Annotated in this window: 52 protein-coding genes and 8 pseudogenes; 29 read left to right on the top strand and 31 right to left on the bottom strand. The window is 54.5% G+C overall.

Features of this window, described 5'->3' with window-relative positions; all coding sequences use genetic code 11:
• Positions 1-269: 269 nt before the first annotated feature.
• From C492_RS22250 to lrp (C492_RS07100), 3 genes are all read right to left on the bottom strand, one after another.
• A complete protein-coding gene (locus C492_RS22250) occupies positions 270-680 on the bottom strand; it encodes a TRAM domain-containing protein (protein WP_008421812.1) in 411 nt (136 codons plus the stop codon).
• Positions 681-938: 258 nt separating this feature from the next.
• Positions 939-1,223 carry a PadR family transcriptional regulator gene (locus tag C492_RS22245; RefSeq protein ID WP_008421810.1) on the bottom strand — a complete coding sequence of 95 codons (285 nt, stop codon included), beginning with the start codon at positions 1,221-1,223 and terminating at the stop codon, positions 939-941.
• A 204-nt stretch (positions 1,224-1,427) separates the two neighbouring features.
• On the bottom strand, positions 1,428-1,892 hold the full coding sequence (gene lrp, locus C492_RS07100) for an HTH-type transcriptional regulator Lrp (RefSeq protein WP_008421808.1): 465 nt from the start codon (positions 1,890-1,892) through the stop codon (positions 1,428-1,430).
• Positions 1,893-2,500: 608 nt separating this feature from the next.
• Here lrp (C492_RS07100) and C492_RS25140 point away from each other — a divergent pair.
• From C492_RS25140 to crcB, 3 genes are read left to right on the top strand one after another with little or no spacing between them, the layout of a single operon-like run.
• Positions 2,501-3,211 carry a hypothetical protein gene (locus C492_RS25140; RefSeq protein WP_239643394.1) on the top strand — a complete coding sequence of 237 codons (711 nt, stop codon included), beginning with the start codon at positions 2,501-2,503 and terminating at the stop codon, positions 3,209-3,211.
• A 3-nt stretch (positions 3,212-3,214) separates the two neighbouring features.
• Entirely contained in the window at positions 3,215-3,427 is a 213-nt protein-coding gene (locus C492_RS07090; RefSeq protein WP_008421804.1) for a fluoride efflux transporter FluC, read from the top strand.
• Positions 3,428-3,435: 8 nt separating this feature from the next.
• The gene (gene crcB / locus C492_RS07085) at positions 3,436-3,771 is read left to right on the top strand and encodes a fluoride efflux transporter CrcB (protein WP_008421802.1); all 336 of its coding nucleotides are present in this window, start codon (positions 3,436-3,438) and stop codon (positions 3,769-3,771) included.
• A gap of 76 nt (positions 3,772-3,847) precedes the next feature.
• On the opposite strand, the gene C492_RS07080 is transcribed toward crcB, so the two are convergent.
• On the bottom strand, positions 3,848-4,390 hold the full coding sequence (locus tag C492_RS07080) for an AmiS/UreI family transporter (RefSeq protein ID WP_008421800.1): 543 nt from the start codon (positions 4,388-4,390) through the stop codon (positions 3,848-3,850).
• 237 nt (positions 4,391-4,627) lie between these two features.
• Between C492_RS07080 and C492_RS07075 the strand changes: the two genes are divergently transcribed.
• Positions 4,628-4,897: a hypothetical protein gene (locus C492_RS07075; RefSeq protein ID WP_008421797.1), complete on the top strand. Its 270-nt coding sequence runs from the start codon at positions 4,628-4,630 to the stop codon at positions 4,895-4,897.
• Between the two features lie 87 nt (positions 4,898-4,984).
• On the opposite strand, the gene C492_RS07070 is transcribed toward C492_RS07075, so the two are convergent.
• Positions 4,985-5,626, bottom strand: coding sequence for a hypothetical protein (locus C492_RS07070; protein ID WP_008421796.1), 642 nt, complete (start codon positions 5,624-5,626; stop codon positions 4,985-4,987).
• 197 nt (positions 5,627-5,823) lie between these two features.
• Between C492_RS07070 and fmdA (C492_RS07065) the strand changes: the two genes are divergently transcribed.
• Positions 5,824-7,083: a formamidase gene (gene fmdA / locus C492_RS07065; RefSeq protein WP_049892806.1), complete on the top strand. Its 1,260-nt coding sequence runs from the start codon at positions 5,824-5,826 to the stop codon at positions 7,081-7,083.
• 67 nt (positions 7,084-7,150) lie between these two features.
• On the opposite strand, the gene thsA is transcribed toward fmdA (C492_RS07065), so the two are convergent.
• Positions 7,151-8,800 carry a thermosome subunit alpha gene (gene thsA / locus C492_RS07060; protein ID WP_008421792.1) on the bottom strand — a complete coding sequence of 550 codons (1,650 nt, stop codon included), beginning with the start codon at positions 8,798-8,800 and terminating at the stop codon, positions 7,151-7,153.
• A gap of 174 nt (positions 8,801-8,974) precedes the next feature.
• Between thsA and C492_RS07055 the strand changes: the two genes are divergently transcribed.
• On the top strand, positions 8,975-9,322 hold the full coding sequence (locus C492_RS07055) for a hypothetical protein (RefSeq protein ID WP_008421791.1): 348 nt from the start codon (positions 8,975-8,977) through the stop codon (positions 9,320-9,322).
• 27 nt (positions 9,323-9,349) lie between these two features.
• On the opposite strand, the gene fmdA (C492_RS07050) is transcribed toward C492_RS07055, so the two are convergent.
• Both fmdA (C492_RS07050) and C492_RS07045 read right to left on the bottom strand, forming a co-directional pair.
• Positions 9,350-10,621, bottom strand: coding sequence for a formamidase (fmdA, locus tag C492_RS07050; RefSeq protein ID WP_049892804.1), 1,272 nt, complete (start codon positions 10,619-10,621; stop codon positions 9,350-9,352).
• Positions 10,622-10,843: 222 nt separating this feature from the next.
• A pseudogene (locus tag C492_RS07045) lies at positions 10,844-11,029 on the bottom strand (antibiotic biosynthesis monooxygenase); the annotation flags it as partial.
• A 114-nt stretch (positions 11,030-11,143) separates the two neighbouring features.
• Between C492_RS07045 and C492_RS22235 the strand changes: the two are divergent.
• On the top strand, positions 11,144-11,422 hold the full coding sequence (locus tag C492_RS22235; protein ID WP_083898758.1) for a MarR family transcriptional regulator: 279 nt from the start codon (positions 11,144-11,146) through the stop codon (positions 11,420-11,422).
• A gap of 152 nt (positions 11,423-11,574) precedes the next feature.
• On the opposite strand, the pseudogene C492_RS07040 reads toward C492_RS22235, so the two are convergent.
• The 3 genes and pseudogenes from C492_RS07040 to C492_RS07030 all read right to left on the bottom strand — a co-directional run bounded on the left by C492_RS07040 (position 11,575) and on the right by C492_RS07030 (position 13,563).
• Positions 11,575-12,551 (bottom strand): annotated as a pseudogene (locus tag C492_RS07040) (IS1595 family transposase).
• Between the two features lie 331 nt (positions 12,552-12,882).
• A complete protein-coding gene (locus tag C492_RS07035) occupies positions 12,883-13,161 on the bottom strand; it encodes a PadR family transcriptional regulator (protein ID WP_008421781.1) in 279 nt (92 codons plus the stop codon).
• Positions 13,162-13,254: 93 nt separating this feature from the next.
• Entirely contained in the window at positions 13,255-13,563 is a 309-nt protein-coding gene (locus tag C492_RS07030; RefSeq protein ID WP_008421779.1) for a hypothetical protein, read from the bottom strand.
• A gap of 262 nt (positions 13,564-13,825) precedes the next feature.
• On the opposite strand from C492_RS07030, the gene C492_RS07025 reads away from it, so the two are divergent.
• Positions 13,826-14,656: an IS5 family transposase gene (locus C492_RS07025; protein WP_008421777.1), complete on the top strand. Its 831-nt coding sequence runs from the start codon at positions 13,826-13,828 to the stop codon at positions 14,654-14,656.
• Between the two features lie 401 nt (positions 14,657-15,057).
• Here the strand turns inward: C492_RS07025 and C492_RS23465 are convergent, their stop codons facing one another.
• Both C492_RS23465 and C492_RS25135 read right to left on the bottom strand, forming a co-directional pair.
• Entirely contained in the window at positions 15,058-15,357 is a 300-nt protein-coding gene (locus C492_RS23465) for a transcriptional regulator (RefSeq protein ID WP_152424812.1), read from the bottom strand.
• Positions 15,358-15,594: 237 nt separating this feature from the next.
• Positions 15,595-15,790 (bottom strand): annotated as a pseudogene (locus tag C492_RS25135) (transposase); the annotation flags it as partial.
• A 76-nt stretch (positions 15,791-15,866) separates the two neighbouring features.
• Here C492_RS25135 and C492_RS07015 point away from each other — a divergent pair.
• The 3 genes and pseudogenes from C492_RS07015 (at position 15,867) to C492_RS07010 (ending at position 17,330) form a co-directional block, all read left to right on the top strand.
• Positions 15,867-16,163: a ribbon-helix-helix domain-containing protein gene (locus C492_RS07015; RefSeq protein ID WP_008421774.1), complete on the top strand. Its 297-nt coding sequence runs from the start codon at positions 15,867-15,869 to the stop codon at positions 16,161-16,163.
• Positions 16,153-16,440, top strand: a pseudogene (locus C492_RS25795) (type II toxin-antitoxin system RelE family toxin). The gene C492_RS07015 and the pseudogene C492_RS25795 overlap by 11 nt, the downstream one beginning before the upstream one ends.
• A 704-nt stretch (positions 16,441-17,144) precedes the next feature.
• The gene (locus tag C492_RS07010) at positions 17,145-17,330 is read left to right on the top strand and encodes a hypothetical protein (protein WP_008421772.1); all 186 of its coding nucleotides are present in this window, start codon (positions 17,145-17,147) and stop codon (positions 17,328-17,330) included.
• Between the two features lie 117 nt (positions 17,331-17,447).
• On the opposite strand, the pseudogene C492_RS25680 reads toward C492_RS07010, so the two are convergent.
• The 5 genes and pseudogenes from C492_RS25680 to C492_RS06985 form a co-directional block, all read right to left on the bottom strand.
• Positions 17,448-18,158: pseudogene (locus C492_RS25680) on the bottom strand (DEAD/DEAH box helicase family protein); the annotation flags it as partial.
• A 667-nt stretch (positions 18,159-18,825) separates the two neighbouring features.
• Positions 18,826-19,236: a TRAM domain-containing protein gene (locus tag C492_RS07000; protein WP_008421770.1), complete on the bottom strand. Its 411-nt coding sequence runs from the start codon at positions 19,234-19,236 to the stop codon at positions 18,826-18,828.
• A gap of 351 nt (positions 19,237-19,587) precedes the next feature.
• Positions 19,588-19,953 (bottom strand): PadR family transcriptional regulator, encoded by a 366-nt coding sequence (locus C492_RS06995; protein ID WP_008421769.1) that lies wholly within the window; start codon positions 19,951-19,953, stop codon positions 19,588-19,590.
• Positions 19,954-20,157: 204 nt separating this feature from the next.
• Positions 20,158-20,622, bottom strand: coding sequence for an HTH-type transcriptional regulator Lrp (lrp, locus tag C492_RS06990; RefSeq protein ID WP_008421767.1), 465 nt, complete (start codon positions 20,620-20,622; stop codon positions 20,158-20,160).
• Positions 20,623-21,056: 434 nt separating this feature from the next.
• The gene (locus tag C492_RS06985) at positions 21,057-21,281 is read right to left on the bottom strand and encodes a hypothetical protein (RefSeq protein WP_008421765.1); all 225 of its coding nucleotides are present in this window, start codon (positions 21,279-21,281) and stop codon (positions 21,057-21,059) included.
• 217 nt (positions 21,282-21,498) lie between these two features.
• Here C492_RS06985 and C492_RS06980 point away from each other — a divergent pair, with 217 nt between their 5' ends.
• From C492_RS06980 to C492_RS25790, 6 genes are all read left to right on the top strand, one after another.
• Positions 21,499-21,783 (top strand): hypothetical protein, encoded by a 285-nt coding sequence (locus C492_RS06980; protein WP_008421763.1) that lies wholly within the window; start codon positions 21,499-21,501, stop codon positions 21,781-21,783.
• Positions 21,784-21,792: 9 nt separating this feature from the next.
• Positions 21,793-22,098: a hypothetical protein gene (locus C492_RS06975; protein WP_008421761.1), complete on the top strand. Its 306-nt coding sequence runs from the start codon at positions 21,793-21,795 to the stop codon at positions 22,096-22,098.
• Entirely contained in the window at positions 22,098-22,553 is a 456-nt protein-coding gene (locus C492_RS06970) for a hypothetical protein (protein WP_008421759.1), read from the top strand. Before C492_RS06975 ends, C492_RS06970 begins: the two co-directional genes overlap by 1 nt.
• Before the next feature lie 151 nt (positions 22,554-22,704).
• Complete coding sequence (locus C492_RS06965; protein WP_008421757.1) at positions 22,705-23,526, top strand: hypothetical protein; 822 nt, start codon at positions 22,705-22,707, stop codon at positions 23,524-23,526.
• Positions 23,527-24,186: 660 nt separating this feature from the next.
• Positions 24,187-24,738 carry a DUF7342 family protein gene (locus tag C492_RS06960; RefSeq protein WP_008421754.1) on the top strand — a complete coding sequence of 184 codons (552 nt, stop codon included), beginning with the start codon at positions 24,187-24,189 and terminating at the stop codon, positions 24,736-24,738.
• A gap of 17 nt (positions 24,739-24,755) precedes the next feature.
• On the top strand, positions 24,756-25,244 hold the full coding sequence (locus C492_RS25790; protein WP_083898757.1) for a hypothetical protein: 489 nt from the start codon (positions 24,756-24,758) through the stop codon (positions 25,242-25,244).
• Between the two features lie 1,297 nt (positions 25,245-26,541).
• Here C492_RS25790 and C492_RS06945 read toward each other — a convergent pair.
• Complete coding sequence (locus tag C492_RS06945; protein WP_008421749.1) at positions 26,542-26,817, bottom strand: PadR family transcriptional regulator; 276 nt, start codon at positions 26,815-26,817, stop codon at positions 26,542-26,544.
• A 119-nt stretch (positions 26,818-26,936) separates the two neighbouring features.
• Entirely contained in the window at positions 26,937-27,335 is a 399-nt protein-coding gene (locus tag C492_RS22215; protein WP_239643391.1) for a hypothetical protein, read from the bottom strand.
• 284 nt (positions 27,336-27,619) lie between these two features.
• On the opposite strand from C492_RS22215, the gene C492_RS22210 reads away from it, so the two are divergent.
• Both C492_RS22210 and C492_RS06940 read left to right on the top strand, forming a co-directional pair.
• Positions 27,620-27,904, top strand: a complete 285-nt coding sequence (locus C492_RS22210) for a HalOD1 output domain-containing protein (RefSeq protein WP_083898756.1) — start codon at positions 27,620-27,622, stop codon at positions 27,902-27,904.
• 388 nt (positions 27,905-28,292) lie between these two features.
• Positions 28,293-28,562 (top strand): annotated as a pseudogene (locus C492_RS06940) (transposase); the annotation flags it as partial.
• Between the two features lie 8 nt (positions 28,563-28,570).
• On the opposite strand, the gene C492_RS22200 reads toward C492_RS06940, so the two are convergent.
• Positions 28,571-28,768 carry a hypothetical protein gene (locus tag C492_RS22200; protein ID WP_008421743.1) on the bottom strand — a complete coding sequence of 66 codons (198 nt, stop codon included), beginning with the start codon at positions 28,766-28,768 and terminating at the stop codon, positions 28,571-28,573.
• A gap of 149 nt (positions 28,769-28,917) precedes the next feature.
• On the bottom strand, positions 28,918-29,616 hold the full coding sequence (locus C492_RS22195) for a haloacid dehalogenase type II (RefSeq protein WP_083898754.1): 699 nt from the start codon (positions 29,614-29,616) through the stop codon (positions 28,918-28,920).
• A 514-nt stretch (positions 29,617-30,130) separates the two neighbouring features.
• Here C492_RS22195 and C492_RS06930 point away from each other — a divergent pair.
• Complete coding sequence (locus C492_RS06930; protein WP_152424811.1) at positions 30,131-31,450, top strand: MFS transporter; 1,320 nt, start codon at positions 30,131-30,133, stop codon at positions 31,448-31,450.
• Positions 31,451-31,482: 32 nt separating this feature from the next.
• Here the strand turns inward: C492_RS06930 and C492_RS22190 are convergent, their stop codons facing one another.
• The 3 genes and pseudogenes from C492_RS22190 to C492_RS22180 form a co-directional block, all read right to left on the bottom strand.
• Positions 31,483-31,629, bottom strand: coding sequence for a heme-binding protein (locus C492_RS22190; protein ID WP_239643390.1), 147 nt, complete (start codon positions 31,627-31,629; stop codon positions 31,483-31,485).
• Between the two features lie 23 nt (positions 31,630-31,652).
• Positions 31,653-31,856, bottom strand: a pseudogene (locus C492_RS25785) (transposase); the annotation flags it as partial.
• Positions 31,857-32,293: 437 nt separating this feature from the next.
• Positions 32,294-32,899, bottom strand: a complete 606-nt coding sequence (locus C492_RS22180) for a universal stress protein (RefSeq protein WP_152424810.1) — start codon at positions 32,897-32,899, stop codon at positions 32,294-32,296.
• An 88-nt stretch (positions 32,900-32,987) separates the two neighbouring features.
• On the opposite strand from C492_RS22180, the gene C492_RS22175 reads away from it, so the two are divergent.
• The gene (locus C492_RS22175; RefSeq protein WP_083898752.1) at positions 32,988-33,230 is read left to right on the top strand and encodes a HalOD1 output domain-containing protein; all 243 of its coding nucleotides are present in this window, start codon (positions 32,988-32,990) and stop codon (positions 33,228-33,230) included.
• A 119-nt stretch (positions 33,231-33,349) separates the two neighbouring features.
• Here C492_RS22175 and C492_RS06925 read toward each other — a convergent pair whose 3' ends face one another.
• The 3 genes from C492_RS06925 to C492_RS06920 all read right to left on the bottom strand — a co-directional run bounded on the left by C492_RS06925 (position 33,350) and on the right by C492_RS06920 (position 36,393).
• Positions 33,350-33,565 (bottom strand): hypothetical protein, encoded by a 216-nt coding sequence (locus C492_RS06925; RefSeq protein ID WP_008421735.1) that lies wholly within the window; start codon positions 33,563-33,565, stop codon positions 33,350-33,352.
• A 563-nt stretch (positions 33,566-34,128) separates the two neighbouring features.
• On the bottom strand, positions 34,129-34,260 hold the full coding sequence (locus tag C492_RS25520) for a hypothetical protein (RefSeq protein ID WP_275040325.1): 132 nt from the start codon (positions 34,258-34,260) through the stop codon (positions 34,129-34,131).
• 369 nt (positions 34,261-34,629) lie between these two features.
• Positions 34,630-36,393, bottom strand: a complete 1,764-nt coding sequence (locus C492_RS06920) for a thermonuclease family protein (protein WP_008421732.1) — start codon at positions 36,391-36,393, stop codon at positions 34,630-34,632.
• A gap of 1,239 nt (positions 36,394-37,632) precedes the next feature.
• Between C492_RS06920 and C492_RS22165 the strand changes: the two genes are divergently transcribed.
• From C492_RS22165 to C492_RS06905, 4 genes are all read left to right on the top strand, one after another.
• Entirely contained in the window at positions 37,633-38,001 is a 369-nt protein-coding gene (locus C492_RS22165) for a hypothetical protein (RefSeq protein ID WP_239643389.1), read from the top strand.
• A gap of 313 nt (positions 38,002-38,314) precedes the next feature.
• Complete coding sequence (locus tag C492_RS06910; protein ID WP_008421728.1) at positions 38,315-38,836, top strand: Lrp/AsnC family transcriptional regulator; 522 nt, start codon at positions 38,315-38,317, stop codon at positions 38,834-38,836.
• 120 nt (positions 38,837-38,956) lie between these two features.
• Positions 38,957-39,202 (top strand): DUF7344 domain-containing protein, encoded by a 246-nt coding sequence (locus tag C492_RS26020; RefSeq protein WP_449289496.1) that lies wholly within the window; start codon positions 38,957-38,959, stop codon positions 39,200-39,202.
• A gap of 11 nt (positions 39,203-39,213) precedes the next feature.
• Positions 39,214-40,017, top strand: coding sequence for a TrmB family transcriptional regulator (locus C492_RS06905; protein ID WP_049892800.1), 804 nt, complete (start codon positions 39,214-39,216; stop codon positions 40,015-40,017).
• 30 nt (positions 40,018-40,047) lie between these two features.
• Here the strand turns inward: C492_RS06905 and C492_RS22155 are convergent, their stop codons facing one another.
• Both C492_RS22155 and C492_RS06900 read right to left on the bottom strand, forming a co-directional pair.
• Complete coding sequence (locus tag C492_RS22155; protein WP_083898749.1) at positions 40,048-40,314, bottom strand: HalOD1 output domain-containing protein; 267 nt, start codon at positions 40,312-40,314, stop codon at positions 40,048-40,050.
• 230 nt (positions 40,315-40,544) lie between these two features.
• Entirely contained in the window at positions 40,545-41,060 is a 516-nt protein-coding gene (locus C492_RS06900; RefSeq protein ID WP_008421725.1) for a hypothetical protein, read from the bottom strand.
• Positions 41,061-41,234: 174 nt separating this feature from the next.
• On the opposite strand from C492_RS06900, the gene C492_RS06895 reads away from it, so the two are divergent.
• Positions 41,235-41,429 carry a cold-shock protein gene (locus C492_RS06895; RefSeq protein ID WP_008421723.1) on the top strand — a complete coding sequence of 65 codons (195 nt, stop codon included), beginning with the start codon at positions 41,235-41,237 and terminating at the stop codon, positions 41,427-41,429.
• Positions 41,430-41,793: 364 nt separating this feature from the next.
• Here C492_RS06895 and C492_RS06890 read toward each other — a convergent pair whose 3' ends face one another.
• Positions 41,794-42,075 carry a HalOD1 output domain-containing protein gene (locus C492_RS06890; protein WP_008421720.1) on the bottom strand — a complete coding sequence of 94 codons (282 nt, stop codon included), beginning with the start codon at positions 42,073-42,075 and terminating at the stop codon, positions 41,794-41,796.
• A 205-nt stretch (positions 42,076-42,280) separates the two neighbouring features.
• On the opposite strand from C492_RS06890, the gene C492_RS06885 reads away from it, so the two are divergent.
• From C492_RS06885 to C492_RS22150, 3 genes and pseudogenes are all read left to right on the top strand, one after another.
• On the top strand, positions 42,281-45,964 hold the full coding sequence (locus C492_RS06885; protein WP_008421718.1) for a GAF domain-containing protein: 3,684 nt from the start codon (positions 42,281-42,283) through the stop codon (positions 45,962-45,964).
• 502 nt (positions 45,965-46,466) lie between these two features.
• The gene (locus C492_RS06880) at positions 46,467-46,808 is read left to right on the top strand and encodes a DUF7344 domain-containing protein (protein ID WP_049892799.1); all 342 of its coding nucleotides are present in this window, start codon (positions 46,467-46,469) and stop codon (positions 46,806-46,808) included.
• Between the two features lie 531 nt (positions 46,809-47,339).
• Positions 47,340-47,678 (top strand): annotated as a pseudogene (locus tag C492_RS22150) (IS1595 family transposase); the annotation flags it as partial.

Here is a 47,678-nt window from a genome sequence, read left to right as displayed (position 1 = left end):
CCGAAGGATCATCTTGCAGGGTCGCTGAACTCATCCACCTCAGCGTTCACCCTGCTCTTTGGTGTGCTACTCGTTCTATGACACCCTCATGTTACAATATATCGAGATGAGCGTAGTACAATTATAGAAAGAGCCAGGTATTGTTAGTGGTCTGAATTACCGTATTAGTGAATAGACCTATTCCGGGGTTATATTTCGGGATCGAGGCAAAACCAAGGACCTCTCGAGTACTGAATCCTCGAGGGGAGTCTCTATGAGAATTGAGGGCGCTATGTATCCTCACGCTCAATGACCTCAGCGAAGGCGACGTTCTCCCGAACGCCGGTAACTTTGACTTTCACATGATCTCCCGGTTCCGTTTCGGGTACGATAATCACATAGCCACGCTCGACACGAGCGATACCATCGCCTTGTTCTCCGGTGTTTTCGATCTCGACAGTCCGTATTTCGTCTTCTGTAACCGGTGGCTCAGGAGGTGAGGTCTCGGATGACTCTCGAGTTTGCTCTGGTTGGTCGTCTGAATTCGACGAGAGAGCCGGAAGGAGTGCTGTCTGATACACCTCTTCTAACTGTATATCACCATCGTTAAACTCGCGTTTTGGGACTTCAATTACGTACGAACCGTCTTGTTCTTCGACCGTAGCGCTAAATACACATAGTAGCTTTTCAGAAATTTCCATGAGTGCTCGTTCTTCGTTACCAGACTCGTGAGCAACACCTTTAGTCCGGCGAATGACAACTATAGTAACTTCCTGCGTTCGCGATACTGCTCATGCCCCGGGCTCGTTGACCTAATTCGGTGACTTCGTCGGTACGGCTATCACTGATCTTGAGCAATGGCGACAATCTACGCTACCGAATTGAGAAACACGAAAAGAACGACTCCCCTGCCATATCTCTACCTTGTGATCAGAACCACTTAAAGAAGAGACTGCGCTTTAGTCGAATTCCTCACCAGCGTATTCGTCTTCCCACTTGCGGCGCGCTTCGAGTTCACGTCGTCCACGCTGCGTGAGGGAATAGATGTTTGTCCGCTGATCGAGGTGGCCTTTATCGATCAGTCCTTTGTCGACGATCGTATCCAGATTTGGATACAGACGGCCGTGATGGACTTCTTTCTCGTAATAGTCCTCGAGTTCTTCTTTGATTGCAAGTCCATGCGGGTCATCTAATCCGGCGACAATATAGAGCAGATCGCGCTGGAATGCGGTCAAATCGTACATATCAGATCTACACCCGTTACTCGCTTAAAACCCACTCGAAGGACAGTACTCCGATATAGACTCTGGGCAGAATTCAATAACGAAGAGAAGAAGGAGAAGCTGTTCAGAACCGATTGTTTGGTGGGAGAGACGGACAGCTACAAACGCGCCATTGCCTACTTGTGATTCATTGCTCGAGGGTTAAATACCGGCGAATTCGACCACTCAGACTTCGTCTTCGGCTTCGAGTTCGAACTGCTCGTTTTCGGCAACGCTATTCAGAACGATACTGGTGTTCGACTGCTTGATGTCGGGATCAGTTACGAGGGCTTTGATCTGGTCGTTCATATCATCAGTGTCTGTGAACTTGCCAATCGCGATGATATCGTAGTCACCAGTGACTTCGTAAACAGACATCATCTGATCATGATCCTGGAGTGTTTTTGTGATCTCACCGAGTGCACTTCCCTCGACCTTGAGCTGCATCACTGCCGTTACATCGTATCCGATAGCATCGTAATCGACGATCGGTGTGTACCCCTGGATCACACCGTCTTCCTCGAGATTAGAAAGGTGATTCGAGACTGTCGTGACGGACACATCGAGTTCTTTAGCAAGACTTCGAAGGCTCGCACGTCCATCCGTGAGAAGTTCATTGACCAGATCTGCATCCAGATGCTCGTAAGTCATTAAATAATACAGCGGACGTATCCTATTAGAAATTTACGAATGTCCACGATACCACCCTATAGAAAGTCATCTACTATACTCAGATTTCTCGCCGAAACGAAGTAACGAAGCAAATGTCGATCCATATGCGTTCAACGACGTAGTCTCAACTTATCCAATGGAGAGACCACGGATATGATCTCGATGAACGTGTCCTACCGGTCCCGCTGAGAGTCATAGAGAAAGTTGCGTACTCCTTCGTTCGCCGGTAGGTTCTCTCGGAGCCCGAGATACGTCTGGAGATGTCCGTCTTGATTATTCTTCACGTGGATCGTCGACAAGATGCCAGAATGCCGTTGGTTCATGGACGTATTCGATCTTATAGCGACAACAGTAACCCCAACCGAACGGCCTACCTCGACCATTCAGGCCACGTCGGCGCCGTCGGCTGTGGAGAGGCCGGCGACATCACCCTCGTCGATGCACCGTTCGACGACCAAACAGACGCTCCGGACCACACTCGGTATGTGGGCTTTGACGGCGATCGGGAGGAAGCCGTGGTTGCTGTTCGGACGAGTGGGCCCCTGCAGTACGTGGTGAGTCTCGCGACAGCGTTAGCCTCTCCTCGTTTGATCAACCGAGCGCTCACCGACAGCCGCCTCGAGTCCCTGGAGGATCTGCCTGCGATTCTTCGGGATGCTCGGTGTATCGGTGGACTCTCTGATGAAGCCCTCGAGGATCCCGAAGCACTCCGTGAAGCGTTCATCGAGTGGGGTACCGATCTCGAGGATCTCACGGCGAAGCTTTCGGCCGGCGAGTACGAGGATCGCGATCGGTTTCGTGGATCGATCATGCGGTCGGCTCACGGGCTTGCTGGCTCGATTGTGCATCTCTTCGATGCTCTCGGGATCGACGTCGTTCGCGAACTTCGAGTCCCGTCCGGGCTCGATACGAACTCACTGAACGAACTCGCGACCACAATCAGCATTGCAACGGCAATTCAGTCGAAATACGGTGCGTTCGCCTGCTATCGCCAGTTGTTCGAGTCTCGAGAGGAAAAACGCCAGAGTGCGCTGTCACCAACAGTCGACGCCAACGACCCGCTGGGAACGCTCATCGGCTCCGTCGTCGTTCGTGGTGAAGATATCTACCGACTCCGTCCCAAGCTCGAGCAATCGCTCGAGACGCCAGCAGCGCTCGCTGAGGATGCTCCCGAATTCGCGGTCCTCGTCTCCCTTTCGACGGTCGATCGAACCGCCTACGCATCGGCTGCGACGCGAATTCTGCAGTTCAAGAATCTGCGACCGACTCGAGAGACTATCTCGTTGCTCCACGCATAAGCGATGCACACCGACTATCTCACCGAGCGGAGTCGGTTGCTCGTCTCGACTGGCTTTATTTCGTCGTACACGACCTACAGCACGTTCGCGTACGAAACGGTGGCGGCCGGACCCGCACTCGGTGTCCTCAACGTCGCCGCCAGTTACGCGTTCGGCTTCGCTGGCGTCGTCCTCGGTCGCTGGGTCGCACTCCGGATCGGGGGTGAGTCCACGTGATTGAGCAGATGACTCTCGTCGGTCTCGGCGGCGTTGTCGGCGCACTCGGCCGGTACACGGTCGCGGCACTCATCGAATCGGATGCATTCCCGCTGTCGACGTTTCTGGTGAACGTCGTCGGCAGCTTCCTGCTGGGTCTCGTTTTCTTTGCGGACATGGGAGAGTCGATCCAGCTGTTCGCCGGTGTCGGCGTCTGCGGCTCGTTTACCACGTTCTCGACGTTTTCCGTCGACACGGTTGGACTCATCGAAGAGGGGAAGCTCCGGACCGCGATCGTCTATGCGACCAGCAATATTCTGGTTTCGGTCGCAGCGATCGGAATCGCCTGGATCCTCGTGGGATAGTGACTGCCGGCCTTCGGAGGCCGCTTCGGAACCGAGCGCCCACAAACGTGGGCTCGCTGGGGGAAAAGAAGTACAATCAAGGTGCCCACGGCCAAAACCCGGCTGCCATCAGGTATCCGGCAACGCCTGTAACGATACCGACCAGTGTCGTGAACCAGGCGATGGGAACCGTGTACTCATCCAACTGGAGTCCTAACAGCACCCAGAACGTGGCCCAGAGGACCGCCCAGATCCACCAGAGTCCGGCGAGTCCAAGGTCACCATCGAGGAACACGAGGTAGCCCGTCGGGATGGCAACGGCGGTAACGAGGATGCAGTACCACCCGAACGATCGCTGATCGCCGATGTCGCGGATTGCGTTCGCTCCGATCCAAAGGTATGTAAACGAAAACAGCAACGTCCCCGCGGCGACGAACGCGTCGCCGGACTCGTACTCGCCGAACGCCCACAGTTCGCCGAACGCCCACCAGATCGCCATCAAAAACAGTAATGCTCCGACGAAGATGTTGAATATCGCCACATCTCGGTGATTGCCACGCCCGAGCAGCCAGATCCCATTGACGACCAGCACCATACCAACGAAGATCAGCCCCATACCCAGGATCATGTACAGTGACATTGGTGTTCACCTGATTGTGTGTAGTCCGAATGCTGCGTGTTAATAACACGCAAAGTTTGCTTCAGTGAACGGGGTAATAACTCTCACCACAGGTCGTGTGAAATATCACTGATCGATTATGGTCATGAAACGATCAATGAACGAACATTCGATAGGTACAGCAGCCGACCCGTGGCGTGGGTCCCGAGAGCGCACGTACAACGGTTATGTTGCAGGGGATGGTTGGGACATCCACAGATGACGGCGGACGAGACACCCTCCATCGTCGATCGAAACCGGCTGGCACCGAAATCACTCACGGACCGCGTCGACGCAGTCAGCGTCGGTGACGAGATTACGTTCAACGATCGGGAGGAGTCCTATGAAGTCGTCGAGACAGACAGGTATTCCGTGACGCTCAGTGGGCTGAACGACGAGCGCATCACCCTCTCACAGAATCTTCAGACCGGTGGCTGGGCCGTTCACGAGGAACTCTGGTGGGTCGGGCCCGGTGATGCCGAAGACTGACTCTCAAAGGACTGTGGATTATTTTTCGAGGGGTGAGAGCCGTCCGTTGACCGCTTCGACTGGGTGTGACAACGCAGTCCCGTCGGATCAGGCTGGCCGGAGGAACGCGCGAAAATCGAGGTCGTCCTTCGAGTCGCCGACGACATCAGATCCTTCCTTCTCGAACGGGCGATCGAGTGCCGTGTCGTCGACGATAGCGTCACTGCAGAGTTGATCTGCGATCTGCTGGGCGCGGTCTGCGCGCGCTCCTGAGGTCCGGAGCACGATTCCCGCGGACTCTGTGCGTACGAGTACAGTTGCCGCCCTCGTAGCGACGGACTCACTGTCGTCGCTTTCGGAGACGAAGACGCTGGCGAACGACTCGCCGTTCCATTCCAACAGCTCCAAGTCCGCGTCGTCACTCTCCGCAGAGCCTTGTCGATCGGCCGCCAGGTCCGAGACCAGTCGATGGAGCGTCTCGGCCCGCTCAGTGGCCCGCTCTCGCCACTGTTCGGGGCCGCCCTCGGGCGAGCAGCGAACGCGGTATCGATCGTCGTCTAGCTGCTCGAGGAGACCGTATGCGACCAGCAACGCGAGTCGGTGCTCGAGGCCAGGAGTCGTTGATTCGACTGTGCCGTCGTGGTCTTCGAGCGCACCCGCCGAGAACGACCCGTCACCGAACACGGCGTGTGCGGTGAGATACGTCTCGAGACAGTCATCGATCGCCGGCAGTGAATCGAGCGTCGCCATCGAACCAGTACCGTACTCGGCAACGTTCGGACTAAAAATGTTGTCGGGGTGTTCGACGATCAGACGCAGCCGTCGCTCCCGAGCGGCGTCGGTCGACGTGTAGGGTAAATGTCCCCTCGATAAGGATTGTAATCATAAGTGTGGTTCGCGTTGTGAAATAGCTATAAATGCACGTATGTGGGACGTTGACTCGTGTCATGCCTGAAACAATATACGAGGTGGACGTCGACGCACCACCCGACGAACAGCCAGACCCGGTCGTCAACCGGTGGCATCCGGACGTGCCGCCAGCGGCGACGATCGAACCCGGTGAAAAGGTCAGGATCGAGTGTCTCGACTGGACGGGAAATCAGGTGAAAAACGACGATAGCGCCAACGATATCCGGGATATACGCCTGGACCCGAACCACCACCTGAGCGGCCCTTTCGAGGTCGAGGGTGCCGAACCGGGCGACATGCTCGTCATCGACATTCTCGATCTGGGGCCGTTTCCCGACAACGAGTGGGGATTTACTGGAATCTTCGAGTTGGACAACGGCGGCGGGTTCCTCACTGATCACTTCCCGGAAGCCCGGAAGACGATCTGGGACGTCGACGGCGTCATGACCCACTCACGACACATCGAGGACGTTCGGTTCCCGGGTTGTGTCCACCCTGGTATCGTCGGCACCGCCCCCTCACACGAACTGCTCGAGGAGTGGAACGAGCGCGAACAGGCGCTCATCGAACGGGGGCCGGAGGCCGAGACGGCCGTCAATCACGAAACCCGAGAGGACGACCCGCCCCTTGCGCTGCCGCCAGAGCCCAACGAAGTCCTGCTCGGAGATATGGACGACGAAGACGTCGAGGAAGCGGCCGAAGAGGCTGCACGGACGATCCCGCCCCGAGAGAACGCCGGCAACTGCGACATTAAGAACCTCGGTCGCGGCTCCCGGGTCTATCTGCCCGTCTTCGTCGACGGTGCCAACTTCATCACCGGCGACCTGCACTTCTCACAGGGTGACGGCGAGATCACGTTCTGTGGCGCGATCGAGATCGCTGGCTGGATAGACATGCGCGTCGACGTCATCAAAGACGGGATGGAACGGCTCGGAACCGACTACGCGATGTTCAAACCCGGCTACCAGGACCCGGACTTCTCGAACTACGTGGTCTTCGAGGGGTACTCCGTCGACGAGGACGGCACCCAGCACTACAAGAACGCGAACGTTGGCATGCGTCGGGCCTGCCTGGACGCGATCGAGTACCTGACTAACTTCGGCTACACGCGAGAACAGGCCTATATCCTCCTCAGTACGGTTCCGGTCGAAAGCCGCATCGCGGGCATCGTCGACCTGCCGAACACCTGCGTGACGGTGTCGGTTCCTAACGAGGCATTCGATATCGACATCGATCCGGATACGCTCACCGACGAGTACGACTCCAGCGACAAAGGCGATGTCGCGAAGCCGTCCTGAGTCACCGTCGATCCGTTCCGACGATTTTCCGTTCGTCGGTGCCTGTCGGACGATAATACCATCTCAGCTAGTGGCCGAGCGCCCAGGGGTAGCCATCGGTTCCCTCGACCACGCCCCCGTGGCCGTGACTGTGATCGTGATCGTGGTCATGGCCGTGGTCGTCGTCCTTGCGAGTCACCGCGACGACTTCGTCGACGCGGACAAGCAGGTTCGCTGCCTCGGTCGCACTCGCGATCGCCCGCTCGGTAACTGCAGATGGCTGGAGAACGCCTGCCTCGACGACGTCACCGATCCGGGCCGACTCCGACTCGAGGCGTAACCCCGTCGTCTGCTCGCCGTCGTGGTGGCTCGCTCGCAACTCGACGATGGTGTCGATCGGGTCGAGTCCGCCGGAGGCGGCGAGGGTTCTGGGGATCTCCTCCAGGGCATCGGCGAACGATTCGATCGCGAGTTGCTCCCTTCCGGAAACGTCCGTCTCGTACTCGCGGAGATCCTGGGCGAGGGCAACCTCCGTTGCGCCGCCACCTGGGACGACGACACCCTCCCCGATCGTTCGTGAGAGGACGTGGAAACAGCCGTCGACGACCCGTTTGGCTTCGTCGGCGACTTGCTGTGTGCCCCCGCGGAGGAGTAGGGACGCCTGATCGACGCCCGGCCCGCCGTCAACGATTGCTACCTCGGTCGCCCCAAGGTCGCGGCGCTCGACTCGGTGGGCCACTCCGGTATCCGCGTCGGTCAGGTCGTCGACCGTCCCGACCGGTGTCGCGCCCGTCGAGCGCCCGAGCTTCTCGAGTTCGTCCTGTCGGGTCCGTTCGACCGCGAGGACGCCGGCCTTCGCCAGCAGGTGTCGAACCGTGTCGTCGATCGACTTCTGGCAGAACACGACGTCCGTGCCTGCGTCGGTGATTCGACCGACGTACCGGTCGTAGACCTCGCGTTCGTACTTTCTGAACTCGTGTCGATCGTCCGGGGACTCGAGGCTGACCGTCCCCTGGCCGCTGGCCGTCTCAATCGTGAGCTGGTCGTCGATCAGCGCAACGGTGGCGTCCTCGAACGTGTCGGGACTATCGGGATCGGGGGAGACCGGCGTCGTCGACGACGAATCCATGTCGATGACGAGACCATCGACGACCTCCGTCTCGTAGTATGAACTGCCCGGTATCACCTTCCGCGTGAGCCGTTTCAGATCGACGACCTCATCCCGTTCGATCGCACGGACGGCTGCAACCGTCTTTTCGGCGAGAAACTCGCTCGCCTCTCGGTCCCATTTGCCCGTAATCGCCGTCCTGGCAACGGCTCGAAGCTGTTCGTCGTCGTCGGGATCGACCGAAATCGCCAGCTCAGAAAGTGTCTCGCGGACGCGATCGGCAGCGAGCGTGTATCCGCGGGCGATCGTCGTCTGGTGGAGCCCGGTTTCGAGAAGCGACTCGGCTTCGGCGAGCAACGCGCCTGCGAGGACGATCGTCGACGTCGTCCCGTCGCCGACCTGCGAATCCTGCTGGGCCGCCACGTCGACGATCGAGTCCGCAGCGGGGTGGACGATCTCCATCCGATCGACGATACTCGCACCGTCGTTAGTCACGACGATCGTTCCGTCCGAACTGACGAGGAGTTTGTCCAGCCCCTTCGGTCCGAGCGTCGTCTTGACCGCTTCTGAAAGCGCCCTGGCAGCCGCGATGTTGTCCGCCTGTGCGTCGCGGCCGTCCAGTCCTTGCATCCCGTCACCCTTTGAGAGAACCCGATACGGGTTGATACTTTCTGTCATGGAGCGTGCGGATGTGGCTCTCACCGACTGCGACCAAAAAGCTACTGTGGCGTTTCAATGGCGAGCGAGACGATTGCGATGGGTGCCTCCCGAACACTTACCCCCGTGTCTCTGGTGCGGAACGGTATGGACGACGACGACATCGCGTCCGCCGCGACCCGGTTCCACGAAGACGTCCCCCACCAGTTTCAGGTCTCGCTGACGATGTCGATGGAGACTCGTGAACGGCTACGGGCGACTCAAGAGGAACTCAACGATCGCGTCGGCGAGCGACTGTTCACGACGAACGACGTCATGCGGATCGCGCTTGTCGGCGCGAGCCAGTACCACGCCCTCGCGACGGGTGAGACCGACGAACTCACTGACGAACTCGAATCCGTCGACGAGGAGCAACTACAGGCGCTGACCGGCGTCGTTCGATCAGTCCTCGACGATGACGGAGCGATCGACCGGGTCGACGGGGAAACGACCTAAAAACCGAGAGAATCCGTGTTCGACCGTTCAGCCGAGCGGATCGTCGGTGATCGGGATCTGCCCGTGGCTCTCGTGTTCGTCGAGTGCATCGGGGCTGATGTTGAACTCGAAGACGCCCTTTGGCACGGCGATCGTCGAGCACGCGTTTGGAATGTCGACGATACCGCTCTGTCGCCCCTCGATCGGGACGGTACCGAGGATCATGTACGCCTGTTCGCGCGTGTAGCCGAACTTGGTCAGGTACTCGATCGCCTCGAGTGCGGCGCGGCGGTACGCGACGTGTGCGTCCATGTACCGCTGTTCGCCCTCTTCGGTCACGGAGTAGCCCTCGAAGACGACGTAGTCTGAGAAGTTCGGACCCCGGTGTCCCGGTTCGAAGATGGGGTGGTCGATGCCATACTTGTTCATCCCGTCTTTGACGAGTTCGAACTTCAAGTCCACGTAGCCGGCCATCTCGATCGCGCCACAGAACGTGATCTCGCCGTCGCCCTGTGAAGCGTGGATGTCGCCAATGCCGAACTTCGCGCCGTCGACGAACACCGGGAAGTAGATCGTCGACCCGAGTGAGAGGTCCTTGATGTCGCAGTTGCCGCCGTGCTCTCGGGGCGGAACCGTCCGGGCCCCTTCTTCGGCAATTCTGTCGGCGGCGTCGCCGGTCGCTTCGCCGGGAAGCGCGCCGTCAGTGGTTGGCGGCGACGCGACGGGCGGTTCCGACTCGCCAGTCGGGTGATTCTGGATTGACTCGGGATCCTCTTCGTGTTTCTCGATTAGTTCCTGTTCGCGCTCGTTCCACTCCTCGAGCAGTTCCTGGGACGGTGCAGTCCCGATCAGCCCCGGATGAATCATCCCTTCGTAGTAGATGTCCTGAATGTGTCTCGAGGAGACGTACGTCCCGTCGAGGTCCCAGATCGCCTTCGCCGCGTCCGGGAAGTGATCGGTAAGAAATCCGCCGCCGTTTTGTTGGGAAAAGATTCCGGTAAATCCGAATTCCGATCGCTCGTTCAACGGCCCAATATCGAGGAGCGTCGTCTTCAGCAGGTCCCCCGACTCCGCACCGCTCACTTCCACGGGGCCGCTCAGGTAGTGGACCTGATTGAGATCGACATCTCGGACCTCGTTCGCGTTGTCGTTGTCCTGTATCTGTCCGCCAGTCCAGTCGAGACACTCGAGTCGGATTGTCTCGCCGGGTTCGACCGTGACAACGGACTCGATGTCTGGATGCCAACGGTTAAACGGGTTTGCCCCTGGCTGTTCGTCGGGTGGTGCGTCGACGTCCACCTCGAAGTGTACTTCTGGCATGGGTTGCTCCGGGCCGGTAAGCCCATTCCAAATGCCCATGAACGCGGCAATAATGTTTTTCTATGGCAACATTCGGTGTAATATAACTGGAGCAGAAGGTAGAATCTGGATCGAATACAGATGCGTGAATTGATACCACAGCAGTGATCGGCGTCTCACCGAAAGCGATCGACAGCCAGCACCGAAACGGAACGGGTCAATGCCACAGAATCGACCGGGAGATCAGGCGAAGAAGACGTGGCGCGGTCGATCGGCGAGGACGCCGCGGCCGAATTCGACGGTCTCGGAGAAGGCGTCACTACGGAAGAACGCCATGGCGTCTTCGCGGGAGTTCCACCGACTGGCGATGAACATGTCGTCCTCGTTTTCCTGGTTCGCCAGTAGGTCGGTCTTGCGGTGGCTGTCCATAGTTCACGGGATCGAATCACCGTTACGTCTGTGTATGACTGATGCATTGCAGAGAATCATTGAAGTCACTTCGGATCAATAAATATATATATATATATATATATATATATATATATGAACGGTCAGCGCGGTTTGATAACGGACAACGCTCCTAAAGCCGCCACCGATGCTCCGCCGAGCGCCAAACTTGTGCTGACAGTCATTGCACACGAGGGCTCTCTCACGCAGTCTCAACTTGTGGAGGAAACAATGTTACCCGCGCGAACGATCCGCTATGCATTAAAACAACTCGGAGAAGATAACCTCGTTACCTCGGAAATATCATTCATGGATGCGAGACAAAACATATACTCCCTTAACAATGATTGGTTCACAGAAGTAGCATCACGGTGACTCTATCGCAAAAACGAATGAACCGTACACGGGTTCAGTCAAGACACAGACTGGCCAGTTAAATATCCTCATGAATCTCTCTGCTGGTCGATTGAATGTCTCTTATTGGAGCTCCCCCTCGAATAGCTCCTATCTCGACTACGAGTACGCTCTTACGCAAAGCTACGGAAACGAGACAGGGCGAAGCAATCGATGAGTGCGAGGAGCGACGCGCCAATGTTATTCAATGACCAGACGCAGCCAAAGGTGTGAGCGGCCTGTTCTAAGCCGTGCTTGGACAGGCCGCGGAACTTCCGCAGCCACGGATGCAAGAGTGACCAGAGACACTCAACCTGGTTAATATGGACGCCGTCCGGCGAAATGTACTGCTCCTTGTGGATGACCGTCCGGTGATTGTATTCCATCCACCGAATGCCTGCAGTCCATCGGTCCAGACCTCTCTCAGCCGCTGGGAGTGGTCTTCAGACTCTGTAATCACCGGCTCAAGATCTCCCTCGTAGCGGATTCCTTTCTTTGCACGAATGACAGTGAGCTCGTCACGGCAGGCCGCGACGAGCGTCAATTGGTCGCCGTGACGTCCCTGCCATCGTGTTCGCCCACTCTGAGACGACCCGCCGCGGCCCGGACGGGCTCGCGGCGGGTCTTGACCTTTGTATCCCGAGCACACTTTTCCACTCTCGTCGACCTGTAACGGGCCGCTGTATGGCTGTTTGAGGCGATTCCAGACAATCGGGAAGCCGCGCTCGAGCGCGGCTTCCAGGTCACGAACAGCTGTATGAATGGTGTTGTACGCGCGATCGAACACAATCACAATTTGATTGATACTGAGCAGAGTATCGGCGTAAAGAATGAACGCGAGAAGGCCCTCTCCGCAGGCGAGGTCCTTCTCGCTGAAGGGTGTGCCGTAGGTATAGGCGGGTTTGAACTGGCAGCTCCGGCACCAGACACGATCAACATTCTTCCACGTTCTGATCGACCGATTTCCGCACCGAGGACACGGTGTATGCTCCCAGAGGTGTTTGAGACGCCGCTCGACGAGGGCGTCGAGCGGCTCGGTCCGAAGCTCTAAGATACCGTCGTCGATTAAGTTCCGGAGCATCCCGCCGAAGGCTGGCTGGCTGTGAGATATATCCGCCATACGCCGGCGGGATGCACTGACTTTTCCGTAGCTTTGCGTAACTCTACTTCTGCGGTTGCCGATTGAGGAGCAGCAGGGTCCGGGTGAACGATAACTTAGTCTATCGGTTTTGGGACAGCTGTAGATTGTAGTTAGGTAATTGAAGGAAATCGCCTGAGTGATCAACTTCACTCCTAGAATCGCTAAAACTGCCCATTCAAGGGGAGAACAGTACACTCCACAAACCTCATCAACCGCTGTAGAACACCATCTACAACCAACCGCAGAAGTAGAGGTAAGAGCGAGCAGGAAATCCGATGATCAGGGTCCAAAGTGAGAGATTCTAACCAAGGTTCACATACTGTGATTCCCACTCGCGGCGCTCTTCGAGAGTCTGATCTCCTTTCTCGGTAATCGCATAGTAGTTTGTCCGTCGATCGAGTTCACCTTTCTCAACGTGCTCCTTATTGACGAGTGTATCGAGATTTGGGTATAGCCGTCCGTGGTTGATTTCGCTACTATAGTAGGATTCAATCTCGTCTTTGATGTCCTGCCCGGATGGTTGATCGGCGTCTGAGATCACGTACAGGAGGTCTCGCTGGAAGCCTGTCAGGTCGTCCATGGTGACTGGTTCTTGTTCCTGTATATTGTTATATCCAACGTATGCAATAGACAGTCTTAGGCTACTGATCTCGGAAAGAGCAGTATTTCTCCGTTAGTTTCGATCTGGGAGTGACCGATCGTCTTCGGAGGCAAGTTGCCCAAGGAGTGAGTCAATGACCGAACTGTCCTGCTCGTCTGATTCTGTAGAAAAGTCCTCACGCGGGTCTGCATAGATCTCGAGTTCAATATTGCTCGCAGCGGCGAGTTCACCCTCGAGGTTGAGAATTGCAGTCTGGTAGATCACGAGTGCACGAGTCTCGTCGATATCCAGATATTGGATGTTGCAGGCCTCGAGTGTCGACAAGAGGTCAACTGAGGATGGAAAGGTCTGTTTTCGAGACGACTCCGAGTCGCTTGGCATTAGATTTTCATCTCTGTTCTGTTCCAATAGTCTCTTCTCTTCGTTACCAGAGCTGAGACAAGCCTTATGACGAGGTCTGTAAGAACGCGTGTGGAAACAGTCCACCGGTCAGGTGGGGAGCTGATGCCAGTGGTCCTGTGTGTGGGTTGGGAGTGCTGAACGATACTGTCGCGTTGGGTTGTACGGGCTGTGTTGAATCACTAGACGGCGCCGGGATAGGTCGCTAAATCAAAGGAGTTGAAGCGGGAGGTCTGCGGTGTCTATGACACAAATCTCCCGCTTCATTGGGGAAGTTGTGCCGGTTGCTCAAAATGTTACTGGCGATGGAGACGAATCCGCCGCCCCGGAAGGTGGCGGCGGATTCGCCGACTATGCCCTCGTTTCTCTGCACTGTCTGCGGATTTACCTCGATACGTCCTACCGGATGACGATTGATCTACTGAAAGAGATGCCACAAATAACCGGGGAGATCGGCCTCAGCGCAGCCGATCTCCCCTCCCCATCCACATTGTGTAAAGCGTTCGACCGGATCAACATGAGCGTTTGTCGAGTGTTGCTGCGCCAGTCGGCGCAGCTACACAATCTCTCGAAACACGGCGCGATCGATGCGACGTTCTATGAACGGTCAGCTGCGACCCGTCACTACTGTCAACGAACTAGCTATCGTGTCCAGAAGCTAAAAGTCACGAAACTCGTCGATACAGAGTCGCAGGCCGTCCTTGACGTTCACTGCTCGACAAACCGGGAAGGAAGCGACGCAGACCTCGCCGAACAGATCGCCCGCCGAAACGCGGGCGATCTGCGGTCTCTTGCCGCCGATAAGGGCTATGACAAGCAATCACTCCGCAAAGCCCTCCGTGAACTCGACATTAGACCCCTGATCAAACATCGTATCTTCGCCTCCTACGACCACGCGCACAACGCCAGAATTGACGATACCCGCTACAATCAGCGCTCCATGACCGAAACTGTAAACTCGTCTGTCAAGCGCTCGCACGGCGAAGCCGAGCGAGCGCGGTCTTGGTTCCGTGAGTTCCGAGAAATCACTGTGATGTGTGTCGTCTATAACATCAAGCGAGCCGTGAAGCAATGAATTCCACTGCCTTATGGCGATTCAACACGGCCCGTGAGCGTGTTCTCAGCCGTTATGAGTGGCGTCTGCTCGTACTCACCAGTCAACTCAATCTGTACGAGCAGATCAACAGCTCGAGGGTGTCATAGATGAGTTCACACACCTGCCGTATAGCGATCTCTGTGAAAGCAGTACCAGCTTTGGACACTATTTTTCGCATTTAGCCAGCCAATTACTCTCCTCATACCGACCATGACAACTATTCTATGACACTCTCCAACAACTCTCCAAATCGAGTACAACAGACAGGCGAATGGAAGAGCGTGTCATAGAACTTCTCGTCCTCTTCGAAGTGATCGAAGTGATAGATACAGTGGAAGCACGTCGCAATCCGAAGAATTTTCGCGATATGGTAGTAAATCCTACAACCAACCATCAGGAATCTCATCCTGGTTATTGTGTATGAGTTCGATAAGGGATCTGATTTCCTCAAATTTAGACCCCCTCTCGACCATATTATCATCTGGATTCCAATTGATTAACTCCTCCCTGTCTAAGTTTTGAAGGTGAGCATGTTTCACTTCGGAGAGAAGCATCTCCTCTTCTTCCTCATCTATATCTAAATCACGTATCTGAAATTGAGATTTGTTCAGTAAATTAGTTAACAAACGACGGCGCTGTACATGCTCAATTGCCCAGAGATGACGATCAAATTCGGACATGGTAGACATATACGGGCAAGCGTATCAAATGTGTGGCAAGCAAAGGCAGGGGAACTTGTTCCAGTATTTATCAGTGATCGGTTCGCATTCTCTCTGTAGCGGCTCTTTCCGTGAAGGATCGCTGAAACGAAATAGCGAAGCGAATGCCGATCCATATGCATTGGGCGACGCAGTCTCAACTACTGCCTCCAGTGTCACCACTCAGAAACAGCTCTTTCGTGCGGGTAGAGTGACTTTTCACCCGACTCCCGTCTCCTTCTTCAACAGCGTGAGCGTGTTCTCTGCCGTTACGAGTGGTGCCTGTTCGTACTCGCCAGTCAACTCGATCTGTACGAGTAGATCGACAGCTCGTCAGATCGAGTACAACAGGCATGCGAACGCGAAGTAAAGAACCCAGGACAAAGTTCTTCGAGGTCGTCGCGGCCATAATTTGGTGGCAACAGTACACAGGTATGTCTGACACTCGGGAAACGCTTATCTGATATACGCACGTAAAGCACTAGTATATCATGTCCGACGCTGAAACCTCGTCCGGGGACAATGGACCGGAGACCGTCCAAATCAATCTCCGCCTCACACAGGCGTTCCTTGACGATATCGACACAACCTGGGAAGAACAAGGCTTCAATTCGCGGAGTGAGTTTCTTCGCTATGCAGCTCGAGACGCAGTCAAACACCCCGAATTCTCGCGTGAAGGATGGAAACAGATCGCCGCGAGCGAACACGAACTCCGTACTGGCGAGGAGGAACTCGTATCCCGCGAGGAAGTTACCGCGATGATGGACGACGACACGGATGGCGAGTGACGACGAAAAGTGGACATGGAAGTTCGCCCCCAGAGCTGCCAAGCAATTTGATAACCTCGAACACCATGTTTAGGACCGACTCGTCTCAAAACTCGACGAAATCGTTGACGACCCATGGCGCGATCCAGACGATTATCTCGAACCTCTCAGCGGTGGCCCCTTCGAGAAACTCCGAGTCGGGCAGTACCGACTCGCATGTGTTCCTAATCACGAGACACTCGTGCTCGAAGTTCACCGGATCGAACATCGAAGTGGAGCCTACACGGCTGACGATTGAATCGGTCTCGCAATCTCCGCAACTCGGGATCAGAGAGTGATTGGCACAGAAGAAACTCCCCGTAGCAGATGCGCATTTCGTACATTGCTGGCTCGTCAACTGCTCATGTGGAGTTAAAAATTAGCGTATTTCAACGGGAGTTCACAAATGAATTCGTCAACGGAGTTGTGGGCTTCGTGAGCGAACCAAGTAACACAGTCTCAACTACTGTCTCCCCCCTCGAGTTGAGAGTCGTTAGCGCTGAATCGGCTCTTATAGAGAGTCCCCTGCCACACTCCTGTGAAATAAATTAAGTATCCTGCGGAGACCATACTGGGTTTACTAATAGATCCCTATAAATTTCGATAGTATGTATTGATCCAGACTCGTCGGTGACTGTTTTAGAGAACGTCTTCACACATCGAGAACAGACTCTAATTCGGACTTTTCCTTTTTCTTTTTTTCTCTCAAAATATTTCGATTCTGCATGACCCAACAGATAACATCTAATGGACATTTCCTCAGTGTAGATATGTCGTAGTGATAATAGTACTGATTAGAAGTCTTAACTGTAATGGTTGCCTTTCACTCTCATTGTTACGTTTGCAGATCTATGTAACAACTACTGCTCCTCACCACAGACTGTTTGAGAAGATGTGATGCTCTGTATAGGTCGAGGAAAGAACGAGCACAAAAATTAATATCTTTGACAGAACACGACACCTATGGACCAGACTGCGGAACGTCTCGAATATCACATCAAGGGTGCATTCATAGGCCTGCTCGTCCTCGCAGCATTCCAGTACTGGGAGGGCAACCTCGATATCGGATTTCTAGTTGTAGTGGCAGCTGGTTACGTTATTCTCAGGATGGCGTTTGATATTATTCAAGAACGATACACAAACGCCTGAACGCCATTCTATTCGCATTCCCTCTGTGGCGGCTCTTCCCGTGAAGGATCACTGAAACGAGGTAGCGAAGCGAATGCCAATCCATATGCATTGGGCGACGCAGTTTCAACTACTGGGTTTGTCGTCAGCCCGTTCGTAGGTAGCGGTGAGTCCGAGTCGGTACGGAGCGATCATCATTTCGGGAATTTGGCGGTAGGTCGGAGCCGGTAGGCGATGCACCTCGTCGACGATAAGGAGACCGAACTGATCACCGTACTCGTTGACGTAGCGATAGGCGCTGTCGTAGGTCGTGACGGTCACGGCAGTGATTTTGTGAGACCCGCCGCCGAGTACGCCGACACCATTCGATAGTTGGTCACCGAAGGCATTGGTCAGTGTGGCATGCCACTGGTTCATGAGATCGATTGTCGGCACGACCACGAGTGTCGCGACGCCAGCGTCCATGATCGCTTGCAGTCCGAGGAAGGTCTTCCCGCTGCCTGTCGGCAGTACGACACTCCCTCGGCGGTCATGCTCGCGCCAGGCCTCGAGAGCGGCCTGCTGGTAGTGACGAGGGTCAACTTGGATTGTCGATGTGAGAGCGAGATCGGAATAGGAACGGGCGCTGTCCTCGAGATCGAGAGAATGGGATCGACCGGCATTCTGCTGGAGAGTTGATTGACCAGCGTCACTGGAGTCGTTGTGCCACTCACCAGCCTACTCGAGAAGCAAACGATAGCGATAGGCCTGAGTTCGAAACTCGTCAATGCGGTCGTCCCACTCTACGTAAGGGACTTCTTCGGGTGCGTCGCGGAGCAGAAGCGTTCCGTCGTCGAACTCGAGGTTCATTCGTGACCAATATGGTCAATCAGTGGGGTTAGCTGTGTTGGAAAAAGGTGTGTAGAGCTGCCGCGAACGGTTTTACTGTACCAAGTGCATTCTGTCTATGACCTTCGCGGCCACTCTCCCTTCTTCTCACTTCAACAATCCGTTATCAGGACTGGCCTTCAATCTTGACCTGGGCTCTCCATCAGACCAGGACGTTTCAACTGCAGACGTATCATCCATCAACTGGGCTAGCTTCCAATGTCGCCACTCAAAAACAGCTCTCTCATACAGATAGAGCAGCTTTTCATCCGATTCCGGTCTCTTTCTTCAACAGCGTGAGCGTGTTATCAGCCGTTACCAGTGGCGTCTGTTCGTACTCACTAGATGCCACGTCTGGTTGAGATGGGCTTGTTCCACTACGTGGAGAGCAGAACAACGTAGCATCCATCAATCAGGGAGAGTAGGTTCCAGATCGGCTATGTGCTGCCCTTGAGAACAGTAGCGAGGACTCAAACCGATCTGCTACAGTGCAATCCTAGAAAACGCTCAGTATTGTTAATGGTAGAAACTACCGTATTAGTGAAGATGCTTATTCCGGGGTCATATTTCGAGACCGATGCAAAATCAAGGACCTCTCAGGAACTCTCAGCACTGAGTGCTCGAGGAGACTCTATGAGGATTGAGGGCGCTATGTATCCTCACGCTCAATGACCTCAGCGAAGGCGACGTTCTCCCGAGCGCCGGTAACTTTGACTTTCACACGATCTCTCGGTGCCGTTTCGGGCACAATAATCACGTAGCCACGCTCGACACGAGCGATACCATCGCCTTGTTCTCCGGTGTTTTCGATCTCGACAGTCCGTATTTCGTCTTCTGCAACCGGTGGCTCAGGAGGCGAGGTCGCGGATGACTCTCGAGTCTGCTCTGGCTGGTCATCTGAATTCGACGAGAGAGACCGAAGGAGTGCTGTCCGATACACCTCTTCTAACTGTACATCGCCATCGCTAAACTCGCGTTTTGGGACTTCAATTACGTACGAATCGTCTTGTTCCTCAACCGTAGCGCTAAATACACACAGTATCTTTTCAGAAATTTCCATGAGTACTCGTTCTTCGTTACCAGACTCGTAAGCAGCACCTTTAGTCCGGCGAATGACAACTATAGTAACTATCCTACTAAATGGCTTTTCTACGTCCTTTTCAGAAGAGAAAACTTTACTCGAGTAGAGACGACCACTTGGCCGGTCAGACGCTCCCCGCGTTCACGATAATGCTCAACCCCCGCTGCTTGTCGACCTACTCGACTAATTCGGTGACCTCGTCGGTACGGCTATCACTGACATTGAGCAATGGCGCCAACCTCCGCTACCGAATTGAGAAACACGACAAAAACGACTCCCCTGCTATATCTCTACCTTGTGATCAGAATCACTTAAAGAAAAGACCGCGTTTCAGTCGAATATCTCACCAACGTATTCGTCTTCCCACTCGCGGCGGGCTTCGAGTTCACGTTGTCCACGCTGCGTGAGGGAATAGATGTTTGTCCGACGATCGAGGTGTCCTTTATCGATGAGTCCTTTGTCGACGACCGTATCTAGATTCGGATACAGACGGCCGTGATGGACCTCTTTCTCGTAATAGTCCTCGAGTTCTTCTTTGATCCCAAGTCCATGCGGTTCATCTAANTACAGACGGCCGTGATGGACCTCTTTCTCGTAATAGTCCTCGAGTTCTTCTTTGATCCCAAGTCCATGCGGTTCATCTAATCCAGCGACCACAGAGAGCAGGTCGCGCTGGAACGCGGTCAAATCGTACATATCAGATATACACCCGTCACTCGCTTAAAACCCACTCGAAGGACAGTCCTCCGATATAGATTCTGAGGAGAGTTAAATAAAGAAAAGAAGAAGGAAAAACTGTTCAGAACCGATCGCTTGGTGGGAGAGACGGACAACTACAAGCGTCCATGTACTAATTATGACTCATTTCTCGAGGGGTTGAATGCCGACGAATCCGACCACTCACACTTCGTCTTCAGCTTCGAGTTCGAACTGCTCGTTTTCGGCGACACTATTCAGAACGATACTGGTGTTCGACTGCTTGATGTCGGGATCAGTCACGAGGGCTTTGATCTGGTCGTTCATATCGTCGGTGTCTGTGAACTTGCCAATCGCGATGATATCGTAGTCACCAGTGACTTCGTAAACAGACATCATCTGATCATGGTCCTGGAGTGTTTCTGTGATCTCACCCAGTGCACTTCCCTCGACTTTGAGCTGCATCACTGCCGTCACGTCGTATCCGACAGCATCGTAATCAACGATCGGTGTGTATCCCTGGATCACACCGTCGTCCTCGAGATTGGAAAGATGATTCGAGACTGTCGTGACGGACACATCGAGCTCTTCAGCAAGACTTCGAAGACTTGCACGCCCATCCTCGAGGAGTTCATTAACCAGATCTGCATCCAGATTCTCGTAAATCATTAAATAACACAGCAGACGGATCCTATTAGAAATTTACGAATGTCCACTGTATCACCCTATAGAAAGTCATCTACTCTACTCAGATTTGTACGTTGGAGAATTGATATTCATGTATCAAAGCAGATATGAAAAGCAGTCGTCCGTCTGGTTCTGGCGTTTACTTGGCTAGAGAAAATAATTTCTTACGAAGATTATATTGGTATTCATGCAAACAGCTCCTCTCGACGAATGTATGTCACATTCGATTGAAGCTGACGCGCTCGTCGAAATACCGTCTCAGCCGTCATTTCACCCGACCAAATGTAAGGTACAGCGGACACGGTCTAGAGTTATCGTGGTACCGTTTAGTTTAGCGTATCCAGTACTAGATTGCTTGACGAGAGCATTCGTTGGTAATTAAACGGAGAACTGCTAATGTCTTTCCGCATCCGAAATTAGTGGTCTACCTCTCGAGGATCTTCGATCAGTCGGTATTCGCCGGTTGGCTGGTATCGGATTTCAGCGTAGTTTCCGGCCACGAGTTGCTTCAAATTGTTCCGGATCGTCTCACGAGACCAATCGAGTTCGTTCTCAATATGGCCGATCGTAGCGCACGAACAAGGCTGCTCGTTGAACCAGTCGAGAAGAGCGTTCATTGATTCGGTGTACTGGATTGCCATACGCACTGGTGCATCACCCAGTCAATTGTACATTGCGAACCGACAAATATCTTTTTGCGCAACGGCATGCGCTATCGACAAGCCGCACCCACTTGGCAGTATGCAAAACACCTAAGTAACCAGCTGGGATACCATGGAATGGAAGCGTAGGATGGCCGGGAAAACTCTTGGCCGGGTGTTCCAGCACCCGACCTGCGCTTCTGGTGCTACAGAAGCAATGTCAATTCAACCACGCACACCCGAAACCGTTTCGGCTCGCAGTCGCACCGAGCACCGACCAGACTACCTCCTTATCGGCATCGACAGCGAGGACGCACACCACGTCTACCGAACAACCGACGAAACGGTCCACGTCATCCACGACGTCGACCGCACCTACCGCTACGACCTCGAGACCCTCGAGCGATCAATCAACGACTGGATCGATTACGTCCAGAACCAACGGGGCTTCACGACCCAGCACCTCTACAAAACGCTCGCGGACTCACTTAACGCGGAGTAGGCGATCTAGATGGCCACGACCTCCACGCCGGACGATCGCCCGCGTCTGCGCGTCGGTGATCACGTCCGCGATCGCGAGATGCCTACCCAGACGCTGCTCGTCCTCGAGCACACGGAGATCCCCGCCAACGAGTACCCGATCGGGATGGGACCCGCGACCAGTGCCGACGTCCACCCCGAGTACGACCCCACCAGCGAAATCCTCCGGGTCGCCTACCCCAACCCAACAGCCCCCAGTATTTCGGAACTCGTCATCGCGCCAGTTCCACGGGCCCGCCTCGAACTGGTCACGCGCTTCTACGGAGGGAACGACTAATGTTGCTCGAGGCCACCCCCACGCAACTGCTCGAGGGTCTCTCCGTTGGCACCCAAGGCAGCACCCACTGTCAGTGGTGTGACTACGAATTCTACGAGGGCGACACTGCCACTGTCCTCATCTCCCGCCCAGCCGATGCCGACTGCTGGATAGTCCACCGTGCCTACTGCGCCAGCTGTGACCCCTCCGCGATCGCCGGTCCGACACTTGGCTGTACGGAGCTACTGGCTCGGTGTCGACTCGGCACTCGAGCAGATCTCGCCGCTCAGCAAACCGAGCTGGTCGTTCTCGAGCCCAAACTCCAAGACGCAAGCGAACCCGCCGAGAGCCAGTCCGCACTCGAGACCGACGAGGACACCGACCCAGCCTCGGTGACTCAGTCGTTGGAGACAGAGGGGGTCGAGATCGAGACGCTGCCGCCGCGTCTCCGCACGTCCGACAGCCGCGCTGACTGAGCCCGGCACTCGATGTCGGTCATTCCACCAGCAGCCCACGAGTGTGGAGACTCCACCGTTTCCGGAGTTCTCCCAGACAAGTCGACCGACGACAGCGGACACAGCGACGCGTATCGTTCGCACAGCGATTTTTCACGATCACGAAGCCACGATGTCTTCCGACCACACTACTCCCGACAGCGACGCACAGTCGACGACTCTCCAGACGCTAACCGAGGAGCTGCGCACACTCCGCTCGAGAGTCGACGAACTCGAGACCGAAACGGACGTACTCGAACGGCAGGTCGAAACGCAGTCCGAGCGTATCGACGAACTCGAGGAGCGGGTCGACAAGAACGATCAGACCCGCAAGGACCTCGCGAAAAACGCTACCCAGGCCAAGTCAACGGCCGAGGAAGCAAAGGAGATCGCCCGCTCTGCCAGCGCGAAAGCCTGCCAGGTCGAGGCGACACTCGAGGAGAGCGAAAGCGATGACACAACCAACGAGACGACACAGCTGCCCGGTGACGTCGAGCCCTCGACGAGTCCACTGGACTTCTTCGCGAACTGCCGCCAGCACAAGGTCAAGCAACGCTTTGTCGACGACCGCAGCGAGCAGAACACCTACCGAGCACTACTGGTCACCAAACGCTGGGAGGAGTTCGCGACCAAGCGCACGACCAGTGACGGCGTCTTCTTCACCCGTGAGGACGTGCGCCAGGCTCTAACTGCGATCATGGGCGAACAGCCACATGGGACGACCATCACGCGCGTCTGGGAAGCGATGCGAGATCTCGGTGGATCGGATCTCGAAGAGCGGACGCGACAGGTGAGTCCGAAGCAACCCGCAAAGGAGATCCTGACGATGAGCCTCGAGACCGCAACCGGACTGCTCGAGAATCGGTACTGCCATCTGGATCTGCTCGAGGACGGTGCACCGAGTGCTGGCGGTGTCACACCTGTTGTGACACAGCCAACAACCGGAACCGCGTGAGAACGACAAGATAGGCCACAATAAGAGAGGAAGACGGACACGAACGGAGTTGGTCGTCGACTCACCGGTCGACGTCGCTGTCTCTTCTAGTGACAACTACGAGAAGAAGCCTCCCGGTTTAGTAGTAGTAGCAGTCTAAATAACACAGATTCGGCGGTTGGGCTCACAAGTTCCCTCACAACGGGTGTGACCATCCAGAGAAGTCTGGTTCAGAAGACCTCCATCGAGTAGCGGGAACGATTAGCTTCGCTACACTACAGGATATTCGAGAGAGCTCGGTGGCGTCGTCATCGAGATGGTTGGTGAGACAGAACCGGCATTTCGTCTGGCCAGTCGTGATCAACGTCCCACAAGACCGGCACTCGCCTTCGATGGTCACCGATTCGTCAGGGTACCCCCCTGTGGTCGTCGCGACGCGCTGTCGCTGAGGCTTGCCGTCACACCCCTCCATTGAATTTCGCGTCCGAAACGTGGGACGCCTCTCGATCGGTGGCAGTTCCTTACGATCAGAATATCGGTTGTGCATCGGTTAGCTCGTAGCTTCTGGGTATCGCATTTCAACGTCCGGATGCCTACACTCGCGACTACCTCTTGACTATACAAGAGTGTGCAAACATATATGAGAACAGAGCGTGAACGTTGCTGATAGAGGTGTTCAGTATGTCCGAGTCTCCGCGCAATGGGGTTCAGTCATGGTCCGAGTCGATGAGCGCCCGTGAACGCATTCGGGCCGTTGCCGAGACGCTTCGCGAACCCCGTTCGATCAACTGGATCAGTGAGCAGGCGGACGCCGCCTGGAGTACGACCAATGAGGAACTCCAGGATCTCGTTGAGCAGGGGCAGCTGCGCCGCGTCGAGGCTGGTGAGACGACGCTCTATCAGCCGGATTATACGCAACTGCTCTTCGAGGAAATCCGCACGCTCATCGAGGAGAACACGCGCGAGGAGCTTCGTAACGAATTGGCTGCGATCACCGAGGAGATCGAGGAGTGGCAGGTGACCTACGATGTCGAGACGTGGGAGGAACTTGAGCAGTCGCTTGCCGACGGTGACCTTGGAAGTGCCGAGCTCCGCGAACGCCGCGACGTCATCGCGTTCTGGCGCGAGAACGAGGAGGATCGCCGACTCATCAAGCACGCACTGGAACTCTACTCCGACGTTGAAGCCGCTCGCGAACAGATGACCGACGTGGCCGGCCGCGCCACGAGCTAATCCTCTCCTTACACAGAATGATCTTTCTTGCCGGCCGCGACCGCTATACACAGCGAACCCTTCTTTGCGACATTCACGATCGGTTGACGAGGCAGGCTGGGTGTGAGAACGTGCGGTATCGCCCGTCTCGACGACGACCGCGGTACGTCATCGCGGATGTTGATCCGACCACGTTCCTGAGTAACTCCTACAACGCGAAGACTGCACGACTGGAGATTCGCTTCTGGTACCCTGCCGGCGTTGACCACGAATATTATCGCATCAACTGGGTCGAACCAGGGCGGAACCTGATGCTTGGCTTCCATCAGGACGCCGATCATCCAGATCTCGGGCCCTGCCACATCCAACTTAATTACGAAGATACGCCTGTCGATCGGCATCGCACGACGTTTCTCGATGCGCATCCACTCACCGTCCTCGATGACCGACTACAGCAGTTCACAACAGCGGTAGAGGCGATCCGATGGGAGAATGGGACGCCCTCGCTTCCTACTTGGCCGGGGTGAACAGTGAGTCATAGATACCACAGCGTAGATATCCGCGACTTTAGGCGCGGGAGGAGGCGCGTCACTCCGTTAGTCAGTCCTCGCCCATCGGCCCGTCGGAATCCAACCCCTTCGCATCGCGGAGCAAGACCCGGCATAGTCACTACGCAACAACCAGGAGATCCTCGAGGCACTCGCTCTCATCTGCGTCGACGAGAACGGATATCGGCTGGCGTTGTCGTTTCAGACTACCACTGAGCGACGCGGCCCGTTGTTCAGACCGTTCTCGAGGAGAATCAGACGCTCCTCGACGCGGCTGATGCATTGCTCGAGACGATTCTCCCGGCAGATCGCTACGGTGACCCCAACGACCTACTTGCGAGTACGCTATTTTGGCCACCGGATCCATCACCATTACTCGCGCATCCGATGGTCGGTCCATGAATGCGACTAGCAGCTACACTCACAACAACAGAATCCATCAAGAACGACCGGACGGTTCAGATAAGCTTTCCGTTCAAGTAACAATCACTTTCTCACATAATTCCATAGCAAAACTGAGCCACTTCTATCCGATAAACTACCATATGTAATTAACCAACAGGAGCCCCTCTATTGCATTCACTGTTGGTTAAGTAGCCGATCTTGTGATCGGGGCCAATCTGCTATGTACAGAGTATATACCGATCGCTAAGATCAGTCACTTTGTGCGCCAGTCTTTATAAGACTACTAGGGGATTTATGGGAGAGGTTTGCTAACGTAGAACCATGTCTTTTCGGGAGCTTTTGGGGCCGGACTCGCTCGATCAAATTGTCTACGTCATTCTGTTCTGGTCTCTCATCCTATTCGGTTCTGCTTATATCCTTGACGAGCAAATCATACGGTTAGAATCTATTGTCGGAACGGGAATCCTCCTTGCTTGGGTCATATGGGCGATCAACTATCGTCTCCAGCAGGTACAACAGGAACGATACGAGAAGAGAAGGAGATAAGGGAGATCTATGCTGTATTCGCTTCTCTACGTAGCGGTTGGTTCACCGAAATAAGGATGAAAACAACCCCATGAGCATAGTCCTATGACACCCTCTACAGAAAGCCAAAGAGAAACCCTGTCTTTCAGGGATGGCGAGGGGATGTCAAAGCTGTGGCTCCACGCCAATCCAAAGTATAACATTTTATCATTGGGCTAGTTTGAGAAGTAAACAGGTCGCTGAGTTAATTAGGACTCACAGGTCTGCTAGCGAGAGCTCCGATGCATATTTGGAAGAATCGTCTATTGGGCGTTCGTCGTGTATATTGCTCGCTGAGACGTCCGAATTAGAGATCGACGTACTGTGATTCCCACTCTCGGCGCTCCTGAATGGCTTCGTCCCCTGCATCGGCGAGCGCATAGTAGTTCGTTCGTCGATCGAGTTCGCCCTTCTCCACGTGCTCCTTATTGACGAGGGTATCGAGATTTGGGTATAGCCGCCCGTGGTTGATCTCGGTACTGTAGTAGGTTTCAATCTCGTCTTTGATGTCCTGCCCGGATGGCTTATCGGCGCCTGCGATAACGTACAGGAGGTCTCGCTGGAAACCTGTAAGGTCGTCCATGGTGACTTATCCTTGGACCAGACTATTGTTATTCATCTCGTATACATAGTCAGCCTTCCGCTACAATTATCGAGAAAAAGTAGTATCATCTCATTTAATTTTGACTCGAGAAGGAGGGATTACTTTCGGGAGGAGAGTTGATCAAGGAGTGAACCGACGACTGGGCCGCTGTTTTTCTCCGTGTCTGTAGAGTATTCCTCTCGAGGATCTTCATACACTTCGAGTTCAATATGGCTTGCAGCCGAGAGTTCGCCTTCGATCACCTCGAGGTTGAGGATTGCAGTCTGGTAGATGACGAGCGCACGGGTTTCATTGACGTCCAGATACTGGATGTTGAGTGCCTCGAGCGTTGAAGGCAGATCAATTGGGGATCCAAATGTATGTTCTCGAGACGGACCCGAATCGCTTGGCATTAGATTCTCATTTGAGGGCGCTTCCATTAGTTCCTCTCTTTGTTGCAGTAGTTGAGTTAGGTTCTCTGTGGAGATGCCTTCGGGAAAGAGCAGAACGAGTTGCAAACGGGCCACCGGTCAGGTGGGGAGCTGATGCCGGTAGCCAGGTGCAGGGGGGAGTGATGAATGACTTTGTCGCGTTGTGTGGGACGCAACACTCGAGATTCGAGGTGGAAACATTATCAACCCTTTGCTCATTCCTATTGACTCGGTACGGTGTCCGATCGATGAGTAATCATCCACTCGGGAGCCATGGTTTTGAACCGGGGTGCCAAACCTCGATAAATAATCACTGAGAACGGGTCAACCGTTTGAGAAGCAATTTGTACAAGGATCTGGGAGTCCGTGCTATGCCAAACACGCCTGTTCAGCAGATAAGTGCCGATTCCGCGCCGGAACAGAGCCTGAACCAGGAGATGACGCCTGTTGTTGCTGTCGTTTCTGCAGTTGCCGATGCTGCTGGAATGGATCCGCTCGAGCTGCCACCCCTTAGCAACGCGATCAACCCAGAGGCACTGAATGATCTGGTTAGCTCCGGACGAAGTTCTGGTCTAGAGTCGATCTCTTTTGCGTATACAGGATACAATGTTGTTGTCTCTGGAGCTGGCGATATTCAAGTATCCCAGCTAGACTGACTGAAGAGGCCGACGTCAATCCAACTATATCCGGTAGCTGCTGGCAAGACGAGTATCTGATCGGGAATTAAGTGAAGGAGTTTGCGACTTCCGTACCTGTCTCGGAAAGTGAATAGACCTGTTGTCGCGCATCTCGAAATGAGACCTGTGTTTCGATCGCATCTATTTCCTGCAGTTGTGTGATTGCATATCGTACTGTTCGACTCGGTAACAGTGATTCCTCACTGAGCTGCTTTTGCGTAAGTGAGTCATGCTCTTTGAGAACAAAAAATACGAGCTTCGCGCTCGGCGGCAAGTCTTTCACTTCTTTACTCATTTGACTAGCCATAGTCCTACTAAATCATTGGACCCGTTGCTCATGAGTCTATGGCCGGAGAGAAGGTGTTTCAATATTGAGTACAGGGTCGAAGATCGCATCGAGAAACACAGCGAGGATGTTCAGCTGAAGCAACCGATGCTAGACGAGACGTACAACCGCCGTACCCGAGTTGAACGAACCAACGAATCAGTCAAGGATTGCGGCCTCGGACGTGAGTGCGCCCGAGGCCGCGTCCACGCACGAGCGCAGGTGTTCCTCGCACTGTGCCTTCGTCTCGTCGTCGCTATCACCAACTACGAACGTGGAGACAATCCGGGAAGCACGATCATCACGGTGTGAGAAGAGTTCTATGACACCCTCCGTACAACGGGTATGACACCGCCAGCATTCGGAGTGCCGTCCTCGAGGAGATCCAGATGACAGTAGTGCTTCTCGAGCAATCCAGTCGCGGTCTCGAGGCTCATCGCCAGAATCTGCTTTGCAGGTTGTTTTGGACTCACTTGTCGTGTCCGCTCTTCGAGATCTCTGTCACCGAGTTCGGTCATTGCATCCCACACTCGAGTAATAGTCGTTCCATGTGACTGTTCACTCATAGTGTTGATTACAATCAGCTCTACGGTGATTTGCCGAATCAGTATATATAAAAACAGAACAACTAATCATGGAAAGAAATGCACTTAAACACGTTGGGTATTTATTTCTCTGTGTTCTCTGTCGTCAGCGACTCTGCCAGTTCATGAAAGCTCTCGATGATCAGATCTGGTTCTCTCCCGTATGGTTCCCACGCTCGGCCTTTTCGATTGAGCCAGACGCCTTGCATCCCGGCATTCAGCGCCCCATTCACGTCACTCCAACTTGCGGTTACGTGAACGAGGTTTCCGAGGGGGATGCCAATGCGTTCGGCTGTGTATTCGTATAACTCCCGTGCTGGCTTATACAGATGGATGTCATCGGCGCTAATTACACTGGTGATGACGTCCGCAAGGTTAGTGTGGTCGATCAAAGAATCGAGCAGCGCTGGATCACCATTGGAGAGAATATGGATGTCGTACCCGGCATCGCGGATGGTCTTGAGCCCTCCTCGAACATCATCGAATATGTCCAACTCATGATACACGGAGAGAACTTCCTCGATTTCATCGTCGGTCAGGTCCACATCGAAGACATCGAGGGCATGTTTGAGTGCGAGCCGGTGTCGATCTACTGCTGGCCGATAAACGTTGATTTCGTTTCCAACCATCGCATATTCACGCGTGCGAAGTTGCCATACTCGAGCAAGTGCTGTGGCCTCAGGAGTATAGGCTTCAAGCGCCTTTCGAGACGACTCAACATCTACAAGGGTACTGTACGAATCAACGACCACCGATTCAATCCGGGATGGATCTATCTGCATATTGGTGCTGGTATTCCCTCGTTATAAATGAATCCGATCAAGACAATATTGGCAAGATGTGTGGGAAGAAGTTTTCAATATTGTCGGCGGGTTTTCAGGTTCAAGATCTGCATGTACAGATGGGCCATCCGACAGTAGGAGATGCCAGTCTTCCGTCAGCTCCGAGGTATACGAAGCCCGTGAAGACGACTCCGCGGCTACGAGGGCGGTGCGTAAGCTTGAAACTTTCCCTGACCAATTCTAGAGAAAGTACGGTGCCGTGGGTATGCAACTGAGTTGGTTCGCGGTTTCTGTTGGTCCGCCGGTATGTTGATTGTGGACCTGATAACGCGAACCGCTGCCTCGGCGGTATCTCACTCACACCCTACTACCATATACAGCACTATTCGACGCGGTTTCGGCAAGCAAATTTCGAACGACAACATCCATGAGAACATCTCTATCCAACCCACTCACAGGCATCAAACAATCACAGACAGTCCTCATTATCTTTGCGAGTACGCTCGTGAGTGTGATGGGTGTCTCCCTNCTATCCAACCCACTCACAGGCATCAAACAATCACAGACAGTCCTCATTATCTTTGCGAGTACGCTCGTGAGTGTGATGGGTGTCTCCCTTATCAGCCCAGCGCTGCCAACGATTCAGGCGGCCTGGAACATTTCAGCGAGTCAAGCGAGTCTCCTCATCTCGGCATTTACCTTGCCCGGTATTGTTCTCACGCCATTCATCGGACTCATCGCTGACCGCGTTGGTCGCAAGCGTGTGCTCGTTCCCTCACTCTTCTTGTTTGGCGTGAGTGGCATTGTAGTCGTATTTGTCGACGGATTCACAACGCTTCTCGGTCTCCGCGTCGTACAAGGAACTGCTGGCAGTGCTATCATGAGTCTCACCGTGACATTGCTCGGTGACCTGTTTTCGGGGGAACAGCAGAGTCGTCTCATTGGACTGAACGCAGCAATACTTGCCATCGGCGCGGCTGGCTACCCCTTACTAGGCGGTGGCCTTGCACTGCTCTCGTGGGCCGCGCCGTTCGTCTGCTTTGGCCTGGGTATTGTTGTTGCCGTTGCCGGCTCTGCAGTGCTTCCTGAACCCCAGAGTAGCATGGGTTCGTCCGGACTCTCATACGTTGCTAATGCAGCACGATCNGTTGCCGTTGCCGGCTCTGCAGTGCTTCCTGAACCCCAGAGTAGCATGGGTTCGTCCGGACTCTCATACGTTGCTAATGCAGCACGATCAGTACCAACTCGGTTGGCTCTCGGGTTGTACATCGCTATTTTCGGTATTTTCTTTATTCTCTATGGCGCACAGCTCACGGTCATCCCATTCATTCTCGATGAATCCTACGGCCTCTCCTCCGGAGCGATCGGTCTCTTGCTCGGACTTCCGGCGGTGACGATGGGGTTGACGTCCTCACAGTCATCCCGTCTCATGCGCCATCTCTCGCCCCCACGGCTCATTACACTCGGTTTTGTGACCTACGGTATCGGGATGACACTCGCTGCACTCGCCCCTTCGATCCCCGTCCTTGCCGGCGCATTGTTCCTATTCGGTATCGGGCAGGGATTCGCAGAACCGATCACCGATACAGCATTGAACACACTCACGCCTGATGCATTCCGTGGCGGGATTATGAGTATCCGAACGAGCGTGCTTCAGTTCGGAACGACCCTCGGTCCGCCAGTGTTCGTTGCTGTCGCCTCGATCGTCGGCTATCCCAATACGCTCCTCATCGCCGGCATCGCTGCCCTCGCCCTCGGTGTCTCTGCGTTCGGTCTTCTCACGCTTTCAAAGACCGCGCCCTCGACTCGATCCCGAAGCGTCACAGACAAGTAATCCATCCTCTGGAGCAGTTGAGTTGATATTGATCATTCACCTCGGATTTCTTCCCAGCGGCTGACGCCAACTTGCGCAACTTCCCAGTCCTGTTCGACAGCGCCACCGGACACGCCGAACGCGCCGACGACGTCTCCCTCTTTGTCGGCTAGTGGATAGCAACCGGAAACACACCGCACGGTCGAATATACAAGGCTGAGGGTCAGTAACCCACGACTTCAGTCGTGGGCTTGTCAGTGGATTCCCCTTCTACCGTCGAACTGACGGAGGCGTGGTACTCGCCATTCAGGTTCAGCGTTCCTGACGTTAGCGCACACTGACAGGGTGCGCCTCCACTCGAAGACTTCTGCCCCGAGTGGAGTTTCTTCAAGAGTTTGCGAGCGATGTTCTTACTCGCGTTGTAATCCGGGGGAGTCGGCTGCTATCACTTGTGAGCTGGTTTGAGCCTTATCGGATTCCTCCCACGGCTAAAGCCGTGGGCTTCCTCCTTGCATCTCTGTGAGGGCGATGTCCTCCGGACGGAAACGGGCGAAGGACGGCAACGCGCAGCTCAGGCCGGCCAATTGCCCGGCGGTCGTTCACCAACAGTCGAAACTGTACGAGATGTCTGGCACTGTGACATCATTTCAAGTCAGTAGGAATCAGCAAGAGATTGATAATGCATCCACCTCGAACCACAGGTGTCGCGTTCGGCCCAACGTGACACCGCCACTCAGCACTGTCCATCTACACCTGGTTACCGGTATCAGGCTCCCACCTGATCGGTAATTCATTTTCGCAGCATTCGTCCTTGAAAACCCACTCTGCAAGGCTGGTTCACTTATGAGCGTTCCGGCGGTCGACTTATTGGGCCTGTTGAGCTGGCCGCTTGATTACGAGGACAGGAATATCGACCGTCCGTAACACAGTTGATGCAACACTTCCAATAAGTTGGCGTTTGATATTTGACCGTCCATGTGACCCCATGACAATAAGATCGAAATCATGTTCAGAGACATATTCGCGGATGCCTGCGGCAACCCCTTCGAATGAGGACGTATGGACAACTACTGGCTCTACATCTAATTCAGGAGTCGTTTCAGTGATTTCAGCTTCGACGGAATCGAGGACATTCTTTCCAGCTGTTTCGAGTCGTTTAACAAACGTGTTTTCGAGGCCGCCTGCGTTGAATACACCACCTGCTGCTTGTAGATCAACGACATTCACCACGTGAATGACCGCGTCGAAGTGTTTCGCAATCTCGATTACGTGTTCTATCGCAATGTCTGAGTTTTTGCTTCCGTCAGTTGGGAAGAGAAGACGTGAGTAGCCGATGTCCGTTTCAATTGGCTGGTCAAAAGACGGAACAACGAGGACAGGAAGATCTCCTTGGTAGATCACGCCTTCGGTAACACCACCGAGAAGTCGCTTTCTATAGTGTCCGAATAAACAGATTAATACTGCTAACATTGAGAACTAAAATAGCCACCCATGCGGATGATTCTCATAGAACAGGAGTCAGACTCTGAGTTATTACTACGGAGAACGTACTTTAATTATGAATCCGAAGTTCCCGATTCGTGGAACTGGAAAAGACGGATCCACTACGGTAGAAGTAGTAGAAGCCGTGGCAGCGGTTCTGGATATCCCTCCCGAGGAACTCCCTCCGTTATACCATACAGTAGATGCAGATGCGCTTGACGCTCTCGTTGAGAGCGGGAACAATATAACTGTCCGCTTCGAGTACGAAGGGTTCGAAGTACTCGTGAAACCGGACGAAATCTATCTCCAAGAACGATAACGAGGTTTCGACAGTCACCTGATCGGCCCTCTGCTCGTGCCACATTCGCGCTTTGTATTCAGCAGCGCCTTTCTACCAGCTACCAGATAGGACGTGAGTCGAATCTATGGATTCTTGTGCTAATCCATATCAGACTCTATCTCGGTCGTGGCCGTGAACTCACGTAGGATGTCACCGGCACCATCGCCAAACAGCGTCATCGCTGCCAGAATTGCCACACCAGTCGCCTCTGTCGGAAGGTCCATTCCCAGCGCAGGGGCGACATAGAAGGTGGCAAGCAAGATAACGGCACTGAAGCCGATCTCGATCCGTTCGCGATGTGGGGCCTTAGTCATAAAAGACAAGCCGGGAAATCGAACCCCAGAGCTACCAACTGAGGAAGCTACTACCAAGCGACTTGTCAAAAACGGAGTGTCTCAGGTGTGGAATGCAGAAGGTTGCTAACCATGAATTTGGATGTCAAATATGACTGGATAGCTATAGACCCCAGAAACTAGTTAATCAAAGACAATGTTACGATAAAGATGATCCGCCGTGTACTTTGATCGAACTCACACATCTCTTTTTCGTGTGGAATCAAATTATACGATATGACAGATTCTCCTAAAGGACAGAGGGGGATCGCTATCTGTGTCCAATGTGGAAGGAAGTATGCGGCAAAGACACTCTCAGATGGAGGTGTTCAGCCTATCGGATCACCTAGCGGGTGCAAGTCCTGTGGATGTACCGAGTTTGACCCCTTTTCACTGCCGGAGACAGATCCTGATTCCGAGAAAGGGAATCTCCACGGGTGAATATTGCTCGGTGCCAAACCCCTCGTGAGTAGTCCTAAGATGAGTATCACCGACAACACTTCGAGATACAGGCCAGCTTGAGATTTCACTAGCAGGTGTCTGAGCTAGACTATCGCTGCCTCGAGGGCCTCGCGGATCGAACAGTCAGCCTCGGCATACGCGTCCCAGAATTCGGCCTCGTCGATCTCCTTGTTGAGCTCGCGAACTCGCTCGATGAGATGGTAGCCGGCCAGCATTCGCGAGGAGCTCGAGCGCAGATCGTCGTCGTCAGAGTAGTGCTCCGTGTTCCCGCACTCGGCGCAGATCGTCCCTCCCAGACGGGGTCGTTCGCTGAGACGCTCTCGGGTTCGTTCGCGTAGTCGTACTGCCGATCAGGGTAGTACTCGCGAATCTCGTCGTCGTCTTCGTCCTGGACCTCGTATGCGTAGACCTGTTGGGCTAGCGACGGTGTATCTGGTTCTGCGTCCGGGTCCTTCGAGGGGACTCTTTTCGCCGCGGACGGCGTGTTCGGTTCGGTACTGGTAGCCGACTGCGCCGTCCGGGGCCCGTTGTGGCGGTTTCTCGATAACCCGGCCGAAGCCGAAGAAACCTACTGTGGGATTCGTTTACTTGACTACGTACTCAGCGTCGACCGAATAGGTATCGTCGCCGGTGAGCGTTTCTGTCGCGACGTGCTCGCCAGCATCGGGGTTTTCGATGCCATCGATGACTAGCGTCACTTCACCGGCAACATCAGTGTTGTACCGCCCATCGAGAACGAAGGTCGCTGATGACCCGCTGTATTCGTCCGAATTGACGCGGATCACATCGGTCGTACCATCCCCATCGCGGTCTAAATAAACCGTGATGTTTTCGTTCGTGAGTCCGCCGAGGCTCGTTCCCGGTGGATACGCGACATCGATCGCGTCGACCTCTCCGTCGAAGTCATCAGATGCGTCGTCGAGGGTCCAGGTGTGCGTCGATGCTGTGTTGGCGTCGCTCGGACTCGCATCCAGGATATCTGTCGCCACTGTCGAGTCGCCGTTATAGGCGGTCCAGAGGTCGAATTCTTCCCGATTCAGGTTTTCAGTGACCAGCAGTTTCCGGTCGTCGGCAACGTTGTTCGTGTCGTCGCGTACATCGTCGATATTGAGCCGAAGGTCGGTCCCGATCCCGGCTGCGAGGTCGTCAAGATTTGCACGCTCGGCAGTGGTTTCGCTCCCGCTCCCCATGAGAAGGACGACACCGCCGTTCTCGGTGAACTGCTGCACAGCATCGATTTCGTCAGCCGTCCACTCCTCCGGACACGACGAGGCGACAAGTGCCCTTGCTTCGGATAGAGCATACCCAGTGTCGTTGCTGTAGTTGTTGATGCTATGGAGCTCAATGCCAACACCTTCGAGGTACCGCTGATAGAACGCGGTGTCCTCTGCAGAGACTGCGTTGTCTTGATTGAACGTCTTGTGCCCACCATCGATGAGGACCGGCCCTGATGGGTTCGCGTCGTCATGGAGTTCGTTGATCAGGTTCGTGACGAACGTGAAGTGATCGAGATCAGTGGTCTCCTCCTCCCATGCTTCGTTGATTGTGACGCCGCCGAAGTAGGCGACGTGCTTCGGGTGATCGACAGCGACGAGGGGAAGGTTTCCGTCGTCGTACTCAACGGTGTAACTCGACGTGTTCTCCTGCACAGCTTCGGGCTCTGCCCACATCGGCACGCGTGAGGGCGGGACTTTGCCGTCCGTCGTGACGATACTCGAGGTGTGCGGGTGGATCGATGTCGAGACATCGCGGTTACGCCACTCTGGGAGCTCGTCTTTCACACCGGCCCACAGTCCCCGGCTGTTTTCGCGGGCAAATCGCTGTGCGGCGAGATACTCGTCCGTATTGCTCATGCTTCCTGCGTAGACGCGGGCGTACCCCTCCTCAATCGCGAACTTATTATAAACGGTGTCGTAGGTGCCGTTACCCTCGCGATCGTATCGGATCTTCGCGAGAAGACGTCCATACTGGTCGATTTCTTCGGACTCACAATCCAATCTGACCTGACACTGCGTCCCGACAGGGAGCTCCTTTTCGGCGAAGTCCGTCGCCTTGTTCCCCCACTCCTCAAGGTGTTCTCCGTCGTCTATGAACTCCCACTCCTCGATCTTCTCGTAGTATGTGTTACCCGATTTTTCAGGCGTGTCGTGACCCAGAACCCGGACGTTGTATTCTGTATCGTTCTCATCAACCAGAACGTCGATCGTGTCGCCGTCGGTGACCTTTGTAATCTCAGCATCATACCAGACGCCACAATCGAGTTCTGAGGCCGCCGCGTAGACCTGACTTGATGTCGCCCCGATACCGAGTGTCGCCGCAACCGATTGCAGGAAACTCCGTCTGCGCATTCGAATAAACTCAAGGTATCACTACATAATAAATTTCCTACTAGTCAATAAATAGTCCTATGAACGCTCATCAAGCGAATTTCCTGCTAAGTATCTGATTGAATTTAATTATCCATCCTGTCTGGCTTCGGCCTCGCGTGAGCCATCTCTGGGTTCTACAGAGATACAGTGAGAGTGCCTCGGGGTCGTCCGGAACTCGGAGAGTTCCGTGATCACGAGAATCTTCGATTCTCGAATGACTTGACCCCGAGGGTGAATCGCGTAAGCTAGATGATTCATCCCACCGTCTTGACGAGTACAGTTGCGACGTGGGTTAAAGACCTTAATCCGAGGCAACTGCGCGCAGTTGCGAGGAATGCGACACCTCTCAAAAACCGCGTCCTTGACGCGGTGAGACGGGTGTTGTCGGATCATGGCGGAACGACCGACCCTCACGGACGTACCGAACGTTCGGGTGTTAATTCCAGCCGACCCATTTCGGGGAGGTCGAGGGGAATTAAATTTGCCTGCGTCCATCCGTCCGATTCTGGACGGTATGGACAAAACGGTGAAGCCTCGGGGCTTGTCCCCGAGGTACTTCACGTAGTCGTCAGCTAATCCAGTAATGAGAACCCCGTTGATATACACGAGGCCATAGTCACACCCGTTGTGAGAGGCAGCACAAGTCCAATCACCGACTCTGCGTTATTTCTACTGCTACTTTTGAATCAGGAGGCTTCTTCTCGTAGTTGTCACTAGAAGAGACAGCGACGTCGACCTCGAGTAGTTGCGGTCCCTCGATCACACGTTCGTCAGTGCCCGATTCGGGACACCCAGCCATCCCGATCCCAGCGAAAGTGGCGCTTGACCCAGCAAGGACCCACCGTCGGCGCATATGATCCGACAGTTTGTGTCCGATCAGATATAGTTACCTAGAGGGTGTCATACAATAGTTCTCAAGCAACATTATTCTCGGTCAGGTAGGATGGATAAAACACGAGAGCAGCTCAAACGCTGGTGGAAGCGTAGAATGAGACTGCTATAATCATCAAATAGCGGGTGTGAGACGTATTCTATGACACCCTGGTTACCTAGGCAAAAAGCAAGGATGTTACCCCACAGTGAGGGTGTCATACAATAGTTCTCAAGCAACATTATTCTCGGTCAGGTAGGATGGATAAAACACGAGAGCAGCTCAAACGCTGGTNCCCTGCCACAGTGTATATATTTCTACGCGGCGTGGGGTAACTCAAAATCGAGATGACCACAGAGAAACCAGAGCCACCAAATCTCCCGAAGACCCTCCGCGAACCACTCGCACGCCAACCACCCGACCGCCTCGACCAAGTGAGTGCATATGCTGACCAGCTCGCCCGCTGGAAACGCACCGAACGCGAGCGCGAAGCCACTGAAACTCGAAAACGCGATTCGATCAGTGAGGACGAACAAACCGACCTCGAAGAGCGCGGGATTTCGATCGATCCTACTGATTATGAAGGTGTAGCCACCAGTGGCGCGTACATCACGATCAAGGAGACGAAGCCCGGCTACAAATATTATTATTGGCGTGGCGGGAGGGAAATTCCTGGAAGAACGAGTATATCGCACCTGTCGATCCAAAATATTTAACCAACTAATGGGCAAGTTTGATTCCACGAACATGAGAGATAAGTTACCTGAATTGAGGCGCAAAGCTGAAAGTTCGGCCGCAGTTATCTTGTCCAGGAACTCTTCGCTTACATATCGATACGGGATTTGATCGGAAAAACCGTACTCCGGAAGTAGCGAATCACCACGTATCCAGCCAGAGAAGAAAGAACCAAATCCCTTGCAGTCGAAGCTACGGATAGAATGCCAGAGTACATCGATCCACAGGTCGAGGATCTGCGCGGGAGCAAGAGCCCGCCCCGACCTTTTCATTCGTGCCCTCCGAAAGCATGGTATGGACGGCATTCAAATCGACGACGTGGACCGTAGCATCCTGCATCAACTCCAACTCAACGCCCGCCAAACCGATACGGAGATCGCCGAGAAGGTGGATGTGACCTCCACGACGGTCCGGAATCGCCTCGACAAACTCGAAGGGAAGGGCGTGATCCGGGGCTACCACCCCGAGATCAACTACGAGGAAGCGGGCTACCCCCTCCACGTCATGTTCGTTTGCACGGTCAATCCAAATGAGCTGAACTCGCTGACTGATCAGATCCTCGACGTTCGCGGTGTGGTGACCACCCGCGATTTGCTTGGGGGCGAACGGAATGTCCACGTCGAGGTCGTTACCGGCACGGTCAGGGAAATCGAAGAGATCCGCAACGAACTGGCGGACTTGGGCATGACGATCAACAGCTCCGAGATTATCTCCGAGACGCAGATCCAGTCATGGGATCACTTCTATCCACGGACGGGCCCCGACGCGGATCAAGACGACGACACCGACGACGGGTCAGTCACCGATCAAGGATAGCCGGGAGATCGTTTGAAATTTTCAAATCTATTCGCGTCTATAGGCCTTCGATTCGCGACAGGTCTTCAATATATCCACCAATAACTGGTTTAGATTGGATTTTCCAAATGTAACAATTATATGAGTAACAGGACTTATTCTTCACCACGTCTTTGCCACGGTATGGCCGAATCAACCGATGCGGTAACCAATACTTTCAGTACATTAGCGGATCCCGTTCGTCGGTACGTCCTGAACTACTTAGCTGAGCAGGAAGCTCTAGTCACCTTCGACCGCCTCGCCGTTCGGGTTGCCGCTTGGCGCACCGACTGCGTACCGATACGTTCCGGGAATGATTCTTTGGCCAGTTCCCGGGGCGTCCCGTGAGGCTGAGACACATGGCACACTCAGAAAACATCGAACAGGCGATAGAGCTACTACAACAACTCGGGTTGAAGGAATACGAGGCGCGGTGTTTCGTCGGCCTCTCCCGTCTGAATACCGGGACGGCAAAGCAACTCAGCGAGCTGACCGAGGTCCCTCGGACGCGCGTCTACGACGCGGTTCGAGTGCTCGAATCCCAAGGGCTGGTCGAAATCCAACACTCCAATCCACAGCAGTTTCGGGCGGTACCACTGGACGAGGCGACCGAGACGCTCCGGGACCAGTACGAGGATCGCGTCGAGCGACTACACGACGCCCTCGACACGGTCGATATCGTGGAGGAGGACGACGAATCCCCCGTTCAGCAGGTGTGGTCGATGGTCGGGCGCACCGCGATCGAGAACCGGACAAACGACCTTATCGAAAACGCGTCCGAAGAGGTCGTACTCGTCGTCGGTGACGAATTGCTGCTGACCGACGACCTCGTCACCACACTGAATGGTATCGGTAACGGCGTTGAGTTGGTCATCGGAGCGCTCACCCCATCACTCGAAGATCAGATTCAGACGGCCGTCCCGAGTGCCACGACGTTTATTTCGGGCCTGGAGTGGATCCACGGCAAGGACACCGCCGAGAACGATACGGCGATCGGCCGGCTGGTACTGATCGACCGGTCGGTGTTTCTCGTGAGTTCGATCATGCCCGAATCCAAAGAGGAACAGGCAATCTTCGGTGAGGGGTTCGGGAACGGCCTCGTCGTGATCGCCCGGCGGCTCATGGCCCAAGGGTTAGTGACCGCACACGACCCTGGCCAGTAAGTTCGGGAACCCGGTTTCTCGGCCCGGTTGTCACTGTGCGTCGGCACCGTCCGGAGCTCCATCACCGGCGGGCCATGGCTGGATCCGCAACGACCGCACGGTCAGGTACTCACCGTTATCGACGGTGATGCGACAGTGTTCGTACACAAATGAAATACGTCCGCCAAGCCGAGGTTTTTCATCGTTCCGCTCCGCGAACAGCGCATCCAGCGCATCGGGATCAACAACATCCGTCAAGGGCCGCATCGAACACGGTTCACAGCCGTTGAGAGCGCTCACTGCCCGGATGACGGCCATACTCACGGAGTTATTGAGCCCATGTCATACTCCATACGCTCTTGTGACGGAGATTGTTGGTGACTGCAATTGGCGTTGAGTGATGACTGTACTACTGCCACCATTCTCACTTAGATCGGTGACTTGCTCGGGCTCGAAGGATTCCGTGTTGCGCTGAAATCACCAGACAGCTCTCCACCCACAATGTGCTTCACAAGAGTGTCTGCGGATAAAGGCCACCGGTGTTTGGTTTACTCACCCCGCTGAACAGCCGTTATAAGTTGGCTTTTTGGAAGCCACTCGTCAGAGAGGGTGGGTAGGTCATCTCGGTTGCGAAACTGTTGGTAGTGGTCTCGAAGACGCTTTTCTGACCGCTCGTGGCGGTCGGTATCGGCCGCCGTATTTTCAAGTCCCTTTTCAAGTGAATGGATCGTGTGTGCGAGTCCCATCAGTGGCTGGGCCGCTGCGGACTCTTTGAAGAGAATTGCATCCTCGGTCTCTCTGGAGATGCGTCCAACGAACATTGTGGGTGTGGCTCTATCCGTGACACCAACCTTCTCGTCGGCCAACCAATCTGGTAGTTGAATGAAAAGCTCATCGGTACCAAGGAGTCCCAATAATTGCCATAGTTGACGGGTTCTCTGTTCGTTGAGAAGCCCCCGTTTCCGGGCTTCTTCGAGAGAAACATCGTAGTCAGCGAGGGTATCTGAATGCCAAGCACGGGCAAATGAGTCGTAGTCGGCGTATTCGGTAATCAGATCAGTCACTCCGTCACAAGAAGGGGTGCGAATACATGAAGATTCCACCGATCCCAGCGCACCAGCGGCATAGGGATCTTTTTGTCAAAAGTAGCTTGTACCTCCTCGGACTGAGACTGGTAGGAGCGTGATACTGTTCCCTTCGGAAGCCTTATCCATCACCCCGCCTTCCCTTTAGAAGCAATGGCAAACGGTAAGGTTGATTTCTTCAACGACACTGGCGGCTACGGTTTCATTTCGACTGAGGACGCGGACGAGGACGTTTTCTTCCACATGGAGGACGTTGGCGGTCCGGACCTCGAAGAAGGACAGGATATTGACTTCGACATCGAACAGGCCCCCAAGGGCCCGCGTGCGACCAACGTCGTCCGCAACTAATACCGAGTTTCAGCTGTCGCCTCACAGCGACGAGTGATTGACTCCATTTTTCCGACACTAATCCGATAGCTGTCGCTCTCGTATGTATTATAATTTAAATGCAATGTTGGATATACTAAATATATATGCTGAATTCTATGACACGCACTGTATCTGCTATTCCAAGGTAGATCTGCTGAAATGATGCGATAAGACAAATGCTACCTCCATATGCATTGGACGACACAGTCTTAACTTCTGTGCGCTCTTAGAAGATGAGACTACAGACAGTTTAACCGGACTAACACGCATGATTTTGGGTAAATAAACAAACACAAGCAACCTCAGAACGGCCTCCTGACGCGCCATCTGATCGATTTCCTAGCTATAGAATTGTGATCCGGCCGTTACTACTAACGATGACCCGATAGTCTGATATGCTGAACTTGATAATCGTTGGTAGTTCATCACTGATCACTGGATCGCCGAGAAGGACATTGAGTGCTTCGGGATCAATGGACTCATACAGAAGATCAAGTTCGGTCGGTTTGACACCCTCAGCTACTGCAAGTGCTCGAATGACCGCCTCGCTCGCGTTCTCATTGCACGAATATCGTGTCTGAACTACCGGTTCGTCGCCGTCCAGAGGGTCGTGTTCGTCGGTCATCTCGTTCCTCGTTCTAATTGCCACATGCCCTGTGATCTCGCAGAATCCACTCTATACGAACTTTGGGTAGCAACCTGGCGGAAGTGTGGAAGAAATATTACTCTTCTGCTTTCTGTAATAGGACCGCAGCTGATTAACCCTGGTTATTCGAAATAATCGTTTCTATCGAGAGAACGTTTTTGCCTGTACCTGATCAAACTCACCTATGACGACGGCCCCACCAGAACTGGAAGAGGTGCTGAATAAGGTCGACACGCTTGGCCCGCCCAGCACACCGGTGACGACGCCGGAAGTTGCCAAGGGATTCGACTGTACCCAGCGGACCATCTACAATAGACTCGAAACGCTTGTCGACGACGGAATTCTGCAGACGAAGAAGGTTGGCGCCAACAGCCGCGTGTGGTGGCAACCTGCCGAGAGCGACATGCCGGGAAGCGGATCCTCGGAGGGACGAGAACGGGTGCGTTCCCATCCCGTCTTCGGTTCGACGATGGTCGGCGTTATCGTCTGGGGAGACGACATGACGATCACCGACGCGAACGACGCTTTTCTGGAGATGGCTGGTTTCGAGTACGAGGAGGCACTGGGCACGTCGTGGCGGGAACTCACACCCGAGGAGTTCTATCGGGATTCGAAGCGACACATCGAACAGGTTGAGCAAAAGGGAAGCGGTGTCCCCTACGAAAAGCAATACTATCACGCAGACGGCTCGCGCTGGTGGGGACGGTTCGAATCGCGGCAGGTAGACGAGGTCGGATACGTGGAGTTCGTTGTCGACGTCACCGAGCGCAAGCACCACGAGCGAGAACTCGAGAAGGAGGCCGCACTGGACACCTTCCGCGTCGAACTGACGGACGCGATCCGTCCGCTCATTGATCCCGTTGAGGTCCAGAACGAGGCGGCCTACGTCCTCGGAAAGAGGTTGGACGTCGAGCGCGCCTACTACGGTGAGGTGCTCGCCGACGGCGACACGAATGTCGTTCATGCAGACTACTACCGGGACGGAGAGGCCTCGTTTGCCGGTGAACACCGCTTGAATGATTACGGTGCGTACATTACTGAGGGATTTCAGGCGGGCGAAACCCTCGTGGTCGACGATTACCGTGACATTTCAGAACTGAGCAACGAAGAACGAACGATGTATGTGAGGGCGGATATCACCGCCTGGATTGGCGTGCCGCTCTATAAAGACGGTGAACTGGCAGCATTTTTCACCGTCACAGAATCAGAGCCTCGGAAATGGACGGATGCCGAGGTCGGGATGGTCAAGGAGACGGCTGATCGCACATGGGACGCTGTCCAGCGGGCACAGGCCGAGCAAGCGCGCCGCGAGAGTGAGGCACGACTCGATGCGTTCGTGACGGCGACCTCCGACGTTGTCTACCGGATGAATCCTGACTGGACCGAGATGTATTACCTCGATGGTCAGGAATTCATTGCCGATACGGACGAACCTCGACAGACATGGCTAGAGGAGTACATCCCAGCAGACGAGCAGCCCCAGGTCATGAACACTATTGAGGAGGCCATCGAGACCAAGAGTACATTCGAGCTGGAGCACCAAGTGATCCAACTCGATGAGACCCGGGGTTGGACGCACTCGAGTGCTGTACCGATACTAGACGATGATGACGAGATCATCGAATGGTTCGGGACAGCTACCGACATCACCGAGCGCAAGCAGCGAGAGCAGTTACTGGCGGTACAAACGGATCTGTTGGAGCTGATCGCCGCAGGGGAATCGCTCGAGGAGTGTCTCACCGAACTATGTGTGGCTGTCGGCCGGCTCGGTTCAGGCGTGCGGGCCAGCATCATGCTCACGGGCAACGAACGCGAATCGTTCCAGCGGCCCATCGCTCCAGATCTGCAGCCATCGTGGGGAGAGGGACTCGAAGACGCACCGGTCAATGACCTCATGACCAGCACATGCGGAGAAGCGGTGTTTCGCGGCGGTGGTGTCTCCTGTGAGGACGTCACTACCGACGATAGGTGGTCGGAGGAGTGGCGTGAGATCTGTATCGTGAACGACGTACTCGCCGGGCATTCGGAACCCATACGGGATAGAGACGGCGAGCCCGTGGGCTCGTTCATGCTCTGTTTCGACGAGCCACGCACTCCAAACGAATGGGAACACCGATTGACTGACTTTGCCACCTATCTCGCGGGTATCGCCGTCGAACGCCACCAGTCGCGACAAGCACTGACACAGACCAACGAATCCCTCGAACGCCTCAACGACGCGACCCGGGAACTAATCGACGCCGACGTACAAGAGATCCGCGATCACGTTCCCGCGATCACACAAGAGGTACTCGACACCGACTACATCGCTCTCTGGCGATACGATAATCAGACTGGAGATATCCACGAGCACATCCGCCAGACAAGTCCCGAGATAGACCCACAGGCGATCGAACTCCCCGACGAATTTCCCGACCAAATCTGGCAGACGTTCATCGGCGGCGATATCGACGTTGACAACGACCTCAATTCTCCCGGGTGTGCATCTTCGGAGTTGTCGCTGCGCAGCCGCGTGCTTGTGCCGCTCGGGAGACACGGCGTGATCTGTGCTGGGTCGACGCGAACCGGGGCGTGTGACGAGCTGACGGTCGATCTCGTGGAGACGGTGGCCGCGACCGTCGAAACCGCGTGGGACCGCGCCGCCGGCGAACGGGAGCTGGAACGGAAAAACGCGGAACTGACGCGACTCAACAATCTCAACACACTCATTCGGCAGATCGACCAAGCGCTCGTCCAGGCCGAGACAGTCGATGAGATCGACAAGGCCGTCTGTGACCGACTCGCGGAATCTGCGCTCTTCGAGTTCGCCTGGATTGGTGACTTCGATGCTGATGTCGACGTGATCGAACCGCGCGCATGGGCGGGTATCGACAGCAGTTCGCTGGCCGATCTCTCGGTCGAGGACAACAGACCGGGTACTGAGAAGAATCCCTTCACGTCCGCGGTTCAGACCGGAGAAACGCAGATTATTGATGACATCGCAACTGATGCGCGAGCTGCCTCGTGGCGCGAGGTCGCCCTGGAACAGGGGGCGCGCTCGTGTCTCAGTGTCCCGCTTGTGTACGATGAGTTCGTGTACGGAATTCTGAAAGTCTACGACGGAACACCGCAGTACGACGAGCGTGATACCGAGGTACTGGCGGAACTCGGACAGACGATCGCACACGCGATTCACACTGTCGAAACCACAGAAACCCAACGGACGGATACTGTAATCGAACTCACGCTCCGCTCGGCGGCCGCAGAAACCCCACTGTGTCGCCTTGCTCGGGAAACGGGCTGTGCAATCGAGCTTGAGGGGCTTGTGCCGGGATCGGTCGGTGAGATGATCGCGTTCTTCACCGCGACCGATATCGAATCCAGTAAGCTCTTAGCTGCCGGGGAGGAGTCGCTCACTATCGAGGAACTGCACCATCTCACTGACCGTAACGAGGGTACTATGTTCAAAGCGAAGCTGGACGATCCCGTGCTCGCTGCAGATGTCCTCGCCCAGAACGCGGCGGTTCGTACGCTTTCCATCGATGCGGGAACCGCGACGGCCGTTATCGATCTCCCTACATCGGCTGACGTCCGTGGGTTCGTCGAACAGGTCCAGCAAACGATCCCAGATCTCGAACTCCTCGGCCGACGGACGCGCACTCGCTCACCCGAGATGAAACATACGCTTCAGGGCGTGTTCGAGGACCAACTGACGCCCCGTCAACAGGAAGTTCTCCAGTTGGCCTACCGAAGTGGGTTCTTCGAGTCGCCCCGCCTGCAGACTGGCAAAGAACTCTCCGACGTGCTTGATCTCTCACAGTCGACGTTCAACTACCACCTTCGGGGTGCCGAGCGCAGTATCTTCGAACTGGTATTCGATTACGCATGAGGATCCACTTTTTCGAGTGTCCTCCTATATGATTATTGCGTATTAGCTAACTCACATTGCATGCTCGTGAGTTCATGCTCTCCCTCACAAAATGAGGCTTCAGGCAATATACCGAATGCATAGAGTAGTCAGTAGTACTCGTCCGCTGTGGACGGTGTCGCAATAATACGACCGAATCATCCCAACGTTCGCACATCTTCGAAGTGTCCCTTTCCCCGCTACACCTAGAAACGGGGGATATGACTCTTGATAGACAGGGAACTGATTCAAGCGACCATACGTGTTCAGCCCAGTCTTCTACTACCGAAGATGGATCGACCTCCGAGATGGTTAGCCTTCTAAGCAACCCACATAACCGACACATTCTGCTCACCCCTCTCGGGCAGGAGACATCAATCGAAGTTGATAAACTCACGACACGCGTCGCCGCATCAGACCCCGAGACTCTTCGCACAGTGGCCGCTGGAACAACTGGGAACCACAAGAACGGCGAATCCAAATCATGACTGCAACTGACTCGTTATCATCGCCTTCGATGGATCACCTTCTAGATGTCTTGGCAAACAAGTATCGTCGACGGGTACTTGTCGCGCTGCTCGAACACAACCCCCAGGACGATCACGATCCACAGATCCCCGACAACGTCAACTACGAAGCGGAAGATCTCGAATCACTGATGATCAACATGCGCCACACCCATCTTCCTAAACTAGAGGATGCGAGATTCATCGAATGGGACCGGGAGACGAATACCGTCAGGAAGGGCCCCCAGTTCGAGGATATTCGGCCGTTGTTAGAGTTGATGGAGAATCACGCTGATAAATTCCCCGATGACTGGCTCTGAATCCCAGCGTCACTCCCATTTGATTGTCTCGGAAGTATCCAATAAGCTTGAGTAGTATCCGGCCTCTTCTATTACTACATTCCTGATGTCGTTGCAGGTACTCTCGGTACTGAGCGCGTTACATACAGGGTACCGATGACAGACGCATCTGAGAGTATGACTAAGGCCGACGACAGCGGAGACGCAGATGAAGAAAACAAGAAAAACGAATGGCTAGACCGCATCATCAATTTTCTCGCCACGTATCTACCGTGAGTACGGGGAAGGTTTCTCACTGATAGACTCGCATGCTGTACATAGCAGACCGGTATCGATCACAAGATTGCCTTCTTAACCAACAAGCGGGTACAGACGATGGGTCCTGTTGGTTAATTAGACACGCTCTTATGTAGAGCTGCGGAACGCCCCGTAGTTACACTATAGTGGCTGATATTGGTGGAATATGTCTCAGCCAGCTTTCGGAAAGANCGCTCTTATGTAGAGCTGCGGAACGCCCCGTAGTTACACTATAGTGGCTGATATTGGTGGAATATGTCTCAGCCAGCTTTCGGAAAGATGCTGCAACAACTCGTTGGGCTTGGAGTAATCGAATTGCAGACAAAGCCGCTCGATGCCCGCATCGAGCGGCGACTCAAGAAATTTTGGGAGCGTACTCCCTGTCCAGAATGCGGTGATCCAAGCATCCGAACGTGGCCTTCATCCGACCGAATTATTTGCCGAAGCTGTGGGTTCAAGCCGGTCTATACCTATGGAACGCCCTTTCACGAGAAGCACCTCTCCAGCGGTGAGGTGCTTCTCGCGTTCATTCTCTATGCTGATACACTGTTGAGTATCTCGAAAATCGCGACACTGCTCGATCGAGCGTACAAA

It is taken from the genome of Natronococcus jeotgali DSM 18795, assembly GCF_000337695.1.
Lineage (GTDB): Archaea > Halobacteriota > Halobacteria > Halobacteriales > Natrialbaceae > Natronococcus > Natronococcus jeotgali.
The sequence above is the reverse complement of the archived record's forward strand: the minus strand, read 5'-3'. Positions and strand labels throughout refer to the sequence as shown.

Coding starts and splice junctions, on each gene's coding strand:
- C492_RS22250 (WP_008421812.1), bottom strand. CDS start 680: ATGGAAATTTCTGAAAAGCTACTATGTGTATTTAGCGCTACGGTCGAA.
- C492_RS22245 (WP_008421810.1), bottom strand. CDS start 1,223: ATGTACGATTTGACCGCATTCCAGCGCGATCTGCTCTATATTGTCGCC.
- lrp (WP_008421808.1), bottom strand. CDS start 1,892: ATGACTTACGAGCATCTGGATGCAGATCTGGTCAATGAACTTCTCACG.
- C492_RS07090 (WP_008421804.1), top strand. CDS start 3,215: ATGCACACCGACTATCTCACCGAGCGGAGTCGGTTGCTCGTCTCGACT.
- crcB (WP_008421802.1), top strand. CDS start 3,436: ATGACTCTCGTCGGTCTCGGCGGCGTTGTCGGCGCACTCGGCCGGTAC.
- C492_RS07080 (WP_008421800.1), bottom strand. CDS start 4,390: ATGTCACTGTACATGATCCTGGGTATGGGGCTGATCTTCGTTGGTATG.
- C492_RS07075 (WP_008421797.1), top strand. CDS start 4,628: ATGACGGCGGACGAGACACCCTCCATCGTCGATCGAAACCGGCTGGCA.
- C492_RS07070 (WP_008421796.1), bottom strand. CDS start 5,626: ATGGCGACGCTCGATTCACTGCCGGCGATCGATGACTGTCTCGAGACG.
- fmdA (WP_049892806.1), top strand. CDS start 5,824: ATGCCTGAAACAATATACGAGGTGGACGTCGACGCACCACCCGACGAA.
- thsA (WP_008421792.1), bottom strand. CDS start 8,800: ATGCAAGGACTGGACGGCCGCGACGCACAGGCGGACAACATCGCGGCT.
- C492_RS07055 (WP_008421791.1), top strand. CDS start 8,975: ATGGACGACGACGACATCGCGTCCGCCGCGACCCGGTTCCACGAAGAC.
- fmdA (WP_049892804.1), bottom strand. CDS start 10,621: ATGCCAGAAGTACACTTCGAGGTGGACGTCGACGCACCACCCGACGAA.
- C492_RS22235 (WP_083898758.1), top strand. CDS start 11,144: ATGAACGGTCAGCGCGGTTTGATAACGGACAACGCTCCTAAAGCCGCC.
- C492_RS07035 (WP_008421781.1), bottom strand. CDS start 13,161: ATGGACGACCTGACAGGCTTCCAGCGAGACCTCCTGTACGTGATCTCA.
- C492_RS07030 (WP_008421779.1), bottom strand. CDS start 13,563: ATGCCAAGCGACTCGGAGTCGTCTCGAAAACAGACCTTTCCATCCTCA.
- C492_RS07025 (WP_008421777.1), top strand. CDS start 13,826: ATGACACAAATCTCCCGCTTCATTGGGGAAGTTGTGCCGGTTGCTCAA.
- C492_RS23465 (WP_152424812.1), bottom strand. CDS start 15,357: ATGTCCGAATTTGATCGTCATCTCTGGGCAATTGAGCATGTACAGCGC.
- C492_RS07015 (WP_008421774.1), top strand. CDS start 15,867: ATGTCCGACGCTGAAACCTCGTCCGGGGACAATGGACCGGAGACCGTC.
- C492_RS07010 (WP_008421772.1), top strand. CDS start 17,145: ATGGACCAGACTGCGGAACGTCTCGAATATCACATCAAGGGTGCATTC.
- C492_RS07000 (WP_008421770.1), bottom strand. CDS start 19,236: ATGGAAATTTCTGAAAAGATACTGTGTGTATTTAGCGCTACGGTTGAG.
- lrp (WP_008421767.1), bottom strand. CDS start 20,622: ATGATTTACGAGAATCTGGATGCAGATCTGGTTAATGAACTCCTCGAG.
- C492_RS06985 (WP_008421765.1), bottom strand. CDS start 21,281: ATGGCAATCCAGTACACCGAATCAATGAACGCTCTTCTCGACTGGTTC.
- C492_RS06980 (WP_008421763.1), top strand. CDS start 21,499: ATGTCAATTCAACCACGCACACCCGAAACCGTTTCGGCTCGCAGTCGC.
- C492_RS06975 (WP_008421761.1), top strand. CDS start 21,793: ATGGCCACGACCTCCACGCCGGACGATCGCCCGCGTCTGCGCGTCGGT.
- C492_RS06970 (WP_008421759.1), top strand. CDS start 22,098: ATGTTGCTCGAGGCCACCCCCACGCAACTGCTCGAGGGTCTCTCCGTT.
- C492_RS06965 (WP_008421757.1), top strand. CDS start 22,705: ATGTCTTCCGACCACACTACTCCCGACAGCGACGCACAGTCGACGACT.
- C492_RS06960 (WP_008421754.1), top strand. CDS start 24,187: ATGTCCGAGTCTCCGCGCAATGGGGTTCAGTCATGGTCCGAGTCGATG.
- C492_RS25790 (WP_083898757.1), top strand. CDS start 24,756: ATGATCTTTCTTGCCGGCCGCGACCGCTATACACAGCGAACCCTTCTT.
- C492_RS06945 (WP_008421749.1), bottom strand. CDS start 26,817: ATGGACGACCTTACAGGTTTCCAGCGAGACCTCCTGTACGTTATCGCA.
- C492_RS22210 (WP_083898756.1), top strand. CDS start 27,620: ATGCCAAACACGCCTGTTCAGCAGATAAGTGCCGATTCCGCGCCGGAA.
- C492_RS22200 (WP_008421743.1), bottom strand. CDS start 28,768: ATGACCGAACTCGGTGACAGAGATCTCGAAGAGCGGACACGACAAGTG.
- C492_RS22195 (WP_083898754.1), bottom strand. CDS start 29,616: ATGCAGATAGATCCATCCCGGATTGAATCGGTGGTCGTTGATTCGTAC.
- C492_RS22180 (WP_152424810.1), bottom strand. CDS start 32,899: ATGTTAGCAGTATTAATCTGTTTATTCGGACACTATAGAAAGCGACTT.
- C492_RS22175 (WP_083898752.1), top strand. CDS start 32,988: ATGAATCCGAAGTTCCCGATTCGTGGAACTGGAAAAGACGGATCCACT.
- C492_RS06925 (WP_008421735.1), bottom strand. CDS start 33,565: ATGACTAAGGCCCCACATCGCGAACGGATCGAGATCGGCTTCAGTGCC.
- C492_RS25520 (WP_275040325.1), bottom strand. CDS start 34,260: ATGCTGGCCGGCTACCATCTCATCGAGCGAGTTCGCGAGCTCAACAAG.
- C492_RS06920 (WP_008421732.1), bottom strand. CDS start 36,393: ATGCGCAGACGGAGTTTCCTGCAATCGGTTGCGGCGACACTCGGTATC.
- C492_RS22165 (WP_239643389.1), top strand. CDS start 37,633: ATGACCACAGAGAAACCAGAGCCACCAAATCTCCCGAAGACCCTCCGC.
- C492_RS06910 (WP_008421728.1), top strand. CDS start 38,315: ATGGACGGCATTCAAATCGACGACGTGGACCGTAGCATCCTGCATCAA.
- C492_RS26020 (WP_449289496.1), top strand. CDS start 38,957: ATGAGTAACAGGACTTATTCTTCACCACGTCTTTGCCACGGTATGGCC.
- C492_RS06905 (WP_049892800.1), top strand. CDS start 39,214: ATGGCACACTCAGAAAACATCGAACAGGCGATAGAGCTACTACAACAA.
- C492_RS22155 (WP_083898749.1), bottom strand. CDS start 40,314: ATGGCCGTCATCCGGGCAGTGAGCGCTCTCAACGGCTGTGAACCGTGT.
- C492_RS06895 (WP_008421723.1), top strand. CDS start 41,235: ATGGCAAACGGTAAGGTTGATTTCTTCAACGACACTGGCGGCTACGGT.
- C492_RS06890 (WP_008421720.1), bottom strand. CDS start 42,075: ATGACCGACGAACACGACCCTCTGGACGGCGACGAACCGGTAGTTCAG.
- C492_RS06885 (WP_008421718.1), top strand. CDS start 42,281: ATGACGACGGCCCCACCAGAACTGGAAGAGGTGCTGAATAAGGTCGAC.
- C492_RS06880 (WP_049892799.1), top strand. CDS start 46,467: ATGACTGCAACTGACTCGTTATCATCGCCTTCGATGGATCACCTTCTA.